Origin of the sequence: Bradyrhizobium sp. YR681 (assembly GCF_000282615.1) — a bacterium.
GTDB lineage: Bacteria > Pseudomonadota > Alphaproteobacteria > Rhizobiales > Xanthobacteraceae > Bradyrhizobium.
This window is the reverse complement of sequence record NZ_AKIY01000190.1, coordinates 1-52,311: the sequence shown is the minus strand read 5'-3', so window position 1 is coordinate 52,311 and position 52,311 is coordinate 1. Positions and strand designations below refer to the sequence as shown.

Below are 52,311 nucleotides of genomic sequence, written 5' to 3'. Positions count from 1 at the left end.
GTGGCTGCCGCCGTGAAAGCCCAGCACGGTCATCCCGGCGGCGTGCGCGCCGGTTACGCCGGGCACGCTGTCCTCGATCACGACGCAGCGTTCCGGTGCGGCCTTCATCTGCCCGGCGGCAAACAGAAACAGATCGGGCGCAGGCTTGCCGCGCGCGACCTGGCTTGCCGAAAAGATGTTCGGGGCGAGCAGGTCATAGAGCCCGGCGCATGTCAGGCCGTGATGGATCTTTTCCGGTGTGCCGCTCGAGGCAACGCATTTGGGCAAATCGATCGCGGCGATCGCTGCCGCCACATGGGTGATCGGCTGCAGATCGCTGGCGTAGAATTGCAGCGTCGCCGCGTTCACCTGGCTCTCCAGATCGTCGGGGAGGCTGCGGCCGATTTCCTGCTCGACCATCCGTCGCGCATCTTTCTCGGATACGCCGAGGAAGCGCACCAGCACCTGCTCGGATGTGATTGGATAACCGTGCCGCGTCAGCACATCCGCATGCGCACGACAGGAGATCACCTCGCTGTCCACGAGCACGCCGTCGCAATCGAAGATGATGAGATCGATGGGCACTAGACTTAAGAGGTCGGCTTGTCGTCGTCGAGCGGGACGCAATAGAGCTCGAGCCGGTGGTCGACCAGCTTGTAGCCGAGCTTGCGCGCGATCTCAGCCTGCAGCTTCTCGATCTCCTCGGAGGTGAACTCGATCACCGTGCCGTCGCGCAGATTGATGAGGTGGTCGTGATGGCTGTCGCGCATCGTCTCGTAGCGCGCGCGGCCCTCGCGGAAATCATGGCGTTCGATGATGCCCGCATCCTCGAACAGCTTGACGGTGCGATACACGGTCGAGATCGAGATCTTGTCGTCGACGGCAACGCAGCGCCGGTACAATTCCTCGACATCGGGATGATCGACCGCCTCCGCCAGCACGCGCGCGATGACGCGGCGCTGCTCGGTCATGCGCATGCCGGTGGCGGCACAGCGCGCCTCGATACCGGAGGCCTTGGATGCGGCGGAAGCTTTAAGTCCAGTCATGTGTTGTCTGCCTGACGGGGGCGCCTTCTGCCATCAATATTACGACAAGTCACGTCGCATCAGAAGGGCGTTCAATTGGTCCCCGTTCGGCTGCTTATAGTAGCGTTCGCGGCGTCCGACCACCATGAATCCGGCCCGATCGTAGAGCCGTCGCGCCGGCTGGTTATTCTCCTCGACTTCAAGAAAGATCGTGCGGACGCCGCGCCCTGCGAGGTGGCCGAGATGGGTCATCAGCAGCGTGCGGGAGAGGCCGCGGCCGCGATGGGCCTGGTCGACCGCGATCGAGAGGATTTCCGCTTCGTCCGCGCCGATCCGCGACACGGCAAAGCCGATCGTCTTGCGGCCGAGGCGCAACCGCTGCACCAGCGTGTTGCGCTCGCTCATCATGCTCTCGAATTCGCTTTCGCCCCAGCCGTGCGCGAAGGAGGCGCCGTGAAGCTGCGCGAGCCGCGCGGCGTCGCGCGTGGAGGCGGGCTCGACGGCGGCCGTGCCGCCGCGCCACCATTCCGAAAACCATCTCATCATGAGCTGGCGGCTTGTGCCAGCGGCGGCAATGCGGCCGGCTTTGCGTCGGGCGCCTTCAGATAGAACGGCCGCGCCGGCGTGGTGTCAGGGTTGGCCGCCGCGCCAAGCCATGCGACCCAGCTGATGTCAGGCGCCGGCCGAGCGTCGACTGCAATGGGCTGCGGTCCATCCTTCGGCCAGCGATCGGCGAGGATTTTCGCGGCATTGCCGACCAGATGCGGCGCGCCGAACCGCGAGGCCGCGATCGCCTCGTCGATGGGGGCGACGCCCGGTCGCACCAACTGGCTGCCGTCGCCGGCGACGATCTGGAAATAGACGTGGTCGTGCCGCGCATCGATCGCCGAGATCACCGGCGCCGTTCCGCTCTGGCCGACGACGGTGGCGGCATAGGCGGATAGCGTCGTCAAACCGACGGCGGGGCGCTTGGCCGCGAGCGCAAGGCCGCGTGCGGCCGAAATGCCGACGCGCAGGCCGGTGAAACTTCCGGGCCCGACGGTGACGGCGATGCGGTCGAGCGAAGTGAAGGCGAGATTGGCCGATTGCATCACGCGCGCGATCATCGGCATCAGCGCTTCGGCGTGACCGCGCTTCATGAGCAGCGTTTCCTGTGCGAGGAGCTCGCCGGCGTCGGTGTCGAGAACGGCGGCCGCGCACGCCTCCAGCGCGGTATCGATGGCAAGGATCAGCATCGAATCAGCTTAGTCGGTTCCGACGCGGTTGAACCAGTCCAAGTTTGATTTCTCGACAGGCGCACGATCTGCCCCGTAATTCTACGTGAGCGGGAACTTGCAAAAATCTTCGTGCCCCCTTTTGAAGCAGATGCATCAATTTGCAACTTATGAGTTATCTAACTATTTGAAATGTTTAAATTTTAAGGAACGATTAGCAATCATCAGACACCTTTCAAGCGCGGAAGGCACGTTAGCGACGACCAGAACGAAACATCCGCGCGGTCGATCCGCGCATCTTCCGGTCCTTTGGAAAGGTTTCTTTTATGTCTTTTTGGCGAAGCGGTTCTTCGGCTCGCGAAGCTATGGCTCAGGTCAGCGCTCTGTCGAAGTCGCAGGCGGTCATCGAATTCAATCTCGATGGCACCATCGTCACGGCCAACCAGAATTTTCTGGATGCGATCGGTTATCGGCTCGACGAGATCAAGGGCAAGCACCACAGCATGTTCGTGGTGCCGGAGGAGCGGGATAGCGCGGCCTACCGCGAGTTCTGGGCGAAGCTTGCCCGCGGCGAATATCAATCCGCGGAATACAAGCGCCTTGGCAAGGGCGGCCGCGAGATCTGGATCCAGGCGTCCTACAATCCGATCATCGACGAGGCAGGCAAGCCGGTCAAGGTCATCAAGTTCGCGACCGACATCACGGCGCGCAAGATCCGCAGTCTGGAAGATGCCGGAAAGATTTCCGCGATCGGCCGCGCGCAGGCGGTGATCGAATTCAATCTCGATGGCACCATCATCACCGCCAACGAAAACTTCCTGGGTGTGATGGGCTATCGGCTCGACGAGATCCAGGGCCGGCATCACGGCATGTTCGTCGGTGCGGGCGAGCGTGACAGCGCGGCCTACCGCGCGTTCTGGGCGAAGCTCGCCCGCGGCGAATTCCAGTCGGCCGAGTACAAGCGTTTCGGCAAGGGTGGGAAAGAAGTCTGGATTCTCGCCTCCTACAATCCGATCCTCGACGACGCCGGCAAGCCGTTCAAGGTGGTGAAGTTCGCCACCGACATCAGCGCGCAAAAGCTGTCGAATGCGAATTTTGCCGGGCAGATCGAGGCGATCGGCAAGTCGCAGGCCGTGATCGAGTTCGACATGGACGGCAAGGTCCTGACCGCCAACGAGAACTTCCTCGGCGCGCTCGGCTATACGCTGCCTGAGATCGTCGGCAGGCATCACAGCATGTTCGTGGGCGCCGATGAGCGCGACGGCGAAGCCTATCGCGCCTTCTGGGCCAGGCTGAACGCCGGTGAATTCCAGTCCGGCGAATATCAGCGTATCGGCAAGGGCGGGCGGCAGGTCTTCATCCAGGCCTCCTACAATCCGATCCGCGATCTCAACGGCAAGCCGTTCAAGGTCGTGAAGTACGCCTCCGACACCACCGCCCAGGTGATCGCGCGCAAGCGCAGCGAGAAGGTGCGCGACATGATGGAGTCGGTCGCTGCCGGAGCCGAGGAGCTCAACGCCTCGGTGCGAGAGATCGCGGAAGCGATGACGCGCTCGCGCGAGACCGCATCGACCGCGGTCGATCGGGTCGAGGCGGCGGACCAGCAGGCGCAGCGGCTGACGCAGGCGGCGGAGTCGATGAGCATGATCGTGCAGCTCATCGGCAACATCACCGGCCAGATCAATCTGCTGGCGCTGAATGCCACCATCGAGTCCGCGCGCGCCGGCGAGGCCGGTCGCGGCTTTGCCGTGGTGGCGTCGGAAGTGAAGAACCTTGCCAATCAGGCCAAGCAGGCGGCCGACCGGATCGAGCAGGAGATCGGCAATCTCAACGGCATCTCGGTCGACGTGGTCTCCGCGCTGGGAGCGATCCGGGGCGCGATCGAGGGCGTCAGCGAATATGTGTCGTCAACGGCCGCCGCGGTCGAGGAGCAGAGCACCGTCACCAACGAGATGTCGGCGAGCATGCGCAAGGCGGCGGAAGAGGCCGCGAGCATCGGTCAGGCGGCGTAGGAAGATGTCGTAGTCTCGTAGGGTGGGCAAAGGCGCATCTGCGCCGTGCCCACCACCATTATCTTATGGCAGAGACGTGGGCACGCTTCGCTTTGCCCACCCTACGGCACCTCGCCTACATCGGCCGGACTTCGACCACATCCGGCACGAAGTGCTTCAGCAGATTCTGGATGCCGTGCTGGAGCGTCGCGGTCGATGACGGGCAGCCGGCGCATGAGCCCTTCATGTTGAGATAGACGATGCCGTCCTTGAAGCCGCGGAAGGTGATGTCGCCGCCGTCATTGGCGACGGCCGGACGCACGCGGGTCTCGATCAGATCCTTGATCATGTCGACCGTCTCGGCATCGGACTCGTCGAAGAACTCGTCCTCGTCGTCGAGATCGGCATCGCCCGGAGCCGCGCCATCGGCGAGCAGCGGCGCGCCGGACATGTAGTGCTCCATGATGGCGCCGAGGATCGCGGGCTTGAGCTGCTGCCATTCACCGTCGGCCTTGGTCACGGTGATGAAATCCGATCCGTAGAACACGCCGGTGACGCCGGGCACGTCGAACAGCTTTTCCGCCAGCGGCGAACGCGCGGCCGATTCGCGGTTCGCAAACTCCATCGGGCCGCCATCGACGACGACGCGGCCGGGAATGAATTTCAGCGTGGCGGGATTGGGGGTGGCTTCGGTTTGAATGAACATGGTTTTCTCCAGACGTCGCCGGTTCAAGGCCGGCGCGTAAGCTATCCAGTAGCAGATGGCGACGGGGAACGCACGATCAAGGGGTGGGGAGGGCGTTTCGTTGTTATATCAGCGGGTTAGGGTGCCCAAAAAGCCTCTGCGCCGTTATGGCCGGGCTTGTCCCGGCCATCCACGCCTTGCTTCGCGGCGCCAGGAACGTGGATGCCCGGGACAGGTCCGGGCATGACGAATATCTGGCTGGCTGCACGCCTACGACAGCGAATCCACGCTTTCATCGCTCAGTGCGCCCGAGATGATCGTCACCGGCACCGGGAACGAGCCCAGCGCATGCGCGAGCAGCGAGACCAGCGGTCCCGGTCCCTCCGCGCCTGGATTGGCGGCGATCACCAGCATGGCGATATCAGGATCTTCGTCGATCACGGCCAGCAGCTGTTCCATCGCCGCGCCTTCGCGGATCACCCGCTCCGGCGTGATCGCCGCGATGCCGTTGGCACGGCCGGCGGCGCGGTCGAGCGCGGCCTCGGCCGCTTCCTGCGCTTCGGCGCGCATGATGTCGGCCACACCGAGCCATTCCTGGGTCTGCTGCTCGGGCTCGATGATGCGCAGCATCACCACGCCGCCGCCGGCGCGGATCGCCCAGCGGCTGGCGTAATACACCGCGCGATCCCATTCGGCGGTGTCGTCGACGATGACGAGGCATTTGGGCTTGTGACCCGGCTCGAAGCAAAGTCGCTTGCTGGTCATGCATGTCCCGGAATGTGCACGGGCGGCATGCTGCCACACTCTCTCTGCATTTGGGAGAGGGCACGTCAGCCTGCGCCGTCGCGCAGGCCGGTTCGCGAACGCAACGATCAGCGCCGACGAATGAACCCGACGATGTCCTTCGAGAGCTTCATGGTCTCGTCGGCGATGGCGCGGGCCCGGTCGGAACCGTCGTTCAGGATTGCGTCGATATGGCCGGGGTCGGCGACGAGGCGCTTCATCTCGTCGGCGATCGGCGCGAGTTTCGTCACGCACAGCTCCGCCAGCGCGTTCTTGAAGCTGGAGAACTGTCCGCCGCCGAATTCCCTGAGCACGTCCGCCTTGGGGCGGCCGGAGAGCGCGGCGAAGATGCCGACGAGATTGTCGGCTTCGGGCCGCGCTTCCAGGCCCTTTTCCTCTGATGGCAGCGGTTCCGGATCGGTCTTCGCCTTGCGGATCTTCTGCGCGATGGTGTCGGCATCGTCGGTGAGGTTGATGCGGGAATTGTCCGAGGCATCCGACTTCGACATCTTCTTGGTGCCGTCGCGCAGGCTCATCACGCGCGTCGCCGGTCCCGTGATCAGCGGTTCCGGCAGCGGGAAGAACAGGCCGTCATTGGCGCCTTGCGCGCGAATGGAATCGGCGAAGTCGTTGTTGAACTTCTGCGCGATGTCGCGCGAGAGCTCGAGATGCTGCTTCTGGTCCTCGCCGACCGGAACATGGGTGGCGCGGTACAGCAGGATGTCGGCGGCCATCAGCACGGGATAGTCGAACAGCCCGACCGAGGCGTTCTCGCGGTCCTTGCCGGCCTTCTCCTTGAACTGGGTCATGCGGCCGAGCCAGCCCATGCGCGCGACGCAGTTGAAGATCCAGGCGAGCTCGGCGTGGCCGGAGACCTGGCTCTGGTTGAATACGATGTGCTTGTTCGGATCGATGCCGCTGGCGATGAACGCCGCGGTCACCTCGCGGGTATTGCGCGCGAGCTCGGCCGGTCCGCCCCAGACGTCCACGCCCTGCGTGATCGCGTGCATGTCGACGACGCAATAGATGCAGTTGTGGGTGTCCTGCATCTTCACGAAGTTGACGATCGCGCCGAGGTAATTGCCGAGGTGCAGATTGCCGGTCGGCTGGACGCCCGAAAAAACCCGTTCAACGAATGGCATGGCAAGTGTTCCCAGAGGTATTCGGGCCGTCGTTTCCAACAGCGGCGCTGCCCCGTCAAGGGTAATTCGATGGCCCGCGCGCCGAGGCCGGGCTAGGCGGGCCGCTTCAGGGCGCCCGCCGCCTCGCGCCAGGACGCTGCGCCCAGGATTTGCAGGAGCAGGCCATAGACCGCGATTGCGGCCGCGATCTGGAAGCCCAGCACAATGACGCGAATGAGGCCATGCGCCCCGGCGGGCACCAGGCCCGTGGTCAGCCAGAGCAGGGCGCCCATGGCAGCGGCGGCGAGCACGATCCGCGGCAGCCGTTTTCGCGCGGCGGCGTCGATCGAGAAGCCGAATTCGCCGGTGCCTTTCCGGAGCAGGGAGAGCGCGCTGCTCCAGGCGCCGGCCGCGATGCTCGCGGCAATTCCGGTCGCGCCGAAATAGTGGCCGAGCAGGACCGCAAGGGCGACCGCGACCACAAAGCCTTTGGCCGTAGCCAGCAGCGGCGTCATCGTGTCGCTGCGGGCATAGAACGCCGGTGACAGCGCCTTGATCAGCACGTGGGCCGGCAGGCCCAGCGCCAGCCACATCAGCGCGCGTGCGGTGGACGTGCTGTCCTCCGCGCCGAAGGCGCCATGCTCGAACAGCAGCCGCACGATCGGCTCGGCGAGCACGATCAGGCCGAGCGTCGCCGGCAGCGCCAGCCCGGTCGCAAGCTCCAGCGCGCGCGATTCCGCATGCGCGACAGCGTCGCGGTCGCCGCCGGTGACGGCGCGCGTCAGCTCCGGCACAAGCACCGTGCCCATGGCGACGCCGACGATGCCAAGCGGCAGCTCGATCAGGCGGTTGGCGAAATAGAGCCAGGACACCGCAGATGGCGTCGCGGATGCGATGATCGCGCCCGCGACCATCAGCCATTGCGGACCCGAGCTTGCGATCATGCCGGGGATGGCCTTGGCGAAGAAGCCGCGCATCTCCTTGTCGAAGCTCACCCGCAAAGGCGTCGCAAGACGCGCACTCCGTTGTGACAGCAGCATCAGCAGTTGCAGCAGGCCGGCAACGCCCACGGTCGCCGCCAGCATCCAGGCGGCGGACGTGGCATCGGCATGCCCGACGAGCAGCACCGCGATCGCAGCGATCAGCGCGATGTTGAACAGCAGCGGAGAGAATGCGGTCAGCGCAAAACGCCCTTGCGCGTTGAGCAGGCCCATCAGCACCGTGACGGGGCCGGCGAAGGCCAGATAAGGCAGCATCAGCCGCGCGTTCTGGACCGCGAGATCGAGTGTCCCGCTGCCGAGGAATCCCGGTGCGATCACCGTGATGATCAGCGGCATCGCCAGTGCAATCAGAAGCGAGATCACGATCAAGGCCGCGCTGACCGTGCCGAGCACGCGTCCGGCGAACGCGGACGCGGCGTCTTCGCCATCGCGGTCACGAATGCGCAGCCAGGCCGGGATCAGCGCCGCGTTCAGGGCTCCCTCGCTGAGCAGCCGCCGCACCACGTTGACGAGCTGGAAGGCGGCCAGAAACGCATCCGCCACCGCGCCGGTGCCGAGCAGGGCGGCAATCAGGGAATCGCGCGCAAAACCGAGCAGCCGCGAGGCCAGTGTTCCCGTCGAGACGGTCAGGAAGGAGCGGATCATTGCCCTTTAATAATACCGTTGCTTGCCCGTGCCGGCCCGGTCGTGATAGGCCGCGAGCCAGATTTCAGGCTGACAGGAAGCGGATTTCCCCAAGGTTCGCAATCCGCCAAACAGGATCAAGGTGAATGGCTGACGTGAAATATGACGTTCTCGGCATCGGCAACGCGCTGTTCGACGTCCTGGTCAAGACCGATGAGGCTTTCCTCGCCAAGCATGGCATGGCCAAGGGCAGCATGTCCCTGATCGACGAGGCGCGGGCCGCCGCCATCTATGCTGACATGGGCCCGGCCACGGAAGTCTCGGGCGGCTCGGCCGCCAACACCATCGTCGGCATCGGCAGCCTCGGCGCACGCGCAGCCTATGTCGGCAAGGTCAAGGACGACCAGATCGGCAAGCTCTACGTCCACGACATCCGTTCAGCCGGCGTCGCCTTCAACACGCCCGCCGCCAAGGACGGCGCCGCCACCGGCTGCTCCTACATCCTGGTCACCGGCGATGGCGAGCGCACCATGAACACCTATCTCGGCGCGGCGCAGGATCTGTCGCCGGCCGACATCGACCCGGCCGAGATCGCCTCTGCCGGCATCGTCTATCTCGAGGGCTATCTCTGGGACCCCAAGAACGCCAAGGACGCCTTCGTCAAGGCCGCCAGGATCGCCCATGACGCCAAGCGCAAGGTGGCGCTGACGCTGTCGGATTCCTTCTGCGTCGATCGCTATCGCGACGAGTTCCTCGGATTGATGCGTAACGGCACCGTCGACATCGTGTTCGCCAACGAGTCCGAGCTGCACTCGCTCTACATGACCTCGGACTTCGACACCGCGCTGAAGCAGCTGCGCAACGACGTCAACCTCGGCGTGGTCACCCGCAGCGAGAAGGGCTGCATGGTGGTTTCGGCTGAAGACGCCGTCGCCGCGCCGGCCGCTCCCATCGCAAAACTCGTCGACACCACCGGCGCCGGCGATCTCTTCGCCGCCGGCTTCCTTTATGGCCTGGCGCGCAACCTGCCGTACAAGCAGTGCGGCGAGCTCGGCGCGCTCGCGGCCGCCGAAGTGATCCAGCACATCGGCGCGCGTCCGCTTGTGTCGCTGAAGGAGCTCGCGCAGCAGCGCGGGCTGACGGTTTAAGGCCCCGCTCTCTCCTCGTCATTGCGAGGAGCCCTTGCGACGAAGCAATCCAGACTATTCCTGCGGAGGGACTCTGGATTGCTTCGCTACGCTCGCAATGACGTGTGGTGAGAGCCCCAATCCCTCACGCCGCCTTTTGCCCGCTCCCCGCATCGAGCCCGGCATAGACCCCGCGCTCGAAGCCCGCGAATGCCTCCAGGCACTTCCCGTCCGCGAACGGCAAGAGCTGCATCAGGATCACGCCGGTGACGTCGCGTGCAGGATCGATCCAGTAATAGGTGTTGGCGAGCCCCGCCCAGGCAAGGCTGCCGGCGCTGCGCCCCTCGGCCGTCTTGGCGGTGTTGATCATGAAGCTGAGGCCCCACTTCTTCACCTGCTCCGGATAGAGATCGACGTCGTTGGTGAACATCGGCGCCGCGGTCGGCAGCTTGGTCATGTTGAGATCGCCCATCTGGTTCTGCCCCATCATGGCGATGGTCTCGGCCTTGAGCACCTGCTCGCCGTTGCTGCGGCCCTTATTGAGGATCATCTGCGTGAACTTGATGTAGTCGGCCGCGGTCGAATAAAGACCACCGCCACCCATGTGGAATTCCGGATTCTGCTCAAGCTCGAAAGGGATCGATCCGAGCTGGCCGTCCTCGCCGCGCGCATGCATGCCGACGAGGCGCCTCCGCATGTCGTTGGTGATCTTGAAGCCGGTGTCATACATACCGAGCGGGGCAAAGAGGTTGCCGCGCAGATAAGCGTCCAGTGTCTTGCCGCTGACGGCCTCCACCGCCTTGCCGACGAAATCGATATTGGTGCCGTATTCCCAGCGCGTGCCGGGATCGGTCATGACAGGCGTCTTCAGCGCCGCGTTCTGGCAGGTGATGATCCCGGGCGTGCCGGACTTCTCAAGGTAAATCCCGAGATCGCTGTTCCACATGTCGTAGGCAAAGCCGGCGGTGTGGGTCATGAGCTGGCGCAGCGTGATCGGCCCCTTGGCCGGTCGCAGCTTCGGCTCGCCATTGGCGTCAAAGCCTTCGAGCACCTGTGGCTTGGCGAGATCGGGCAGCACCTCGCCGATCGGCTTGTCCAGCGAGAGCTTGCCCTGCTCGACCAGCTGCATCGCGCCGGCCGTCGTCGCCGCCTTCGTCATCGAGGCGATCCAGAACACGCTGTCCGCGGTCATCGCATCGGGTTTTGACAGATCGCGCTTGCCGAACGCGCCTTGATAGAGCACTTCGTTACCGCTGGCGGCGATGGCGACGATTCCGGGAACCTCCCTGGCGTCGCTCTTCTGGCGCAGGATCTCGTCGATCTGGGCTTTGCTTTGCATCCGCGTTTCCTCCGGTTTGATTATTGTTGGAAGCGATCGATTGTCCTCCTGCATGCGCTGCGCGGCAAGCGCGTCGAGATGCCCACGCCGGTCGCGATGTCGTGACTTGACGGTCTGTGTCCCGCGTAGGACGACAAGGCGGCTGAACTGCAACACTCCGTCACAAACTGCGGTGGATGGCCGCAACCGACCGTGACCGTGGATGGGCTCTGGCGATATGTTTTGGGTGTTTGAAGCACTTGAAACATTTTGTGCGATGCGGCGTTCAGCACTCGGCCGATTGACGGCCGACGTTAAGACTTGATGCAAATTTGGCGGCCGACACCGGCCGCGAGGGGGACCTCAGATGATTTCGACCTGGAGCGAATGGAAGCGCTATCCCCGTCCCGGACGGGGCGAGAACCTGGAGGCGCCGATCTCGCCCGGCATTTACGAAGTCCGGATCGCCGGCACCGGCGCGCTCTATTCGTTCGGCGCGGTGGACAATCTGGCGCAGTCGCTGGCGCTGCTGCCGGTGGGCTCGAAGAACTGGTTCGGCCGCCGCAACGCGTCCGATGTGCCCGATCTCGAATACCGGACCTGCGCAACGTCCTCGAAGGCCGACGCGAAGGCGGCCGCCGAGCGCATGATCGGCCGTCGCGAGACCTATATGAGCGGCGCTGCGTAGAGGATGATCCGCAAAAGCGTGCAGCGGTTTTCCGGAAAGATCATGCTCAAACAATAAGATCGCCGCTCTCAGCTTAACTGCCACCAGATGTGCGTTGCGGGACGGTGCATTGCGCGCCGTCTCTCCCTATATTCCGGGCCGATCCGATTGCCCCCAGGGAGTAACGCCATGACCCCGACTGCCGCTGCCCGCGCCACTCAAGCCACCGCCACCCTGCGCGACCGGCTGAAGGACCCTTCGCTGCTGAAGGAGGCCTGCTACATCGACGGCGCCTGGGTCGGCACGCCGGTCTTCGCCGTCAACAATCCCGCAACCGGTGTCGAGCTCGCAAAAGTTCCGCAGCTTGGTGCCGAGGACACGACCAAGGCGGTCGAAGCCGCCCAGCGCGCCTTTCCGGCCTGGGCCAAGCACACCGCCAAGCAGCGCTCCAACATTTTGCGCAAATGGTTCGAGCTGATCACCGCCAACCGCGAGGATCTCGCGCTGATCCTGACCTCCGAGCAGGGCAAGCCGCTGTCGGAGGCGCTGGGCGAGGTCGACATCGGCGCCGCCTATATCGAGTTCTTCGCGGAAGAGGCGAGGCGCGTCTATGGCGAGACCATTCCGAGCCAGCGGCCCGATGCCCGCCTGCTCGCGATCAAGCAGCCGATCGGCGTCTGCGGCGCCATCACGCCGTGGAATTTCCCGAACTCGATGATCACCCGAAAGGTCTCGCCGGCGCTGGCGGCCGGCTGCACCGTGGTGCTCAAGCCCGCCAACGAGACGCCGCTGTCCGCACTGGCGCTCGCCGTGCTCGCCGAGAAGGCCGGCATCCCCAAGGGCGTGCTCAACATCGTCACCGGTGATGCACCGCCGATCGGCAAGGTGCTGTGCGAGCATCCGGCGGTGCGCTTCGTCGGCTTCACCGGCTCGACCCCGGTCGGCAAGATCCTCTACCAGCAGGCCTCGGTCGGCGTGAAGCGGCTCGGCCTCGAGCTCGGCGGCAATGCGCCCTTCATCGTGTTCGACGACGCCGACATCGATGCCGCCGTCGAAGGCGCGATCGTCTCGAAGTACCGCAACATGGGCCAGACCTGCGTTTGCGCCAACCGCATCTACGCCCAGGACAAGATCTACGACGCGTTCGTGCAGAAGCTCTCGGCCAAGGTCGCGGCGATGAAGATCGGCGACGGTACGGAAGCCGGCGTCACGCAGGGCCCGCTGATCAATCTGAAGGCGGTCGACAAGGTCGAGCGGCACATTGCGGATGCCGTCAAGCGCGGCGCCAGAATCGTCACCGGCGGCAAGCGCAGCGAGCTCGGGCGTTCCTTCTTCGAGCCGACGGTGCTCGCCGACGTCAAGCCGGACTCGCTGGTGACGCAGGAAGAAACCTTCGGCCCGCTCGCGCCGGTGATCCGTTTCAAGGACGAGGCGGATGTTGTTGCGATGTGCAACGCCTCGCCGTTCGGTCTTGCCTCCTACTTCTACTCCCGCGATCTCGGCCGCGTCTGGCGCGTCGCCGAGGCGCTTGAGTCCGGCATGGTCGGTGTCAACACCGGCCTGATCACAACCGAAGTCGCGCCGTTCGGCGGCGTCAAGGAAAGCGGTCTGGGGCGCGAAGGCTCGCGTCACGGCATGGAAGAATATGTCGAGATCAAATACGTGATGATGGCGGGGGTGTAAGCCCTCTGTCGGGGGCCTCCCTGACGTTTCTCCGCCACTGGGCAAGTCTGATCGCAGCGCCCTGGCCGTCCGGCCGGGGCGCCGGCGCGTTTGCACCCTGCATTCGAGATGCAAGCTCCAACTCCGGAATGGAACCCGGCGGTTGGGCCTTGATGTTATTTCGTCCTTAAGGTCTTGTAATCCTATTGAGTTTCCCGGCATCCGGGCTGGATTGGCACGACATGTATATTGCGAAGCGTCTCATCGTGCCGATCTCGCTGGTTCTGCTGGTGGTGGGCTTGGCCGCGCTCCTCGCAGTTGTCGGCATGACGGTGTGGCTCGGTGATCGCGCCAACGAGCATTTCGATGAAGTGGTGAGATTGCGTGATGTCCGTGTCGCAGCGGTCGAGCTTCGCAGCGCGGTGCAATCGGCAGAGGCGAGCCAGCGCGGATTGCTGCTGACCGGCAACCAGATCTATCTTTCTCCCTACGGCGCCGCAAAGACGTCGGCCAACCGGCAGCTCGATGGACTGAAGCGAAATCTCGGCGACGACCCACAGTTCGCAACGGTGTTGAAACGGCTCGATGTCCTCACCGCCGACAAATTTGCCGAAATGGACCAGACCATCGCGCTCAAGAACGACCGAAAGGACGACCAGGCCCTCGCCATCATCAATACCAACCGCGGCAAGGCGCTGATGGATGAGTTGAACCTGTTCGTCTCGGGTATCGTTCGGGCCATGGACAATCGTCTCACGTCGGGCGTCGTGCAGCAGAGGTCAAACGCGACGAATTTGAGGTTCGCGTCGATCGCAGCGTCAGTCCTGATTGTGCTGGTCGTCGGTGCCGTGACCGTAACGCTTTTGCGTTACACCAGAGAGTTGACGCAGGCTCGCGACGAGGTTGCGACGCTCAACGTCTCCTTGGAGGATCGGGTCAAGCATCGGACGGAAGCTCTCGCGAGGGCCAACGAAGAGATGCAGCGTTTCACGCATCTTGTGTCGCACGATATTCGCGCCCCGTTGATCAGCATCATGGGCTTTTCTGAGGAGCTTGCAGAGGGCGCGAGGGATCTCGCGCTATACCTCGAGCAGTCAGGCGTCGGGGCGACTGATCCGGATCTGCGGCATGCAAGGAAGATCACCGATGAAGAGATGCCCGAAGCCATTAGCTATATCCGCAAGTCGGCGTCCAAGATGGAGACACTCCTGAACGCAGTGCTGCTGCTGTCGCGGGACGGGCGCCGCGACCCAAGGCCGGAAACCGTAGACCTCGAGCGCACCATCGTATCGAGCGCCTCCGCGATCCAGCACCAGATTTCCGTAGCGGGCGGAAAGATCGATACACAGTTTGAAGTTCGGTCGATCGTAACCGATCGGCTTTCGCTGGAGCAGGTGATCGGCAACCTCTTCGACAATGCGGTCAAGTATCGTGCGAAGGAACGGCCACTTCACCTCAAGGTCAACAGCACAACGCTGCCTGGCGATCGGGTCGCGATCGAGGTGGCCGACAATGGCCGAGGCATGGCTCCGCAGGATGTCGGCCGGATTTTCGAGCTGTTCCGCAGGGTCGGCAAGCTGGACCAGACTGGCGAGGGTGTCGGGCTTGCCTATGCGAGAACGGTTTTGAGAAATCTTGGGGGCGATATCACTGCGACCTCCGAACTGGATCGGGGCACGACCTTCCGGATCGTCTTGCCGCGCAAATTGGTTGTTCCTTCCATAGTCGACAGTGTGTCCGCATGAAATTTGACCGACGGAATTGGCTCGCGGCTTTCATCGCCTGCATGGCTATTGCCTGTCACGTGGGCGCGCGGGCGGAGGATGGACCAGCCGGGATCACCACCCCTCGCGTGTTTGCTCCGTTCGATCGAAACGCCGCTGTTTGCAGTCCCCCTCCGTCACTGAACAAGTCTCTTGCCTTCGCGCAGGACAATGATCGCGAATTCGTCAAAGGCATTGCCAGAGGCGCCGCGATGGCCGCAAGGGATCGTGGCCTGAGCTTTTCGGTATCGGTTGCGGACAACAGCGCGGAAAAGATGATCGGACAGATCGACGGCTTCCGGGACGCGCGAACGGGCGGGCTTGTCATCGCTCCCGTCGATCCAGCCGCGGTGGCGCCGGCCTTGCGGAAGATGATCTGGCAAGGCGCCTATGTCGGCGCCGTGGTGCCGCCGCCGGCCACGTCCCTGTTGAATGCGCCCCAATACCTCACGGGCAAGGCGCTTGGGGACGCAGCCGCGAACTACATTCGGGGCAAGCTCGGTGGCAGGGCCAACGTCGTGCTCCTGACTCACGACAGCCTGCAGTTTCTCGCCCCGCGTTTCGCGGCGATGCGCGATGCCCTCAAGGATATTCCCGGCGCCGACTTTGTCGCCGACATTTCTCCTCCGACGGTGAACAAGGAGGGCGGGTATCGAATGATGCAAACGATCTTGCTGGCACATCCCGACGTGGACGTGGTGCTGGGCGCCGACACGGTGGTCCTCGGGGCTCTGCAGGCAGTCAGGGAGGCGGGTAAGGAAAGGCCGGATCAGTTCTTCGGCGGCATCGATGGCGAGGTCGAAGCCGTCGCTGAGATCAAGAAGGGCGGGCCTTACAAGATCAGCATCAGTCTCGCATCCTCGGTGTTCGGTTACGCCATGGGCCAGCATGCGGCCGACTGGCTGGACGGCAAGAGCATTCCGCAGGCGATGGACATTCTTCCGAGCGCGCTGACGGCAGGCAATATCCGCCAATATGAAGCCGACCTGGAAAATCCCGCGGCCGTGTTCAATGATTCCACGCGTCGGGATGCCTACCTCAAGATGTACGGAAATATCTGCTACGACACGCGCGACCAGTATGTGAGCTTTCCGTGGTCTTCAGAAAGAAGGTAACTTGATCACCGCCGCAGCACCGCAATCGTCCGGTTCGCGAATGTCAGCCGCTCCGCCATGACCGAGACGAAATACGTCAGCAGCTTGTGGCTGAGCGCAGGGTCCTCTTCCTTGATCGCGGCGAACTGATGCGTGTTCAGCACGTAAAGCACGCTATCGACCTCGGCCTGGATGGTGGCGCTGCGGGGCGTCTGCGACACCAGGCCCATCTCGCCGATCGTGGTGTAGCGACCGAGGCTGCGCACGCGCGTGGTGCGCTCGTCGTCGGCGGGGATCATGATTCCGACGCGGCCCTCGAGGATGAAGTGCATGGAATCGGCGGGATCGCCGGCCTGCACGATGATGTCGCCGGCCTCGACCTCGATGCGATGGCAACGGTGGATCAGCCTGTCGGCATCGTCCTCGCTGTCGAGGATGCTTGCGAACCAGTCGCGCAGGCTGGCCTCTTCCTGTGCCAGGCCCTGATGCTGCGCTATGATCTCGTTCTCGCACCATTCCAGCGCGTGATCGAGCTCGCCGATGATGGTGACACCCTCGCCGACGAAATCGCTGGAGCGCAGCACCTTCTCGGCCGCCTTTGACAGATGCACCAGGATCAGCGCGACGCCGAGGTCGTGCGCGCTGCGCTTGATCTGCGCGAAGCTGTAGGCGGCCGACGAATCCACGCCGGTGACGAGCTTGAAATCGAACAGCAGGTAACGGCACTCCGGGCGCTCCTGCAGCAGCTGCTTGACGTGCTGGTAAAGCCGGTTGGCGGAGCCGAAGAACAGATAGCTCTGCAGGTTCAGGCCCTGGATATTGCCGCCATGCGCCAGCAGCACCTCCTGGTCATCGCGCGAGCGGTCGAGCGAGGAGCGATATTCCGAGCCGTCGAAACTGTACTTGATCGATTCAACCCGCGCGGCGCTGAAGGCAAACGTGGCGCAGCCGATGATCACGCCGATCAGGATGCCCGGCACGAAGCCCCAGGTCACGATGATCGCGATGATGGCGATCAGCGAGAGATATTCGAGTTTCGACAGCCGCTTGCGCGATTCGATGAGCCATCTGTGCAGCTGATCGGCGCCGAGATAGAGCAAGAGGCCGCCGATGACGAATTTCGGGATGAAGCCGAGCAGCTCGGGCGCGACCGCGAGCATCAGGAGTGACAGCGCCGCGACGGTAAGGCCGGACAGGCGCCCGCGACCGCCGCTGGAGAAATTGAGCATCGAGCGGCTGATCGAGCTGCAGCCGGGGTAGCCGCCCAGCAAGCCGGTCAGGATATTGGCGGCGCCGGTGACGTTCAGCTCGCGCTCCAGATTGGCCTCGCGATGCGTGGCCACCTCGATGCCGGTGGTGTTGAACAGCGTGCAGCATGCCGTCACGAAGATGACGGCAACGACGTTGCCGATCAAATCCGGCACGACAAGCCAGGGATAGCGGGCGAGATCGTCGGTGTGCCAGGGCAGCATGAACACCGCCTGTGGCGGCGGCTGGAAGGTCCAGCCCAGCGTGCGGGCGCTGTCGAACGACACGCCGGTGATCCAGAACGCCAGATGCGCCGTGACCACGCCGCCGACCAGGATGATCGGCAGGCCGAACGGGCTGCGCGAACGATGCCAGGTGAGATAAAGCACCAGCGCCATCGCGCAGGCGGCGCCCAGCTCCAGCAGGATGGTCCTGTCGGCGAAGTACGGCAGCGTCGCGAACTGCAAGGGGTGGTTGGTGATCACCCGGATCGCGCCCAGCGCGATAAGAAGTCCGGTCGCACCGAGGAAGCCGCCGATTACGGGATAGGGCACGTAGCGAATGGCGCGGCCCAGCCGCGTCAGGCCCAGGCCGCACAGCACCAGTCCGGTCAGCATCGTCGACAGGCCGAGCGTGATCAGGACCGGCGCGAGCAGCGGCGTCGTCAGGTTCGCCGTCTCGATGCGCTCGACCAGCGAAGCCACCAGAATCCCTGTCACTGCCGCGGTCGAGCTGTCGGGCGCGGCAACCGCGAAGGGCAGCGAGCTGCAAAGCCCGATCACGATCGCAAGCACCGCGGAGCTGACGAAGGTCGCTGTGATTCCGTAGGACAGATAGGGCGACAGCGGACCGGCGAAGATCAGCAGCGAGTATGACAGCCCGAAAGTGACGGTCAGGATGCTGGCGGCGCTTCCGCCCAATATGTCATTCAGCGCACGCTTGAGGGCCGGACTTACGCGCGGCGCCGGGCTGAAAATAATTGCTGGTTCGGTCACGCCGTCGCGCTCGCCCCTGAAAATGCAGTCTGAGACGTAGACGAGTACGGGCTTAGCGCAACAGGATTCTTGTAACTATGAGGTATCCGATAGTTTCGCGGTGAGGATCTGCATTCACGGCGTGTGAACGCTCAACCATAGGGTTGAGGGAAAACTGAAGTCTCCGTACCCACCGCTGCATTCCCCGCGAAAGCGGGGAATCCGGTACGCCGCGGCTTCTCCGCGAATCACAGGCGTCTCGGAGTACTGGATCGCCCGGTCGAGCCGGGCGATGACAGTTGAGAGTGTGGCGGGAGCTTCGTCCAACCCGTCATTGCGAGCGCAGCGAAGCAATCCAGCATCTCTCCGCGGAAATAGTCCGGATTGCTTCGTCGCAAGAGCTCCTCGCAATGACGGAGTTTGCGGCAACAGCCGGACCAGATCCGCAAACGGGCCTAAATCTTCAGCTCTTTCCCCGTCACCCGCCGATACGCTTCCAGATACCGCTTGCTGGTCGCATCCACCACGCTCGCAGGGAGCGGCGGCGGCGGCGCGTCGCCGTTCCAGCGGCCGGCGCGGCGTTCGACGTCGAGATAGTCGCGCAGCGGCTGCTTGTCGAAGCTGGCCTGCGGCTGGCCCGGCTTGTAGGCATCGACGGCCCAGAAGCGCGAGGAGTCCGGCGTCATGACCTCGTCGATCAGGATGATGCGGCCGTCCTTGTCGCGGCCGAATTCGAATTTTGTGTCCGCGATGATGATGCCCTGCTCGCGCGCCAGCTTCTCGCCGAGCGTGTAGATCGCGCGCGTCATGCTCTCGAGCGTATAGGCTGTCTCCTCGCCGACCACCTCGCGCATCCGCGCAATCGTGATGTTCTCGTCGTGGCCGGTCTCGGCCTTGGTCGCCGGGCTGAAGATCGCAGGCTCCAGCTTCTCGCTCTCGACGAGGCCGGCCTTCAGCGTCTCGCCGGCGAGCGTGCCGCTGGCCGCATATTCCTTCCAGGCCGAGCCCGAGAGGTAGCCGCGGATCACGCATTCGATCGGAAATACGGTGGTGCGGCGGCACAGCATGGCGCGGCCGAGGATCTCGGCGCGGTGCGGCTTCAACGCCGGCACGGCCGCGATGATCTCGTCGGTGTCGGCGCTGATCATGTGATGCGGCACCACGCCTTCCAGCTCGTTGAACCAGAACGCGCTCACTTGCGTCAGCACCGCGCCCTTCATCGGGATGGTCTCGCCCATCACGACGTCGAAGGCGCTGATGCGGTCGGTGGTGAGCAGCAGCAGGCGGTCGTCGTCGACGGCGTAGATATCGCGCACCTTGCCGCGGCCGATCTTGGGCAGGGGCAGGTCGCTGGAGAGCATGGCGGTCATCGCAGAACTTTCGAGAGTTTGGCCTTCGCGCAAAAATCCGGCCGCGCCTGATGGCACGGCCGGACACCGGATTAGCCTATTCCGGCAGAGGAATGAACTCATGTTCCTGCGGAACCGCGGCGAAGCGGCCGGTTTTCCAGTCCTGCTTGGCCTGCTCGATCCGCTCCTTGCTGGAGGAGACGAAATTCCACCAGACGTGGCGCGGGCCCTCCAGCGCATCGCCGCCGAGAAACATCATCCGCGTGGCCTTCAGCGCCTTCACGGTGATGCGGTCGCCGGGGCGGAAGATCAGCAGCCGCGGCGCCTCGTAGCGCTCGTTCGCGATCTCGACCTCGCCGTCCACGATGTAGATCGCGCGCTCCTCGTGGTCGGGATCGAGCGGCACGCTGGCGCCCGCCACGGCCGTGACCTCGGTGTAGAACCAGGGCGACACCATCGTCACCGGCGAGGCGACGCCGAACGACGACCCCGCGATCACCTTCGCAGTGAAGTCGCGCTCGGAGATAACAGGCAGGTCGCCCGAGCCGTAGTGCTGGAACGACGGCGCGATCTCCTCGGAGCCGGCCGGCAGCGCGATCCAGCTTTGCAGGCCCAGCATCTTCTGGCCCGAGGCGCGCTGCACCTCCGGCGTACGCTCGGAATGCGCGATGCCGCGGCCGGCGGTCATCAAATTCATCGCGCCGGGCTGGATCTCCTGGACGTTGCCCTCGCTGTCGCGATGCATGATCGCGCCGTCGAACAGGTAGGTCACGGTGGCAAGTCCGATATGCGGATGCGGCCGCACGTCCATGCCCTTGCCGGAGACGAACTGCACCGGGCCGAAATGATCGAAGAAGATGAAAGGCCCCACCATCTGCCGCTTGCCGTGCGGCAGCGCCCGCCGCACCTGAAATCCGTCGCCGAGATCGCGCGTGCGCGGCACGATGACGAGATCGAGCGCATCGCAGGACATGGGATCGCCGAGCACGGGATCGTTCGAGGGTTGCCAGCTCATGGGGGACTCCTTCTTTATTGCGGCGAGCGTAACAGGATTTGATGGCCCCGTCGCGGCGCCGCCAGCATCGCCGCGATGGTCTATTTGCCGTCATCGTGCGATATCGGCGATACCTAATCTGGAAACAGGGGCGGGCGATGGTTTCTCCGATCAAGCCGGGCGCAAACCTGATCGAGGTCAATCCCAGGGATCGAGACCGCGTGATCCAGCTTGAAAAGCGCGGCCCGACGAAGGATGTTCGGCGGATGTCAATCGCGACCGATCGCGTCACCAGATGACCCTTGCCGCAACAGAGCTTGCCTTCCGCGCCGCCAGCGTCGCACTGCTGCTGGTGCTGGCGGCGTCATTGGTGTCTGATTTCCGCAATGTGCTGGCTGCCCGCCTCGGCGCGGTCTTCGCACTGGGCGCGGCCGCGCATGCGGTGAGCTATTCGTTGGATGTCACGTCGCGGGTCCCGCTCTGGCATGCACCGCTGATCGCGTTGTCGACGGGCACCATGGTGGTGTTCTGGCTGTTCACGCGCTCGCTTTTCGACGACGAGTTTCGCCTGCGCTGGTGGCACGGATTGATCTGGGCGCTGGTGACGGCCTACAGCTTCGCCGGCTGCGTCTGGATCGCGCCCAGCGGCCATGTGCGGTTCTCGGTGACGGTGGTCAATCTGATCGTGCTTGGGTTCATCGCGCTTGCGGTCGGTCAGACGATCGCCTCCTGGCCGACCGACCTGGTCGAGCGTCGCCGCAGTGCGCGCGTCTTCATCGTCTGCATAGCCGCGCTCTATGGCGGGCTGAACGCGGTGCTCCAGATCGCCGCTGCCGGCCATCACGTCGGCGATGTCGCCGAAACCATCAATGCCGGCGCGCTGGCCTGCACCGTCGCGGCGATCGTCTATGCCATGATGCGCGTTGACGGGGCGGATTTGTTTCCGGTCGTGGCGGAGCCCGCACCGCCGATCGTTTTCGGTCAGCCGGTGGCCGAGGACGCCGCCGACCAGAAGCTCATCGATGCCCTGATGCGCCTGATGGCGGACGAGCGCATCTATCGCCAGGAGAACATTACCATCGGCGTGCTCGCCGGCCGGCTGAAGATCCCCGAATACCGCCTGCGCCGGCTGATCAACCAGCGCCTCGGCTATCGCAACTTCAATGTGTTCCTGAACAATCACCGCATCGAGGAAGCCAAGGCCGCGCTGGCCGATCCCACCCAGGCCGAGGTGCCCGTCATCACCATCGCGATGGACGCCGGCTTCCAGTCGCTGGGGCCGTTCAACCGCGCCTTCAAGGCGGTGACGGGCGTGACGCCGACGGAGTATCGGCGGCTGAAGGTGAATGCGGCTTAGTTACTAAGCTGCTGCAATCCCAACAAAATTTCAGAATCGACCGGTCGCTTTCGGCTTCGATCAGGTCGTTTTCCAAATCCGGCGAGCGCATCGTCTGCCCATCCGGCTTTCTCCCCGGCCTACGCCCCAAGCCGGAGAAAGCCCGTGACCCGCCGCCGCAAGATCATCCTCCTCGCCACGACCATCGCCGCTGCCGGCCTGATGCTCGGCGCCGCCCGCGCCCGCGACGTACCCAAGGTCGCGACGGGTTTCGTGGCTGACATCCTGTGCTCCGAGACATTCATCTCGGGCCTCGATCCCCGCCGGAATTTCACCGAGACCACGGACGCCATGCCCGGCACCGGCCTGATCACATGGGCGATGGACTACCGGATCGACCGTACGCGCAAGGATGTGACCGTGACGCTGTTCGGTATCGGCCGCAGCCATGCCGTCTATCGCGAGGGGCTCGGCTGCACGCTCGACCACGGCGCTGATATCGCCGACGTCGCGCCGCCGCCAGACGACAGGCAGCCCGCGCTGTTGCCGGAGATCGCCGGTCCCTCGATCGTGACGCCGCAAAGCCCCGAGCTGGCCGCGGCCCTCGACCGCGCCTTCACCGAACCCATGCAGCCGCCCTATCGCCGCACCCGCGCCGTCGTCGTCATGAAGTCGGGTCGCGTCATCGCCGAACGTTATCTCGACGGCATCGGGCCGGAGACGCCGCTGCTCAGCTTCTCCATGACGAAGTCGATGATATCGGCTCTCACCGGAATCCTCGTGCGGCAGGGCAAGCTGAAGCTCGACGCGCCTGCGCCGGTCGCGGCGTGGAAAGATCCGGACGATCCGCGCCACGCCATCACCGTCGATCAGCTCTTGCGCCATACCGCGGGGCTCGCGCTCGGCAGCTCGTTGGAGGCCTCGCTCGGCTCGGCGTTCGAGCCGGTCAACCGGATGAAGTTCGGCGAGCGCGACATGGCGGCCTATGCCGAGAGCATTCCGCTCGCGACCGCGCCGGGTACCGCGTGGAATTATCACGACGGCAACATGCTCATTCTCTCCCGCCTGATCCGCAATGCGACCGGTGGAAGTCCTGCGGATGCGCTGCGCTTCGCACGCCGCGAATTGTTCGCGCCGCTCGGCATGCGCAATGTCACGCTTCAGCTCGACGGTTCAGGCACCATCGAGGGGTCGAGCGAGATGCTGGCCTCCGCGCGCGACTGGGCGCGCTTCGGCCAGCTCTATCTCAATGACGGCGTCGTCGGCGGCAAGCGTATCCTGCCCGAGGGCTGGGTGAACTATTCCGCGACGGCCACGCCGAACGCCTGGGTCGGCATCGGCGCCGGCTTCTGGACCAACCAGGGCGACAGCTTTGGTGCGAATCTTCGTGTGGAGCACGGCTGGCCCCGAGATGCCTTCTTCGCCAAGGGCACGATCGGGCAATACACCATCGTGATCCCGTCGGAGAAGCTGGTGATCGTGCGGATGGGCCGCTCGCCGAACTGGCCGCCGGAAGCGGACGGCGTGTTCGAGCTGGTCCGGGATGTGGTGGCCGCTACGCGCGAGAAGGGCAAGCTGGCGGGGGTAAATTGAGAGGAGCGCGGCGCTATCTTCCTTCTCCCCTTGCGGGAGAAGGTGGCGCGAAGCGCCGGATGAGGGGGTATTTCTCCGCGCCTTCAAACAAGAGTTCGACTCGCGGAGAGAACCCCTCACCCGGCTGCGCTTCGCGCATCCACCCTCTCCCGCAAGGGGCGAGGGTGCAGCATTCGTGGGGTGGGAGCTGCTACCTCCCCAGCTCCGTCGCCTTGGCCACGCGGTCGAACCGTTCCAGCGTCATGATCGCATCCGCAAATTTTTCCGCGCGCGCATTCAGCACCGGCCGCGCCAGCGTCAGAAACTTCTGCTGCATCGCCTGTGCATCCGGGAACGAGGTCGGCTCTCCCGAAGGGTCGGCATAAAGCCGCTCGTGCACACCGTCATCCGTGGTGATGCTGACGCGCGCACCGAACGGGTGGGTGCGGCCGATTTCGAGCCGGTCGTCCTGCACCACGTCGAACTTGTCGGCGAGCGCGTCGATGGCGGCGTCGCCGAGGCGGTTGTAGTCGTCCCAGCCGAACGAGCCCTGGTCGAGCGCGAGCGCGCCGGTGAAGAACATCGAGAACTGGCCGCCGACGATCGAGGTCGGATGCCGCTTGGTCGCGGCATCGCCGGTCAGCGTGATGCCGTTGCGATGCAGGCCGATCTCGACGCGCTTGACCTGGTCGGGCGTCAGATTGTGCTCGCGCCGCATCGCGATCAGCGCGTCGATCGCCGCATGGGTGTAGCGGCAGCTCGGATACGGCTTCACGCCGATCTTCATGGTCTCGTAGGTCTTGCCGAGCTCGGCGACCGCTTTGTCGGGATGCGCATCGTCGGTGTAGCCGGCGAGCAGGCCGTGCTTGCCTTCGACCGATTCGCTGGAGCCGACGAAATCGTTGCGCGCCAATGTCGCGGCGATCACGCCGTTCATCGCGGCGGCGCCGACCTGGTAGCGCTTGTTCCAGGCGCCGTTGACCAGGAATTGCAGCGAGCCGGCGGCCTGGCTACCGGAGACGCCGAAAGCGGAGATGAGTTGCTGCTCGGAGAGGCCGAACAGCTTTCCGGCGGCCGCGGCCGCACCATAGGTGCCCGCAGTCGCTGTGGGGTGGAAGCCGCGCGCATAATGCGAGGTCGGGTCGAGCGCGTTGCCGAGCCGGCAGCAGACCTCATAGCCGGCAACGATCGCGGTCAGCACGTCGCGGCCGGAGGCGCCGACCATCTCGCCGACGGCGAAGGCGGCGGGAACGACCGGCGCGCTCGGATGCAGCGAGGAATCGGCATGCGTATCGTCGAAATCGAGGGAGTGACCGAGCGCACCGTTCAGCAATGCCGCAACCGCCGGCGTCCAGGTCTTGCTATCGCCGAACACGGTCGACTCGCCCTTGGTGTCGAGCGCGAGCGCCTCCAGCATCTTCAGGATCGACGGGGTCGATTCCGCCTCGCTGCGGGCTCGGATGGCGCTGCCGAGGAAGTCCAGCGTCAGCACCTTGGCGCGATCCAGCACCTCGGGCGGAATATCCTGATATTTCAGATTGAAGACATAGGCGGCGAGCGTTGCGGTTTCGTGGGCCATCGTGTTTCCTCGTTTTGGCGCGCAAGTTAGGCGGGCTGATTTGGCCTTTCAAGCGGCCTTGCGGCCGCGGGCATCAGCCATGCTTTCGCGATCTGGGATCGGACCGGGACATTCGACGATGGCACTCGCAAAGCAGCTGTTCGACCGGATCCGGGCACGGCGGACACAGCTGGGGCTGGCGATCCGGGTCACGGTGGCCGCGGTGGCGGCCTACGCGATCGCCACCGCGCTGCATCTGCTGTTGCCGCTGTGGGCCGTGCTGACCTCGCTGATCGTGACCCAGATGAGCGTCGGCCGCTCGCTGAAGGCGACGCGCGACTACGTGCTCGGCACCATCGGCGGCGCCATCTATGGCGGCGCGATCGCGATCATGATCCCTTATTCGACCGAGGCGGGCCTGTTGGGGCTGCTGGTGCTGGCGGTCGCGCCGCTCGCCTTCGTGGCCGCGATCAACCCGAGCCTCAACGCAGCGACGGTGACCGCGATCATCGTGCTGCTGGTCCCGACCATGCATCACTCCGATCCCATGACCTCGGCGATCGACCGCGTCAGCGAGGTCGGCGTTGGCGCCATCACCGGCCTGCTGGTTTCGTTCCTGGTGCTGCCCTCGCGCGCCGTGCGACAGATCCGTGCCAGCGCAGCCGCGCTGCTCGAGCTGATCGCCGACGCCTTCACCGAACTGCTCGCGGGCCTGACGCGCGGCCGCGACAACGATGCGCTGCACCGGATCCAGGACGGCATCGGCACCGCGATGGTCGGCATGAATGCGATCGGAGCCGAAGCCGAGCGTGAGCGCTCCGCGCGGTTGTCGAGCGGGCCCGACACAGGCCCGCTGCTGCGAACGGTTTTGCGGCTGCGCCATGACGTCGTGATGATCGGCCGCGCTACGGTGGTGCCGTTGCCGGTCGAGGTGCAGATGCGGCTCGCTGCTCCGCTAATGGAAGTCTCGACCGTGATCGCGCGCTTTCTGCGTTCAGCCGCAGCCGCCTTGCGCGAGGGCGCCGGCGCGCCGCCGATCCATCCCGTCCACGTCGCGCTCCAGCATTACGCCGAGGCCGTTGCCGCCGTCCGCCATGACGGCCTGATCCGCGGCCATTCCGCGGACACCGCCGAACGCTTCTTCGCCATCGGCTTCTCGCTGGAGCAGATGCACCAGAACCTTTGCGATCTCGACCGCGTCGTCGGCGAATGGTCGGAGGTCTCGACCGACGCGTCCGCGCGCGTGGCGGAATGAATTAGCGCTTCGTCAGCCCCTTGGCCACCATGCGCCAGAGCAGGAGGTCGATGCGGTCCTGGCCGAAGAACGGCTCGTTCTCGAACACGAAGGTCGGCACGCCCCAATGGCCTGACGCGGCGTGGTCCTTCTCGTTCTCCGCGATCACCTGCTCGTAGCGATCCGGATCGGCGCTGATCGCGGCGTCCATCGCAGCGAGATCGAAGCCCGCCTTCCCGGCGGCGCGTGCGAGATGATCGCCCTCGTTCCATCCCGCCACCGAGCCGTCCCACAGCACGCGCGCGATCGCATCAGTGAATGCGAGCGCACGTCCTTCGAGCTGCGCCATGGCGCCCAGCCGGGTCAGGCGGTGGATGTAGGGCTGCTCGGCCGCGACATCGAACGTCGTCTTGTCCTGCACGATCGGATCGGGCCTCGGAAAGCGGAACGGAATGCCCTCGTGCTGCGCCACGCGCGTGCTGTCGAGCACCACATAGCGGATGAAGTTCGGGCTGGCTTTCTTGAAGAACCCGGGCACGCGCACCGCGAGCGGATAGACCGGTCGCAGGTTGACCGTCAGATCATACCCGGCGACCAGTTTCAGTGTCTTCGGCAGCGCCAGATAGCTGAAGGGACTGCGAAAGGAAAAGAACAGGTCGACGGACAGCGTCACGGCGCCGGCGCCACGATGGAGCCCATCATGCTGCGGGCCACGAGCTTGTGGAACGGCGTGATGAGCGTGAGGTAGGTCCGTCCGAGCAGATTGTTCGTTTTCACCAGCGTGGTCACGGTGACGTGACGAAGCGTCGCTTCGCCGGCGACATCGACCACGATACGGAAATCGAGATGATAGTCGTCGAAGCCCGCGACCAGCCGCTCCGGCGTTTCGCTCAGCACCGGAAAAAGGCCGATCAGGCCGCCGGGCGCCGGTGTGCCTTCGCCCGATGTCTTCAAGCCGAAGGGTGTCACCACGATGTTGCGCAAGCGTGTCAGAGCATCGATCCAGCGCGGCCCGTGCAGCACCATTCGGGTGCAGGCCTCGCGGGCGCTCAATTGCTTCGCGCCGACCTCTGCACGAAACGCGTCGATGAACTGCGCGCCTGACAGCACCGTGCCGGCGTCGACATCAGGAGTGATTTCGCGAACGGACCCGGTCATCCCGCCAGTTTGCGCGTCAGCATCCGGAATCGCAAGATCAAGAATCCGGCATAGACGAACGTCCCGACCGAGAACCCGATCCAGACGCCGACCGCGCCCAGCCCGGCGTGGAAGGCCAGCACCCAGGCGACGGGAAAGGCGACGCACCAATAGCCGATCGCCGCGAACACCAATGTCATCCTGGTGTCGTTGATGCCGCGCAGCGCGCCGCCGATGATGGTCTGCAGGCCGTCGGCGATGAAGAAGGTCGCGCCGACCAGCAGCAGCGTCGCCGTCAGCTCGACAGTTGCCGTGCTGGCCTCGCTGTTGCCGAAGAACAGCCGCCCCAGCGCGAAGCGGCCGAGGATGATGGCGATGGTCAGCGCCGAGACAAGTGCTACGCCAAGCACCGCCGCGACGAGGCCCGCACGTTTCACCGCGGCCGGGTCGCTGCGGCCGAAGGCATGGCCGACGCGGACCGTGGCGGCCATGCCGACGCCGAGCGGGACCATGAACAGCACGGCCGTCACCTGGAGCGCGATCTGGTGCGCGGCAAGTGCCGCAGTCGAGATCAGCCCCATCAATAGCGCGGCGGACGAGAACAGGCCGTATTCCAGCAGCAGGGAAAACGAGATCGGCGCGCCGACCACGATGAGTTGGCGCATCAGGGGCCAGTCGATCCGCCAGAGATGGGCGAGCGGGCGGTAGTCCGCAAACGGTTTTCGCCAGGCGGCGATGGCGAGCACGGCAAGGAAGGTGCCGAGATTGACCAGCGTGGTCGCAAGCCCCGCGCCGAACAGGCCGAGCTCCGGCAGGCCGACCAGGCCGTGGATCAGGACATAGACCAGCGCGGCATTGACGGGAATCGCCGCAACCGTGATCCACAGCGGCGGCTGCGGCCGGTTGACCGCGCTCATCATGCTGCGCAGCGCGATGAAGCCGAGCGCCGGTGCGATGCCCCAGGCGAGGCCATTCAGATAGTGCTGGGCGAGCGCGGCCGATTGCGGCATTTGACCAAGTGCGATCAGGATGTGCTCGCCATAGAGCGGCGAGGCCATCATCGGCAGCGAGATCAGCAGCGCGACCCACAAGCCGACGCGCAAGGAGCGGCGGATGCGTCCGATGTCGCCGGCGCCGAACGCCTGCGCTGCCAGCGGCGACACCGCGGACATCAATCCCAGCCCGAAGGTGAAGCTGACGAAATAGACCGTATGCGCCAGCGCGGCGGCGGCGACCGCGTCCTCGCCGAGCCTCCCGATCAGCGCGAGATCGGTCGTGATCATCGCGATCTGCCCGAGCTGCGTCAGCATCATCGGCACGGCCAGCCGCAGCGTCTCGACGAATTCCTGCGCGAGATGGTTTTGCGGCACGCCGGCTTGCGGCTGCGAATGATGTTGCACGGTGTCGAGCATGGCGAGCTCAATAACACAACCGGGCGACGAAAACATGGCCCCGCTCGTGTCCCGGACGCGCTGCAGCGCGAAGCGGTGCTGCACAGAGCCGGGACCCAGACTCGTAGGGTGGGCAAAGGCGCACTTGCGCCGTGCCCACCATCAGTCGAGCAGATCAACAGAAGCGGTGGGCAGGCTACGCTTTGCCCACCCTACGATACTGTGGCGCGGAGAGAACTTCTCAGCCCTTCCGCTCCGGCACGCGCCGGATCTTCGCGCCCAGCGCATTCAGCCGTTCGTCGATGCGCTCATAGCCGCGCTCGATCTGGTCGGCGTTGTTGATGGTCGAGGTGCCCTCGGCGCAGACCGCCGCGAGCAGCATCGCCATGCCGGCGCGGATGTCGGGCGAGATCATCGAGGCGCCGCGCAGGCGGCTGGGGCCGGCGATGATGGCGCGGTGCGGATCGCACAGCACGATGCGCGCGCCCATCGCGATCAGCTTGTCGACGAAGAACATCCTGGATTCGAACATCTTCTCGAACATCAGGATCACGCCCTCGCATTGCGTGGCGGTGACGATCGCGATCGACATCAGGTCGGCGGGGAAGGCCGGCCAGGGCTGGTCCTCCAGCTTCGGCACATGGCCGCCGAAATCGTCCTGGATCTTCAGCGTCTGGTTGGATGGCACGATGAGATCGTCGCCCTCGACGCGGCAGACGATGCCGAGCCGCTCGAACCCCATGCGGATCGAGCGCAGATGCTCGACGCCGGCGCGCACGATGCGAAGCTGCGAGCGCGTCACGGCGGCCAGGCCGATCAGCGAGCCGACCTCGATATGGTCGGGCTGGATCCGGTAGGTCGTACCGCCGAGCGTCGCCGGACCATGGATGATCATGGTGTTGGTGCCGATGCCCTCGATTTTCGCACCGAGCGCCACCAGGAAATTCGCGAGGTCCTGCACATGCGGCTCGGACGCGGCGTTGCGGAGGTAAGTGACGCCGTCAGCGGCGACCGCAGCGACCAGCGCGTTCTCGGTCGCGGTGACGCTCGGCTCGTCCAGGAACACGTCGGCGCCGGCGAGCCGTGCCGCGCGGAATTCGAGCCGGTCGGTCGCGGTGACCTTGGCGCCGAGCTGTTCCAGCGCCAGCACATGGGTGTCCAGCCGGCGGCGGCCGATGACGTCGCCGCCCGGCGGCGGCAGCATCACCTCGCCGCAGCGCGCGAGCAGGGGGCCGGCGAGCAGGATCGAGGCGCGGATGCGCACGCAGAGTTCAGGGTCGAGGTCCGCGGCGCGGATGCTCTTGGCATGGATATGAAGCGTGTTGCGCCCGGTCCATTCGGCAGCCGCGCCGACCGAGCGGATCAGTTCGACCAGCGTCTCGGTGTCGCGGATCCGCGGCACGTTCTCCAGCGTCACCGGATGCTCGGTGAGCAGAGCGGCGGCGATGATCGGCAGCGCCGAGTTCTTGTTGCCGGACGGCTCGATCGAGCCCGAGAGCCGGTGACCGCCCTCGACGATATACTGGATGGGCGCCACGGTGATTCTCGCTGTCCTGTTGGTGGGCTGTTTCGGGGCGGAAACTACAGAGAATTGAGCGCGGGAGCAATTGTGGCGGGCGGGCTTGGTGGCCCCGAGGAGGCTGCCAACGCCTCATGGTGGAGAGCGCGGAACGCGCGTCTCGAACCATGAAGGCCCGGCTGTCGCCCGCGGCCATCCTTCGAGACGCCCGCTTTGCGGGCTCCTCAGGATGAGGATTGGTGCGTGCGGCAAGCAGGCCTAGAACAGACCGATGATATTCGCCACCACATAAAGGATGACGATCAGCATCAGCACGCCCATGGCCAGGAAGGAGATTTCGACGGCAATGGCGCCGGCGCCAAGCGCGGCCGCGACACCCGCCAGCAGCCTCTCCTCGCGAAACACGAGGGCCAGCACCGAGAGCAGGATGGCAAGCAGGCCAAGCGAGATCGCACCGATCGAAGACGCCTCCCTCAGTTGGCTCCCCGTCGACTTCTCCCGCGGCGGGGCCTGGTACTCGACGCCCTTGACGCGTGCGATCAGGCGATCTTTTAGCCGATGGCCGGTGTCGACAATCACCTTGTCCGCCGGTGGCGGCGGATAGATCACGGGGATGATCCAATGCGGCAAGATGGCCGCGATCAGCGCCAGCACACCGACGATGCTGCCGATCACGCCAAGACGGCGCGAGGGCAGGGCGGGGCTGGTGGTTGCTGAGCTGGTCATGCCACTTCGTCGCGATGGCGGGTGGTGAGGTTCAGGGGGCGCAGAAACGCGGCGGGTTGCCGCGAGGCAGGTGCGCCCCCTCTCCCGCTTGCGGGAGAGGACAGGGGAGAGGGTTTCTCCTCATTGGGACAATCTCCAAGACGAGAGAGCCCTCACCCGCCACGCTCTACAAGCGTGTCGACCTCTCCCGCAAGCGGGAGAGGCGCTCGACTGAGTGCTTGGCTAGCGGATCAACCCAAAGCCGCAGCCTCAGATATCGATCGTCGCGCTCAGCGAATGTTCCTGAATAAAATCGCGGCGCGGCTCGACCACGTCGCCCATCAGCTTGGTGAAGATGTCGTCGGCCTCGTCGACCTCCTTGACCTTCACCTGGAGCAGCGAGCGCGCGTCGGTGTCGAGCGTGGTCTCCCAGAGCTGCTCGGGGTTCATCTCGCCGAGACCTTTGTAGCGCTGCAGCGTGACGCCCTTGCGGCCGGCGTCGGTGACCGCCTCGAACAAATCGACCGGGCCGTGGACGGGATGCTCGCTGTCCTTGCGCCGCAGCTTGCCGGAGCGCGCATAGACGTCCTGGAGCTTGGTCGTGTACTCGTCGAGCTTGCGGGCCTCGACCGAGCCCAGGAAGGCGTCGTCGATGATGGCGGCTTCCTTGACGCCGCGCACCGTGCGCTCGAACAGGAAGCCCTGGCCTTCCACGTATTGACCGATCCAGCCGCGCTCGACCTCCTCGGCCTGGTTGTCCAGCCGGCTCGCGATGTACTGCGCCGCAGCGGCAGCTTTCTCGGGGTCGCCGTAGATCGCCTTGTTGAGCACGCCGGTGATGGCGGCCTGCTCGATCACCTTGCGATTGTAGCGGCTGTGCAGATTGCGCAGGATGCTGCGGACGACGCGGGCGTCGTCGACCAGCGAACGCAGGTCGCGACCGGTGCGATCGCCGCCATTGCCGGGAATGTAGACGCAGTCATCGAGCCCGGTGTCGATCAGATAGTCTTCCAGCGCCCGCTCGTCTTTCAGATACTGCTCGGACTTGCCGCGCGAAACCTTATAGAGCGGCGGCTGGGCGATATAGAGATAGCCGCCGTCGATGATGTCGCGCATCTGCCGGTAGAAGAAGGTGAGCAGCAGCGTGCGGATGTGGGCGCCGTCGACGTCGGCGTCCGTCATCACGATGATCTTGTGATAGCGCAGCTTCTCGATCGAGAACTCGTCGCTGATGCCGGTGCCGAGCGCGGTGATCAGCGTGCCGATCTGCTCGCTGCCCAGCATTTTGTCGGGGCGTACGCGTTCGACGTTCAAGATCTTGCCGCGGAGCGGCAAGACGGCCTGGAATTCGCGGTTGCGGCCCTGCTTGGCGCTGCCGCCTGCCGAGTCGCCCTCGACGATGAACAGTTCGGACTTGGCCGGGTCCTTTTCCTGGCAGTCGGCGAGCTTGCCGGGCAGCGAGGACACCGAGAGCGGGCTCTTGCGCGTAAGCTCGCGCGCTTTTCGCGCGGCTTCGCGGGCAGCTGCCGCCTGGATGACCTTGCCGACGATCATCTTGGCCTCGGAGGGATGCTCCTCGAACCAGGCCTGGAGCGCCTCATTGAGCACATTCTCGACCACGGGGCGCACTTCCGAGGACACCAGCTTGTCCTTGGTCTGCGACGAGAATTTCGGATCGGGCACCTTCACCGACAGCACGGCGGTGAGGCCTTCGCGGCAGTCGTCGCCGGTCAGCGCGATCTTTTCCTTTTTCGCATTGGCCTCGGCATAGCCGTTGACCTGGCGCGTCAGCGCGCCGCGGAAACCGGCAAGATGGGTGCCGCCGTCACGCTGCGGGATGTTGTTGGTGAAGCACAGCACGTTCTCATGGTAGCTGTCGTTCCACCACAATGCGGCCTCGACACCGATGCCGTTGGCCTCCGCGCGCACCATGATCGGTGCCGGCACGATCGCCTTCTTGTTGCGGTCGAGATATTTGACGAATTCCTCGACGCCGCCGGAATAGTGCATCTCCTCGCGCTTCTCGACCGCGTGACGCATGTCTGATAGCGCGATGTTGACGCCGGAATTGAGGAAGGCGAGCTCGCGCAGCCGGTGCTCGAGCGTCGCGAAATCATATTCGATGTTCTTGAATGTCTCGGTCGAGGCCTGGAACGTCACCTCGGTACCGCGCTTGCCCGGCGCGTCGCCGACCACCACCAGCGGTGCCACCGCATCGCCATGGGCGAATTCGATGTAGTGTTCCTTGTTGTCGCGCCAGATGCGCAAGCCGAGCTTGCTCGATAGCGCGTTCACCACGGAGACGCCGACGCCGTGCAGGCCGCCGGAAACCTTGTAGGAGTTCTGGTCGAATTTTCCGCCGGCATGGAGCTGGGTCATGATGACCTCGGCCGCCGAAATGCCTTCGCCCTTGTGGATGTCGACGGGAATGCCGCGGCCGTCGTCGCGCACGGTGACGGAGTTGTCGGCGTTCAATATGACGTCGACCCGCGTCGCATGGCCCGCCAGCGCCTCGTCGATGGCGTTGTCGACGACCTCGTAGACCATGTGGTGCAGGCCCGAGCCGTCATCGGTGTCGCCGATATACATGCCCGGCCGCTTGCGGACGGCATCGAGACCCTTGAGCACGCGGATCGATTCCGCCCCGTAATCGCTTGGATTTGAGGGCTCGTTTTCGGCAGGCGTCTGCCGAGCAGGTTCTGTCATGAGAGGCCTTCGAGATGTCGCCCGAATCAGCGGCGCAAAAGGCGCTGATGTGAGGCTATTTGTGCCATGAAAGACCGATTGCGCCTAGCGCAAAGTATCCTCCGGCAACCCTTTGATGAGATAGGGATTTTTTACCGGTTTTCAAGGCGCGCGAAGGCCGATTCTGGGGCTCGCGAAAAGCGCGATTCGAGACCCTGTTTTTGGCCCTCGAAGGCGTGGATTTTGCGGGGTGGAGAAGCGCCTTCCCAGGCGCTCCAGGCGCCCCGAAACAGGCCCCTGGATTCAGTAGATCTGATCCGGCTTCTTGTCGTCGTCGCCCAAGCTGAGGGACCAGGCCTCGCCTGCGGCCACGGTGATGGTATCGGTGCGCACCCGATAGCCCGACACGAGCAGCGCGTAGGAATAGGTGCCGGGCGGCAGATCCAGCGTTTGTGGATGATTTTCGCCGCCCGCGATCTGGATGGTTTGATCGTTGATCACAAGCGAAGCCACATCGGGCGCAAGATAGCCGAATATCAGCCGCGCTTGTCCTGCCGTCGGCAGGAAATCGGCCTTGGCCGCGGCCTCCGTATTCCGCTGCACCAGGCCGACAATGGTCTCGTCCTTGGCGCGGGCAAGCTTCAGCGTGGCCGGACCCTTCGGGGAGGCGAAGGCGAGCCGGGCGTGATCGGCGGCGACCACCGTGCCATCAGGCTTTTCCTCCCAGCCGCGCTTTGCGAGCTCCGCGCGGTAGAAGGCGAGCACATCGCCGAGCGCGGCCGGCACATGGGCTTCGAGTCCGACCCGCAGCGGGATTTCGATGCCGGTCAAATGGGTGGTGCTGGAGCTGGAGAAGCTGTGTTGCTTCGGCACCGGCATGCCGGCATCGGGATTCGCCGGTGTGAGCGCGGCCGAAATTTGCGGTGATGGATGCCGCATCCATCTGCCGGCACTTGCGGCGACCAGGCCGCCCGCGAGAAGAGCGAGGCCGCACGCGAACAGCCGCCATCGTGCCGGGACCTTCGTTCTGCGCCTCGCCGTCGTCATGCCCGTTCTCCAGGGATGTCGCTCGTTGTGATCGTCGCGCCATGCAGCGGCTGCGACCCGGTCGCCGCCGCCTCTGCACGACTAGTCGCCCCACGAACCGGACGGGTTCAACCTGGCCGTTACGGGCACAGGCGGCGGGATCAATACATCTGGAGCGGAAGCACGTCGCCGTCCGGGCCTACCAGAAGGCCCCAGGCATCGCCGGCGGCCACCGTCAGGGTCTCGCTGCGGGCAGGGCGTCCCGGCAGGCGCAGCGCGTATTGGTACTTGCCCGGCGGCAGATCGAGCATCGGACCTTTCGGCGATCGCGGGCCGCCGGCGCCCGCTGCGATCTTCACGGTCTGATTGTTGATCGTCAGCGAGGCTTCCTTCGGCCCCATGTTGCCGAGCATCACCCGGGCCTGTCCGGCCTTGGGCATGATGTCGGCCTTGACGGCGGCCTGCGGATTCCGCTGCACCAGGCTGACCGTAGTCTCGTCCCTGGCGCGGCCGAGCTTCAGGACGGCCGGTCCGTCCGGCGAGGTGAACGCCAGCTCCGCCCGGTCGGCAGTGACGGTCGCACCGTCGGTCTTTTCCTGCCAGCCGCGCTTGGTCAGCTCCGTGCGATAGAAGACGAGGACATCCGAGAGTTCGGCGGGAATGCTGGCCTCGAGCTCCTTTCGGAACGACTGGTCGCTGCCGGGGAATTTCGTCGAGCTGATCCCGCTTGATGAGCGCTGCGTCGGCACGGGCAGGGCGGAGTCCGGATCGGCCTTCAGCGGCTCGGCCGATTTGGCCTGCATGGCCTTGGATTCCGTCGGGTTGGATTGCGCCGGTTTGGTCTCGGCCGACTTCGCCGCAGCCACGACCAGGCCGGAGCCGGTGGCGCTGACATTCACCTTCGGGCCCATCTGCATCACGGTCATCGAGATCGACTTGCCGCTCCTGGAGAACGACATCACCGCCATGTTGGGCTGGTTGATGACGGAGGGCTGCTCCTTCCAGCCCGCGTTCTTCAGCGATGCGCGGTAGAAGGCGCCGAGCGCTTTCACGCTCGACGTGGAGGAGAATTCGAGCCGGCCCTCGCCGCCCTCGAACGTCACGCCCTCGGCGGTCTCGGGCAGCGGCACCGGCATCTTGCTGTCGGCGAGCGCATTGAGCGGCGCATCGGACAGCGCGCCGGCCTGCACCTTGCGCCTCGCTTCGTCGGCGGCGATGAGCTGCTTGGCCGCACCTAGTGCATCACCAAGAAACTTCTGATCGGCTTCCTTCTTCGCCTTGGCGCGGGCGGCCAGCGCCGCCTCCTTCACCTGCACGTTCAGGCTGATCATGGTGAAATCATACTTGCGACCGAGCCGGAGCACGCCGGTTTCCTCGGCATTGGAGACCTTGATCGCGACCTCGTCGCCGGGTGCGAGCGGCGCGCTGCCGTCTTCCTGCCAGCCGCGCGCGGCGAGCTCGCGATGATAGAAGGCGAGCACGGCCGGCAGATCGGCCATCGCGGCCGCTGACATCTCGCGCTTGTTGGAATCGGCACTGCCGAGGCCCCTGGCCGTCTTGGTCGGATTCGGCCGCGGCAGGCCGGCAAGATCGCCATCGGCCTTGAGTTCGCCGGGCAGGGCGAACGGCGCCACGCGGATGTCGACATTGGTGCGGCCATCGTCGCGGCGCGTCAGCGTCAGCATGACCGGCTTCTGCTGGTAGAAGCCGCCTTCCTTGCTGTCAGCATGCGCGTAGAACGCGCGAAAACCGTTGGGAACGGTCTCATCCAGGCTGGTCGTCCAGGGTGCGGCGGTTTCCGGCGTGAGCTTCTGCCAGCCGATCGCCGCCATCTCGCGGCCAAAGAAATCCGATGTCGCATCGAGCGCGCCGGGCGCGATGCAGCCGAGATAGGGCCTCGTGCCATCGAACATGATGTCGCTCGCACCGTCCGGGAACGGCACGTTCGAATAGATCCGGTCGGAGGAGTAGTACACCACCGACTGATCGGGCCTACCGAGGGCCTGCGTGAAATGAACGGACAGGCCCTGCCGTCCTTTCTTGAAATTCAGCGTGGTGCTCTTCTCTTCCAGCGGCCGCACATAGGGCACCCAGCCGTCGGCGCTGAGGAGCTTTTTCGCCGCCGGCGCGGTCACGGCTTCCGGCGTCGGCATGCGGTATTCGAGGCGCCAGGATTCGGGTCGCGAGGTGTCTTCCACCGCCCCTTCCAGCTTCGGCAGTGCGTGGACGTCGACGATGCCTCCGTCGGCGGCGGCCGCGGTCGAGCAGCTCGCCATCAGGACAAGGCCGCAAGCCAGCAGCCGCCAGCGTGCCGGGACTTGCGTCCCGCGCGGGATCGTCGCCATCGTCAAGACTCCTGGATTTCGCGCGGGTCTTCATCCCTCGCGCCTATGCAGGCTACGACACCGTCGGCGCGGCCTCAGACCAGAAGTCGCATCAGAAAGCAGTGAGGTTCAAAAAGGCTCAATAGAGCAGGAGCGGCGACCACGTCTCTCCGTCGCGCCCGACCGTGAGCTCCCAGGTATCGCCCGCAGCGAAGTTGAGGGTATTCGCGGTGGCTGGATGGCCCGGCACATTCACCTCGTAGGAATATTGGCCGGGCCTTAGATCCAGCGACACCGCACGGGTGCCGGCGGCGCGCTTGAGCGTCCGGTCGTTGATCGTGAGCGTGGCTTCGGTCTCGGCGATGTTGGAGAACACCAGCATGGCCTGGCCGGGCTCGGGCATGACGTTCGCGTTGGTCGCGACGGATGCGTTCTTCTGCACGAGGTTGACCGTGGTGCCGGAGTCCTTGCGATCGAGCGCGAGCATGCCCGGTCCAACCGGGGAGACGAAGGCGAGCTGGACATGATCGGCGGAGATGACCGCGCCGTCGTGCTGTTCCTGCCAGCCGAGCTTGCCGAGCTCGGTGCGGTAGAAGGCGAGCACGTTGCCGAGCTCGGCAGGCACGGTGGCCTCCAGTTTGGTACGAAGCGGCGTTTGAACGCCCGCGACGACGGTGGTGTGGATGCCCCGGTAGCTGTAACGGGTCGGCGCCGGCAGCCTGGTGTCGGGGTCTGGCGTCAGCTCGGACGAGAACAGCACCGAGAGATGGGGCACCCAGGCGCTGGCGCTTGCCGCGAGCATGCAGCTCGCGAGGAAGACGAGGCCGCACGCGAACGCCCGCCATCGTGCCGAGGCTCGCGCCTCCGGCCTTACCGTCCGCATCTCACTCTCCAGGAACGTCGCGTCATGTCCATCGCGACTGCAACGGCTGCGACAGCGCCAGCGCGGCCTCTGGCAACTAGTCGTGGCGGGAAATCGTCGGGTTCAATGCGAAGCCTGGCGCCGGGCCGAAACCCGTCCGCTCTCGACGTCAAAGACTTCGCCGCCCGCGCCAATCTCGGCAAAGGCTGCGGGGTCCGCGCCGGTCAGCCACACCTGCGCGCCGAGCTTGCGCAGCTCGTCGAACAAGGCGGCGCGCCGGTTCGGATCGAGATGGGCGACGACCTCGTCGAGCAGCAGCAGCGGCACGATGCCGGTCATCTCGGCCACCAGCGTCGCATGCGCCAGCACGAGCCCGATCAGCAGCGCCTTCTGCTCGCCGGTCGAGGCATCGCGCGCCGGCATGCTCTTGGGGGCGTAGATCACCTGGAGATCGGTGAGGTGCGGGCCGTCGGTGGTGCGGCCGGCAATCGCATCGCGCGGACGGTTGTCGCGCAGGATCTGGCGGTAGCGGTCCTCGACCGAGGTCGCGGTCTCCGTCAGCAGCGCGTTTTCCATCCAGCCGTCGAGCGCGATTTGCGCCGATGGAAATGCCGATTGCTGGGCGCGCGCGTTGAGCATGCCGGTGAGGCGCGCCGCGGTCTGGCCGCGCGTGGCGGCGACCGCGACCGCGAGCTCGGCGGTCTCGCGCTCGATCGCGTCACACCAATGATCGTCGTAATTGCGCGTCTCGAGCAGGCGGTTGCGCGAGCGCAGCGAACGTTCCAGCGCGTTGATGCGGCTGGAATGCTCGCTGTCGATGGCCAGCACCAGGCGGTCGAAGAAGCGCCGCCGTTCGGAGCCCGCACCCATGAACAGCCCGTCCATCGCCGGCGTCAGCCAGACCATGCGGATGTGGTCGCCGAAGGCCGCCGCAGAAGTCACCGGCTCACGGTCGATGCGGACGCGCCGGCTCACAGGGCTATCGGCACGCGGCGGATCGATGCCGGTGCCGAGCGTGGCCAGCCCCAGCGCGCCCTCGACCTGCGCCGACACCGCCCAGGAGCCGTCGCCCTGGTTGTCGGCGACGTCCTCCAGCGTGGCGCGCCGCAGGCCCCGCCCCGGCGAGAGAAACGAGATCGCCTCGATGCAATTGGTCTTGCCCGCCCCGTTCGGCCCAACCAGCGCCACCATGTCGGCCGCCGTCTCGAGCCCCGCCGCCCGATAATTGCGAAAATGCGTCAGCGTCAGGCGATGAATGCGGGAGGGGGTCATCAGATCTTCGTCATGGACGCGGTGCTTCCCCTCTCCCCTTGTGGGAGAGGGTGGCGCCTCACGAAGTGAGGCAACGGGTGAGGGGTATCTTACCGCCCGGTAAGCTTTGCAAGGATATCCTCCAGCACGGAAGTGGGTTGCTGGAGCACGTCGTTGTTCCAGTAGCGCAACGTCCAAAACCCTTCGGCGGCAAGCGCAGCCTCACGAGCCGCGTCTTGCTGTGACTCGGCGTGCTGGCTCCCGTCGATCTCGATCACGAGAGACTGCCCGAAACAAACAAAGTCGAGAATGTAGTTCTTGAACGGTACCTGCCGGCGAAACTTGTAAGTGGAGAGTCGGCGATCCCTCAGCAAGCGCCACATAGCTGCTTCCGCATCCGTCGGCTCGTGTCGCATGCTCCTCGCGAATTGGCGGAGACGCTTGGCGACTGGCCGATGGGATGGCTCCTGCGGCACCAACCCCTCACCCGACCGAGTGTGTATCCGCCAGCGGAGATGCCCTCTCCCACAAGGGGAGAGGGCACAGCAACGTGAATCGCGCTTGTTTCGATGGGGAAAGCCGTTGCTTCACCCTCTCCCCTTGTGGGAGAGGGTGGCTTCGCGCAGCGAAGCCGGGTGAGGGGTTGTCTCCACAGAGAAGGTGTCGGGAGAGGAGGACCACGTCCCTCACACCCGCATCGGCATCAGCACATACAGCGCGCTCTTGTCGTCCTTGTCCTGGACCAGCGTGGGCGAGCCGGGGTCGGCGAGCCGGAGCGTTGCGACGTTGCCTTCGATCTGGGCGGCGATGTCGAGCAAATAGCGGGAGTTGAAGCCGATATCGAGGGCGTCGGAGGCGTATTCGACTTCCAGCTCCTCGGTCGCGCTGCCGGAATCCGGGTTGGTTACCGACAGCACCAGCTTGCCAGGCGACAGCGAGAGCTTGACTGCGCGGCCGCGCTCGCTGGAGATCGTCGACACGCGGTCGACCGCGTTCTCAAAATCCTTCTTGTCGACGACGAGTTCCTTGTCGTTGCCTTGCGGGATGACGCGGCCATAGTCGGGGAAGGTGCCGTCGATCAGTTTCGAGGTCAGCACGACGTTGCCGATCGTGAAGCGGATTTTTGCCTGCGACAGCTCGATCGTCATCTCGGCTTCGGTGTCCTCGATCAGGCGCTGTACCTCGCCGACCGTTTTCCGTGGCACGATGACGCCGGGCATGCCGTCGGCGCCCTTGGGCTGGACCAGATCGAGCTGGGCGAGGCGGTGGCCGTCGGTGGCAACGCCGCGCAGGGTGGCGGCCTTCGCCGTGCCCGCGGCGTGCAGATAGATGCCGTTGAGATAATAGCGCGTCTCTTCCGTCGAGATCGCGAACTGGGTGCGGTCGATCAGCCGCTTGACGTCCTTGGCGGCGAGGTTGAACGAATGCGACATGTCGCCGGCGGCCAGATCCGGGAAATCATTCTCCGGCAGGGTCTGCAGCGTGAAGCGCGAGCGGCCGGCACGGATCGCCAGTACGGCGCGGTCGCCGTCGGCTTCCAGCACGATCTGCGAGCCGTCCGGCAGCTTGCGCACGATGTCGTAGAACATGTGTGCCGGCACGGTGGTGGAGCCGGCCGTGGCGGTCTCCGCCGGCAGCGTTTCCGTCACCTCGAGGTCGAGGTCGGTCGCCTTCAGCGACAATTTGGCGTTCTCGGCCCGGACCAGCACGTTGCCGAGGATCGGGATCGTGTTGCGGCGCTCGACCACGCGGTGGACATGGCCCAGTGACTTCAGGAGTTGCGCGCGTTCGACCGTAACCTTCATTGCACTACTCGCCCGATCCCCAAGGAAACACAAATTTGGAAAAGCCGGGCGGCGGGACGCGCGCCACGGCACCGAAGACCCCGGCAGGCCAGGGTCTCCAGCCGATATGACCAAAGCCGTCAGGGTCGCGCAAGGTGGCTCGGATGGCCCCCGGATTCAAGGGATCGAGGGCCAGTTCCCCACGATTTACCGCATTAAACGAAGACCGCCGCCCTGGCGTGGCCGGGGCGGCGGGAGAATGGCAGGAGGAAGCCTAGGCCTTTATTCCTGAAGCTGGCGCTTCAGCGATTCCACTTCCTCCGACAGCGCGGTGTCCTTGGAGACCAGCGCCTCGATCTTGCGCACGGCGTGCAGCACCGTGGTGTGGTCGCGCCCGCCGAAGCGGCGGCCGATCTCGGGCAGCGAGCGCAGGGTCAGCGTCTTGGCGAGGTACATCGCCACCTGGCGCGGACGGACCACGTTGGCGGTGCGGCGCGAGGACAAGAGGTCGGAGCGGCTGACATTATACTGCCGCGCCACCACGCGCTGGATGTCCTCGATCTTGATCCGCTTCGGCTCCTGCGGCCGAACCAGGTCGCGCACCTCGCGCTCGGCCATCTCCAGCGTCACCGGCTGGTTGTTCAGCTTCGAGTGGGCCAGGAGGCGGTTGATCGCGCCTTCGAGGTCGCGGCCGTTATGGGTGATGGTGCGCGCCAGATAAAGCAGCACCTCCTCCGGCACGTCGAAGGTCGCATGATGGGCACGGGCCGCGGCGACGCGCGACTTGAGGATGCCATGGCGCAGCTCTTCCCCGAGCGAGCCCATCTCGACCACGAGGCCGCCGGCGAGGCGCGAGCGGACGCGGTCGTCAAGGCTTTCGAGATCGGACGGCGGACGGTCGGCCGCGATCACGACCTGGCGGCCGGCATCGATCAGCGCGTTCAGCGTGTGACAGAACTCGGCCTGGGTCGACTTGCCCTGCAGGAACTGGAGATCGTCGATGACGAGCACGTCGATGCCGCGCAGCGCTTCCTTGAAGGCGAGCGCCGTCTGCGTCTTCAGCGCGGCGACGAAGCCGTACATGAATTTTTCCGCGGTGAGGTACAGCACCTTGCGCTCGTTGCCGGAATTGCCGGCCCAGGTCACCGCCTGGAGCAGATGCGTCTTGCCAAGGCCGACGCCGGCATGGATGTAGAGCGGGTTGAACATCACGGGGTCGCCGCGGCGACCCTCGGCAACCTGACGCGCGGCGGCATGCGCCAGCGTGTTGGAGCGGCCGACGACGAAGCTCGCAAAGGTCAGGCGCGGATCGAGCGGCGAGCCGCCGAGCGCATCATGATTGGCCGAGACCGGCGCGGTCGCGGTCGAGCGCAGCTCCGGCGCGGGCGCGCGGCGTGCCTCGGTCGGCGCAGGCGCTTCCTTCGGCTGCACCACGGGGCGCACCGCGGTGCGGACGGTGAGGTCGATACGATGCACTTCCGGCATCTCGGCCTGCCAGCACGACAGCACGCGCTCGGCATAATGCGCCTGGATCCAGCTCTTCAGGAAGCGGGTCGGAACCGACAGCCGCACGCTCTCGTCCTGCACGCCTTCGAGGTCCATGCGCGCAAACCAGCTCGTGTAGACGTCCTCGCCAACGTTCGAGCGCAGCCGGTTCTTCACGCGTGACCAGCGATCCTGTTCCGATGTCGTCATCATTTGAAAACTTTTGCTGAGAGATAAAGTTGCGTTGTGAGCGCCATGCAGAGTTCCTGCCATCAGGGTTTCTGTCACGGCGCGACCTCTAGCGAGTCCATCCACAGGCATGGCTCGACCGTTCAGCGCGAACGCTGTGGGTCAGATCGGCGATGTCGGAGATGAAGGGGTCGCGAGGTCAGCGCGTACTCGGCGCTCCGTCACACGCGGGAGGCTGGATGTCCGACGGATTTAAAACGGCATCGTTGGAGTGGGAAACCTGTTTCAATACCGCGTTGAGTCCGTAAGACATGATACCTCCCCGTCCTGCCGTGATTGCTCACGGCAAGGTCCTGCGTGTCCTGAAGACATCTGCGACTTGGATCGCCGATGTCCTGCCCGTCTGCACTGTTCGTCCGCTCGGCTTCGCCAATCACGCGTCCCGGGGTAGCTTCGTGACATCTCTCATTTGCGCCTGGCGCGAGCAGAATGCTTGAGATCCTGCTTGGAGACATTCAGACAAAGAGCTACCATTCCCACATTGCTGTGGGTTTTGAACCGACAATCGCTTGTTGAAGCGTCGCCAACGTGCACACCGCCGCCGATTTGCACGCTCGCCCCGTTTCTAAAACCGCGCTGGTCTCAAGATCGTGGGCGCCGCGAACGACTTAAGGAATACACTAAGCGGAAAGACTCGCAACGAAATTGATTCACACTTGAGGCATCAAAAAACTTGACCAGCGTTAACGCCGCGCGCGAGTTGTTCACAGGCTTCTGACCAAGTTTTTGGATTCGTGCACAGATTCGAAAATGCGGCGCCTCGTGTGACAATTCTCAGCCACCGCCAAAAATTTTTTACAAAAGCGTCACGCACGCGACGCGTCGGCGAATTTTCCAAATGGTTGCAGTCGCTATGTCGATAAGTGATTAGCGAGACATCGTTTTTTGAGTCTCGTTTCACAGGGTAACTCCATCACGCGATATGTTCCGGTGAAACTACGGTGTGCAGAACTCGTGCGTGTGCAAATGCGAGTTAGCCCCGTCCCGCAGCGGTTTTTTGGAAAGGGCTTTCGCAGCGCGGTGAAGTTTCCGCTGTTGCAAAATCATCTTCAAGTAAAACTACGGAACGCATCATGGTGCGGGCGATGCAAATCTTCCAATCGAGGCAAATCCTCCAATCGAGGAACGGGCGCGCGTGACTGCTTCCGTGAATATGACAGGCAACAAAAAAGCCCGGCGCGATGCCGGGCTGTTCGTCGTGACGATCGGCTCAACCGATCAGATGATGTCGCAAGCGTGCTTACGAGCTCGCTGGCTTACTTGGCGAGCTTGGCGATCTGCGCGGTGAGGCGCGAGACCTTGCGGCTGGCGTTGTTCTTGTGAATGATGTTGCGCTGGGCGGCGCGCATCAAAGCGGGCTCGGCATTCGCCAGCGCCTGCACGGCGGCGGCGCGGTCGCCGGTCTTGATGGCTTCCTCGACGTTGCGCACGGCACCGCGCATCTGGGTGCGGCGCGACTTGTTGACGGCAGTGCGGCGGGCGATCTTGCGCGTCGCTTTCTTGGCGGAAGTGGTATTGGCCATGGTCTCAATATCCTTTTGCGATACCGGTCGCGTCTTGGTCGGGTGGCGCCGGCTTGCTTGACCGCGGAATCGACGCTCGGATTTAGGGTGTTCGGTTGCTGGGCCGTTCCCGGAACATGAGACCTCAAAGAGCTTCTCAGCTCGAGGAGCCTGCAACTGCTCAAAGAACAGCGGCGGCAGGATTGCGCCCGCCGCCAGTTGGCGCCCTTATAGAGAGGGTCTGTGGCACCGTCAACGCTTTCCAGGCTGGAAAACCGGCCTCAAGCGGGCCGGGCTGGCGCCGTAACGCCCTGAAGAGGTTGAATTTCTGCCGCCTTGCGGCTATTGGCTGGCGGCGTTCGTTGGGTCGTCCGATCGGACGACCGTATTGGGTGGGGCATGATCCGCGGCTTTTTCCGACTGATTGGGCTGTTGCTGCTCGCTGGCGGGTTCATTTTCATGGTCTATGACGGTGCCCGCTGGGTGGCCGACCAGACCCTCAGATTCACCCGGTTCGGCCAGTTCTGGAACGACATCAATCAGGCCAGCCAGACCGCGTTCCGGACCTGGGTCGAGGCCAAGGCGCCGTGGCTCTGGACCTCGGTGATCCGGCTCGTGCTGGACCAGCCGGTTTTCGCCGTCCTCGGCATTTTGGGCATCCTGCTGATGCTCCTGTTCCGGCCGCGGAAACCGCTGATCGGTTATTCCCGGGATTGATCCTCCAATTCCCGCCGGGATTGATCTTCAATTCCCGCCGGGATTGGGTTTTCGCGCATGCGGCGCCGTAACAAGGCTGCCCCTTCGCACGTAAACACCTATATTCCCACCTGATCGCGAGCACGCCGCCTGAGCACCTGGCTCGGGCGACGCATGGCTCGTTTCGGAGATCCGATCATGCTGTTCATGCGCAAGACCACCGCATTGCCGAGCGCAGCTGAAGCGCTGCCCGGCCGTGCGCAGCCCATCCCGACCGCAAGCACCCATTTCGTCAACGGCAGCAAATTGCAGTCGCCTTATCCCGCAGGTCTCGAGCAGGCGGTGTTCGGGCTCGGCTGCTTCTGGGGCGCCGAACGCAAATTCTGGGAGCTCGGCGATGGCATCTATACGACCGCCGTCGGCTATGCCGGCGGCCACACGCCGAACCCGACCTATGAAGAGACCTGCTCGGGACGCACCGGCCACACCGAAGTGGTGCTGGTCGTGTTCGACCCGAAAAAGATTTCTTACGAGAAGCTCCTGAAGACGTTCTGGGAGAGCCACAACCCGACGCAGGGCATGCGCCAGGGCAACGACGTCGGCACGCAGTACCGAAGCGCGATCTACACCTATTCCGATGCGCAGAAGCAGGCGGCCGACGAGTCGAAGGCGCTCTATCAAAAGGCGCTTGCCGCAAAAGGCCTCGGCGCCATCACCACCGAGATCGCGCCGGCGGGCGCGTTCTATTTCGCCGAGGACTATCACCAGCAATATCTGGCAAAGAATCCCGCCGGCTATTGCGGCCTCGGCGGCACCGGCGTGTCCTGCCCGATCGGCGTCGGTGTAGGCGCGTAAGCCAGCCGCGAAGGTGGTGCACCTCTCCCGCTTGCGGGAGAGGTCGCTACGCTCGAAGAGCGTGGCGGGTGAGAGTTCTCTCCTCTGGGGGATTGTCCCGTCGTGGAGATATCCTCTGCCCAACCCTCTCCCGCAACCGGGAGAGGGAGCGCGCCGCGCTCATAGCGCGGCCCCCTCAACGCTTTATTAACCATAACTGGTGCATCACTGAAGCTGTCTCGTTTCGAGGGATAGGTCCGGTGCCAGTTGCACGCGCGTTTCGATCGTCGATCTCGGCAGTGTCCCTGGCAGCGTCCGCCGCGCTGACCCTTGGCGGCTGCATGCAGACCGCCGGCCCCGTCGCCTATGTTCAGCCGCGCCCCGATCTCGATTCCATGGCCTATGGCCAGCCCTACAGCGCGCCGCCGCCGGTCGCCGTTGCCAACGGCGGCGGTGCGATTGGCGCGCTGACCAATTCCTTCGCCTCCTCGCCTGCGCCGATGCCGGTCGGCTATGCCGCGCCGATGGCGGCACCGATGCGCTACGATGCCTCCTACCATCTCGACGCCGGCGACAAGCTGCGTGTCGTGGTCTATGGCCAGGAAGGTCTCACCAACAGCTATTCGATCGACGCCGGCGGTTCCATCACCATGCCGCTGATCGGCGCGGTTCCCGCGCGCGGCCGCACGCCGGCCGGACTCGCGGGTGAAATCGCCGCGCGGCTGCGCAACGGCTATATCCGCGAGCCCTCGGTCGCCGTCGAAGTCGAGTCCTATCGGCCGTTCTTCATCCTCGGCGAAGTCTCCGCGCCCGGCCAATATCCCTACGTGCCGAACATGACGGTCGAAAGTGCCGTCGCGATCGCCGGCGGCTTCTCGCCGCGCGCCAAGCGCGACGTCGTCACCGTCACGCACACCGAGGGCGGCGGTGCCATGCGCGCCGTGGTGCCCCTCGGTACGCCGCTTGCACCGGGCGACACCGTGTATGTCGGCGAGCGCTGGTTCTAGTTTCAGCCCGACTCTCTCCCCTCGTCATTCCGGGGCGCGCGTAGCGCGAGTCATGATGCGCAATTGCGCATCTGAGAATCCGTAACCACGGTTGTGAGTATGGATTCCGGGCCTGCGCCTGTCGGCGCATCCCGGAATGACGGACGAGAGAGCTATGAGCTCTATTTCAGATGCTTTGCGAAAAATTCCATCGAGCGCGGCCAGGCGATATCCGAGCTGGCCTTGTCGTAGCTCGGCCGCTCGTCGCAATGGAAGCCGTGCTGGGCGTTCGCGTAGACGAAGACCTCGACGTCCGGCCGCTTCGCCTTGACCGTCTCGACGTCGGTCAGGGGAATGCCCGCATCCTTCTCGCCGAAATGCAGTTGCGTCGGGACCTTCGGCGTCTCGTCGGCGAAGCGCACAACGGCGCCGCCGTAATACCCGATCGCGGCCTTCAGGCCGGTCAATCGCGTCGCCGCGACGAAGGCGATGCTGCCGCCCAGACAAAAGCCGATGATGCCGACCGGGCCGATAGTTTTCACCGCATCGATTGCGGCCTGCGTGTCGCGCAGCATCGCCTCCCAGTCGGGACTGGCGACGAATTTTCGCGCTTCCGCGATCTCGTCGGGGCTATAGCCCGACTGGAAGTTCGGCGACGTGCGGTCGAAGATCGACGGCGCGATCGCGACATAGCCCTCCTTGGCAAGGCGGTCGCAGACCGATCGGATGTGATGGTTGACGCCAAAAATCTCCTGGATCACCGCCACCGCGCCCTTCGGGCTGCCGGCGGGATCGGCGCGATAGGCGCCGAGCTGGAAATTGTCGGAGGCCGTCAGCTTGATGTCTTGTCCCACGCGGGTTGTCCTTCTTTGTTGTCGATCCGAAATTTCAACTCTCTCCCCTCATCCTGAGGAGCGCGCCAGCGCGTCTCGAAGGATGAAAGGCCGAGAAGCAGCTGCAGGGGCCTTCATCCTTCGAGACGCTTGCTGCGCAAGCTCCTCAGGATGAGGGGAGACACCTCACTCCCACATCCAGTTCTCGCCATAGTCCTCCTTCCATCCCGCCAGCCGTCCGTGGCGGAATTGCAGGAACAGGCGGTGACGGTAGGGGATCAGCCCGCTGCCGCCGATGTTGCGGAGCGCGAGGTAGATCTCGTTGCCGGGCCGCCCCCGTACATATTGCAGCGGCTGCCCGAGGGCGCGCGCGGTCTGCCCGGCATCCATGCCGAAGGCGAGCGGCGTGTTGTTGGACAAGGTCGTGACGAAGGGCTGGCGCGGCATGGCGCCGAACGGATCGGCCTGCGCCGATGCCGACATCGACAGCAACACTGCACCCGCAGTCAACATTGCCCGCTTCATGGCCTGAGTTCCTGTCCGTCCTATCCCGGCAAGTTCTTCAGGAAAGGCACCACCGCGTCAACAAAAGCCTGCGGCTGATCGATGTTGACGGCGTGTCCGGCCGCGGGAATCACGACCTTTTGTGCGCCGGGGATCTTTGCGGCCATGTAGTCGGACGCCGCCAGGAACGGCGTGTCGTCGGCGCCGATCACGATCAGGCTGGGCACCTTGATGTCGGGCAACAGCTCGATCACGCGCGCATCGCGCTGGGTCAGCATGCCGCGGGCCGCAAGCGCAAGCCCGCTGGCGTTGCGGTGGCTGGCGGCGGCGCGTTCGCGCGTCGCCGATTTCAGCATCGCGAGCCCTTCGCGATCGAGCTTGTCGGCGGTGCCGAGTGCGCGTGCGTTCCAGGCTTCGCGGGCGTCGTCCTTCTTGAAGCCCGGCCCGGTGTCGATGATCAGCAGCGCCCGGGCGCGCTCCGGATGCGCGCGATAGAACGCGAGCGACATGTAGCCGCCGAGCGAGAGGCCGCCGATGATGGCGCGCCCGGCGCCGACCGCATCGAGGATCGCCGCGATGTCGCCGACAGTGAGTGCTTCGCTGTAGGCCTTGGGATCGTCAGGGTAGTCGGACTGGCCATGGCCGCGCATGTCCCACAGGATCAGCTTGTGGTCCTTTGCGAGCGCATCGACCTGGCCGTGCCACATCGCCGAGGTCGAGGAATAGCCGTGGGTGAGCAGCAGCGGCGGACCATTGCCGTGGACCTCGTAATAGATCCCGACGCCGTCCCGATCGATCTTCGGCATTGTTTCCGCCCTTTCTTTTTATTCTCGCTACGACACCGGTGCACCCTCTCCCCTTGCGGGAGAGGGTGGCTCGCCGCGCAAGCGGCGAGACGGGTGAGGGGTTCTCTCTGCGCGCAAGACTGCCTGTTGAGTTCGCGGAGAGATACCCCTCATCCGGCGCTTCGCGCCACCTTCTCCCGCAAGGGGAGAAGGGGCGACCGCGGCGGCGCTTGTACTCTAGCGCGCCAAGTTACCTCGAAGAAACTGCCTGATCGCAATGGCACGCATGCGCTTTCTATTGCGTCCAGTCGCTGCATCCGCCTCGTTCTCGCAACGCACAACACGACGCTGCCAGGATAGTTTCGAGCGATTCCAAATTGCATTTGCCTCTGCGCCCGAACGCGATCATTCTTGCGATCAAGGTGGGCGTTGGCCCGGTGGGCGTCCACTACTCAAGTTGCCGCCGTAAGCGGCTTCATGCACCGGCAGGGGAAGACGCCTATGCCAACTCTCACCATCAACGGGCGGAGTCTGTCCGTGGATGCGGCGAACGACACGCCGCTCCTCTGGGCGATCCGCGAGCAATTGCAGATGACCGGCACCAAGTTCGGCTGCGGGGCCGGGCTGTGTGGTGCCTGCACCGTGCACGTCAACGGCGAAGCCGTGCGGTCGTGCCAGACCATGGTCGGCGATGTCGCCGGCAAGAAGATCACCACCATCGAAGGCCTCTCCGCCAAGGGCGATCATCCCTTGCAGAAGGCATGGATCGCCGAGCAGGTGCCGCAATGCGGCTACTGCCAGTCCGGACAGATCATGCAGGCGGCCTCGCTGCTGGCGAAGAATCCCAATCCGACCAAGGACGAGGTCGTGGCGCATATGGACGGCAATCTCTGCCGTTGCATGACCTATTCGCGGATCCAGAAGGCGATCATGCGTGCCGCATCCGAGATGCGCACCGCCTCCGCCTCCGGCAACGAACGGAGGCCCACATGAACAAGCACATCAACAACGTGACATCCGAGACGACCGATCTCAGCCGCCGCTCCTTCCTGGTCGGCACCGCCGCGACCGGCCTCGTGCTCGGCTATGCCGGCGTGCCCGGCATCGGTGAAGCGCTCGCTGCACCATCGAATTTCGAGCCGAGCGTCTGGTACGCGATCGCGCCCGACGGCCTCGTCACCGTGACCTGCGGCAAGGCCGACATGGGCCAGCACATCGCCTCCACCATGGCGCAGATCGTGGCGGAGGAACTGGGTGCAAAATGGAGCGACATGCGCGTTGCACTCGCCTCCAACGATCCAAAATTCAACGACCCCGTGCTGGGCGCGCAGATCACCGGCGGCAGCTGGTCCACGATGATGAACTTTGACGCGATGAGCCGGGCCGGTGCGGCCGGGCGCATGGCGTTGATGGAGGGCGCGGCCGCCGCGATGGGCGTGCCGGCATCGGAACTCGCAGTGCGCGATTCCATGATCGTGCATCCGAAGTCGAAGAAGCAGATGTCGTTCGCCGATATCGTGAAGCGCGGCAAGGCGACCAAAACCTTCACGCCGGACGAGCTGAAGGCGATCAAGCTGAAGACGCCGGATCAATACACCATGATCGGTGTGTCGGTGCCGCAGCTCGACATCCCCTCCAAGACCAACGGCACGGCGAAGTACGGCATCGACGTGATGCTGCCGGGCATGGCCTATGGCGCGGTGGTAACGCCGCCGGTGCGTTTCGGCGCCACCGTGAAATCGGTCGACGACAGCGGCGCCAGGAAGGTGCCGGGCTTCATCAAGGCCGTCACCCTCGACGACAAGACCGGAACGACCTCCGGTTGGGTCGTTGCGGTCGCCAGCACCTACGCCAACGCCAAGAAGGCAGCGCAGGCGCTGAAGATCGCCTATGACGGCGGGCCCAACGCAAAGCTGTCGAGCCAGTCGCTGCTCGATGAAGCCAAGCGGCTTCAAAAGCTCGACGATTCCGGCCAGTTCTTCGTCAAGGACGGCGATCCCTCGGCGGCGTTCGGCTCGGCGGCAAAAGTGCTGGAGGCGGAGTACACCACCAGCATCAACATCCATGCGCCGATGGAGCCGATGAACGCCACCGCGGAGTTCAAGGGTGACATCCTGCACATCTATTCCGGCAACCAGTTCGCGACGCGCTCCGGCGCGATCGCCGCGGGTGCTGCTGGGATCGATCCGAAATTCGTCGTCATGCACCAGATGTGGCTCGGCGGCGGTTTTGGCCGCAGGCTCGATGCCGACATGATGATCCCCGCGGTGCAGGCGGCGAAGGCCATCGGCAAGCCGGTGAAGGTGATCTACACGCGCGAAAACGACATGACGATGGATTTCTCGCGTCCGCTCACCTACCAGAAAGTGAAAGCCGGCGTGGACGGTGACGGCAAGCTGGTCGCGCTCAGCCACGACGTCGTGTCGGCGTGGCCGACCGCGCGCTGGGGAATCCCAGATTTCCTCACGCCCTCGGTCGACAAGAAGGGGCCGCTGGACTCGTTCACGGTGAACGGTGCCGACTTCTTCTACACCGTGCCCAACCATCATGTGCGTGCGATCAAGAACGAGCTCGCGCACAATGCGACGCCGTCCGGGCAGCTCCGCTCGGTGGCGCCGGGCTGGACCTTCTGGGCGGTCGAAAGCATGATCGACGAGATCGCGGCTGCGACCGGCAAGGACCCCGCCCTGTTCCGCATCGCGCTGCTCGACGGCAAGGGCAAGAACGATGGCGGCGCGCAGCGCTTGCGCAACACGCTGCTCGCCGCGATGGGGCTGTCCGGCTACGGCACCAGGCAACTGCCGAAAGGCGAGGGCATGGAGTTGCCTGCGTCTCGTCGCAGGAACGCGCAACCGCGAGCTGGACGGCCTGCGTCGCCCATGTCGCGGTGGCCGCATCGGGCGAGGTGACCGTGAAGAAGCTCACGGTCGCAACCGACGTTGGCACCCAGGTGCATCCCGACAACATCCGTGCCCAGGTCGAGGGCGCGGCGCTGTGGGGCCTGTCGCTGGCGATGTACGAGAAGGCGACGCTGAAGGACGGTGGCATCGAGCAGACCAATTTCGACAGCTACACGCCCCTGCGCATGAGCCAGATGCCGGAGGTCGCGGTCGCGGTGATCGCAAACGGCGAAAAGGCCACCGGCGTCGGCGAGCCCGCCGTGACGGTGGTCGCACCCGCCATCGGCAACGCCATCTTCAACGCCTCAGGCGCCCGCGTCAGGGCCCTGCCGATCACGGCCGAAGCCGTGAAGGGCGCGATGAAGGCGTAAGGCCGGCTGCAAGCTGCTTGAGACAGTCCGCCGGAGGTGAGCCTCCGGCGGATTTGTTTTGGAGGGCACTTCCATAAGCTCGCTGTCATTCCCCGCGAAGGCGGGGAATCCAGTACGCCGCGGCTTCTCGGTGAATCGCAGACGTCTCGGCGTACTGGGTCGC

Annotated in this window: 44 protein-coding genes and 1 pseudogene; 15 read left to right on the top strand and 30 right to left on the bottom strand. The window is 64.8% G+C overall.

Translation table 11 applies throughout. The features are described from left to right. From PMI42_RS16680 to tsaB, 4 genes are all read right to left on the bottom strand, one after another. The coding region (locus tag PMI42_RS16680; RefSeq protein WP_008136101.1) for an HAD family hydrolase at positions 1-564 on the bottom strand (564 nt) is incomplete at its 3' end. A 5-nt stretch (positions 565-569) separates the two neighbouring features. Beyond that, positions 570-1,025 (bottom strand): Fur family transcriptional regulator, encoded by a 456-nt coding sequence (locus PMI42_RS16675; RefSeq protein WP_008136099.1) that lies wholly within the window; start codon positions 1,023-1,025, stop codon positions 570-572. A 39-nt stretch (positions 1,026-1,064) separates the two neighbouring features. After that, on the bottom strand, positions 1,065-1,550 hold the full coding sequence (gene rimI / locus PMI42_RS16670; protein WP_008136097.1) for a ribosomal protein S18-alanine N-acetyltransferase: 486 nt from the start codon (positions 1,548-1,550) through the stop codon (positions 1,065-1,067). Then, positions 1,547-2,239: a tRNA (adenosine(37)-N6)-threonylcarbamoyltransferase complex dimerization subunit type 1 TsaB gene (tsaB, locus tag PMI42_RS16665; RefSeq protein ID WP_008136095.1), complete on the bottom strand. Its 693-nt coding sequence runs from the start codon at positions 2,237-2,239 to the stop codon at positions 1,547-1,549. Before tsaB ends, rimI begins: the two co-directional genes overlap by 4 nt. Positions 2,240-2,583: 344 nt before the next feature. Here tsaB and PMI42_RS16660 point away from each other — a divergent pair, with 344 nt between their 5' ends. Beyond that, positions 2,584-4,230, top strand: coding sequence for a methyl-accepting chemotaxis protein (locus tag PMI42_RS16660; protein ID WP_008136093.1), 1,647 nt, complete (start codon positions 2,584-2,586; stop codon positions 4,228-4,230). 115 nt (positions 4,231-4,345) lie between these two features. On the opposite strand, the gene PMI42_RS16655 is transcribed toward PMI42_RS16660, so the two are convergent. The 4 genes from PMI42_RS16655 to murJ all read right to left on the bottom strand — a co-directional run bounded on the left by PMI42_RS16655 (position 4,346) and on the right by murJ (position 8,444). Next, positions 4,346-4,915 (bottom strand): NifU family protein, encoded by a 570-nt coding sequence (locus PMI42_RS16655; protein ID WP_008136090.1) that lies wholly within the window; start codon positions 4,913-4,915, stop codon positions 4,346-4,348. A gap of 249 nt (positions 4,916-5,164) precedes the next feature. Further along, the gene (locus tag PMI42_RS16650; RefSeq protein WP_008136088.1) at positions 5,165-5,659 is read right to left on the bottom strand and encodes a universal stress protein; all 495 of its coding nucleotides are present in this window, start codon (positions 5,657-5,659) and stop codon (positions 5,165-5,167) included. A 107-nt stretch (positions 5,660-5,766) separates the two neighbouring features. Further along, complete coding sequence (gene trpS / locus PMI42_RS16645; protein WP_008136085.1) at positions 5,767-6,819, bottom strand: tryptophan--tRNA ligase; 1,053 nt, start codon at positions 6,817-6,819, stop codon at positions 5,767-5,769. A gap of 92 nt (positions 6,820-6,911) precedes the next feature. Further along, a complete protein-coding gene (gene murJ, locus PMI42_RS16640) occupies positions 6,912-8,444 on the bottom strand; it encodes a murein biosynthesis integral membrane protein MurJ (RefSeq protein ID WP_008136084.1) in 1,533 nt (510 codons plus the stop codon). Positions 8,445-8,569: 125 nt separating this feature from the next. Here murJ and PMI42_RS16635 point away from each other — a divergent pair, with 125 nt between their 5' ends. After that, positions 8,570-9,571 carry an adenosine kinase gene (locus tag PMI42_RS16635; RefSeq protein WP_008136081.1) on the top strand — a complete coding sequence of 334 codons (1,002 nt, stop codon included), beginning with the start codon at positions 8,570-8,572 and terminating at the stop codon, positions 9,569-9,571. Positions 9,572-9,695: 124 nt separating this feature from the next. Here the strand turns inward: PMI42_RS16635 and PMI42_RS16630 are convergent, their stop codons facing one another. After that, positions 9,696-10,889 carry a serine hydrolase domain-containing protein gene (locus tag PMI42_RS16630; RefSeq protein ID WP_008136079.1) on the bottom strand — a complete coding sequence of 398 codons (1,194 nt, stop codon included), beginning with the start codon at positions 10,887-10,889 and terminating at the stop codon, positions 9,696-9,698. Between the two features lie 346 nt (positions 10,890-11,235). On the opposite strand from PMI42_RS16630, the gene PMI42_RS16625 reads away from it, so the two are divergent. The 4 genes from PMI42_RS16625 to PMI42_RS16610 all read left to right on the top strand — a co-directional run bounded on the left by PMI42_RS16625 (position 11,236) and on the right by PMI42_RS16610 (position 16,075). Continuing rightward, positions 11,236-11,556: a hypothetical protein gene (locus tag PMI42_RS16625; protein WP_008136077.1), complete on the top strand. Its 321-nt coding sequence runs from the start codon at positions 11,236-11,238 to the stop codon at positions 11,554-11,556. A gap of 168 nt (positions 11,557-11,724) precedes the next feature. Then, on the top strand, positions 11,725-13,218 hold the full coding sequence (locus tag PMI42_RS16620) for an NAD-dependent succinate-semialdehyde dehydrogenase (protein ID WP_008136075.1): 1,494 nt from the start codon (positions 11,725-11,727) through the stop codon (positions 13,216-13,218). A 221-nt stretch (positions 13,219-13,439) separates the two neighbouring features. Beyond that, positions 13,440-14,942 carry a sensor histidine kinase gene (locus PMI42_RS16615; protein ID WP_008136073.1) on the top strand — a complete coding sequence of 501 codons (1,503 nt, stop codon included), beginning with the start codon at positions 13,440-13,442 and terminating at the stop codon, positions 14,940-14,942. Then, positions 14,939-16,075 carry a sugar ABC transporter substrate-binding protein gene (locus PMI42_RS16610; protein ID WP_050994382.1) on the top strand — a complete coding sequence of 379 codons (1,137 nt, stop codon included), beginning with the start codon at positions 14,939-14,941 and terminating at the stop codon, positions 16,073-16,075. Before PMI42_RS16615 ends, PMI42_RS16610 begins: the two co-directional genes overlap by 4 nt. A gap of 5 nt (positions 16,076-16,080) precedes the next feature. Here the strand turns inward: PMI42_RS16610 and PMI42_RS16605 are convergent, their stop codons facing one another. The 3 genes from PMI42_RS16605 to PMI42_RS16595 form a co-directional block, all read right to left on the bottom strand. Continuing rightward, positions 16,081-18,297 carry an SLC26A/SulP transporter family protein gene (locus tag PMI42_RS16605; protein ID WP_008136069.1) on the bottom strand — a complete coding sequence of 739 codons (2,217 nt, stop codon included), beginning with the start codon at positions 18,295-18,297 and terminating at the stop codon, positions 16,081-16,083. A 434-nt stretch (positions 18,298-18,731) separates the two neighbouring features. After that, a complete protein-coding gene (locus PMI42_RS16600; RefSeq protein ID WP_008136068.1) occupies positions 18,732-19,646 on the bottom strand; it encodes a phosphoribosylaminoimidazolesuccinocarboxamide synthase in 915 nt (304 codons plus the stop codon). A 76-nt stretch (positions 19,647-19,722) separates the two neighbouring features. Next, positions 19,723-20,640, bottom strand: a complete 918-nt coding sequence (locus PMI42_RS16595; RefSeq protein ID WP_008136065.1) for a pirin family protein — start codon at positions 20,638-20,640, stop codon at positions 19,723-19,725. A 41-nt stretch (positions 20,641-20,681) separates the two neighbouring features. On the opposite strand from PMI42_RS16595, the gene PMI42_RS39220 reads away from it, so the two are divergent. From PMI42_RS39220 to PMI42_RS16585, 3 genes are all read left to right on the top strand, one after another. Then, a complete protein-coding gene (locus tag PMI42_RS39220; protein WP_157195767.1) occupies positions 20,682-20,918 on the top strand; it encodes a hypothetical protein in 237 nt (78 codons plus the stop codon). Further along, positions 20,915-21,976, top strand: a complete 1,062-nt coding sequence (locus PMI42_RS16590; protein WP_008136060.1) for a helix-turn-helix domain-containing protein — start codon at positions 20,915-20,917, stop codon at positions 21,974-21,976. Before PMI42_RS39220 ends, PMI42_RS16590 begins: the two co-directional genes overlap by 4 nt. Before the next feature lie 144 nt (positions 21,977-22,120). Beyond that, positions 22,121-23,548, top strand: coding sequence for a serine hydrolase domain-containing protein (locus tag PMI42_RS16585; RefSeq protein ID WP_008136058.1), 1,428 nt, complete (start codon positions 22,121-22,123; stop codon positions 23,546-23,548). Positions 23,549-23,738: 190 nt separating this feature from the next. Here the strand turns inward: PMI42_RS16585 and PMI42_RS16580 are convergent, their stop codons facing one another. Next, entirely contained in the window at positions 23,739-25,106 is a 1,368-nt protein-coding gene (locus PMI42_RS16580) for an MmgE/PrpD family protein (RefSeq protein ID WP_008136057.1), read from the bottom strand. A gap of 118 nt (positions 25,107-25,224) precedes the next feature. Here PMI42_RS16580 and PMI42_RS16575 point away from each other — a divergent pair, with 118 nt between their 5' ends. Beyond that, positions 25,225-26,340 carry an FUSC family protein gene (locus tag PMI42_RS16575; RefSeq protein WP_008136055.1) on the top strand — a complete coding sequence of 372 codons (1,116 nt, stop codon included), beginning with the start codon at positions 25,225-25,227 and terminating at the stop codon, positions 26,338-26,340. 1 nt (position 26,341) lies between these two features. Here the strand turns inward: PMI42_RS16575 and PMI42_RS16570 are convergent, their stop codons facing one another. From PMI42_RS16570 to rpsT, 14 genes are all read right to left on the bottom strand, one after another. Continuing rightward, on the bottom strand, positions 26,342-26,992 hold the full coding sequence (locus PMI42_RS16570) for a 2-hydroxychromene-2-carboxylate isomerase (protein WP_008136054.1): 651 nt from the start codon (positions 26,990-26,992) through the stop codon (positions 26,342-26,344). After that, entirely contained in the window at positions 26,989-27,477 is a 489-nt protein-coding gene (locus PMI42_RS16565; RefSeq protein WP_008136052.1) for a DUF2867 domain-containing protein, read from the bottom strand. The genes PMI42_RS16570 and PMI42_RS16565 overlap by 4 nt, the downstream gene beginning before the upstream one ends. Further along, positions 27,474-28,868 carry an MATE family efflux transporter gene (locus PMI42_RS16560; protein ID WP_008136050.1) on the bottom strand — a complete coding sequence of 465 codons (1,395 nt, stop codon included), beginning with the start codon at positions 28,866-28,868 and terminating at the stop codon, positions 27,474-27,476. The genes PMI42_RS16565 and PMI42_RS16560 overlap by 4 nt, the downstream gene beginning before the upstream one ends. Positions 28,869-29,088: 220 nt before the next feature. After that, positions 29,089-30,384, bottom strand: coding sequence for a UDP-N-acetylglucosamine 1-carboxyvinyltransferase (murA, locus tag PMI42_RS16555; protein ID WP_008136048.1), 1,296 nt, complete (start codon positions 30,382-30,384; stop codon positions 29,089-29,091). Positions 30,385-30,624: 240 nt separating this feature from the next. Further along, positions 30,625-31,092 carry an inner membrane protein YidI gene (gene yidI / locus PMI42_RS16550; RefSeq protein WP_008136047.1) on the bottom strand — a complete coding sequence of 156 codons (468 nt, stop codon included), beginning with the start codon at positions 31,090-31,092 and terminating at the stop codon, positions 30,625-30,627. A gap of 249 nt (positions 31,093-31,341) precedes the next feature. After that, positions 31,342-33,777, bottom strand: coding sequence for a DNA topoisomerase (ATP-hydrolyzing) subunit B (gene gyrB, locus PMI42_RS16545; RefSeq protein WP_008136044.1), 2,436 nt, complete (start codon positions 33,775-33,777; stop codon positions 31,342-31,344). Positions 33,778-34,059: 282 nt separating this feature from the next. After that, positions 34,060-34,803, bottom strand: coding sequence for a hypothetical protein (locus tag PMI42_RS16540; protein ID WP_008136042.1), 744 nt, complete (start codon positions 34,801-34,803; stop codon positions 34,060-34,062). A 140-nt stretch (positions 34,804-34,943) separates the two neighbouring features. Continuing rightward, the gene (locus tag PMI42_RS16535) at positions 34,944-37,127 is read right to left on the bottom strand and encodes a hypothetical protein (protein WP_008136040.1); all 2,184 of its coding nucleotides are present in this window, start codon (positions 37,125-37,127) and stop codon (positions 34,944-34,946) included. Between the two features lie 118 nt (positions 37,128-37,245). Beyond that, on the bottom strand, positions 37,246-37,989 hold the full coding sequence (locus PMI42_RS16530; protein WP_008136038.1) for a hypothetical protein: 744 nt from the start codon (positions 37,987-37,989) through the stop codon (positions 37,246-37,248). A gap of 102 nt (positions 37,990-38,091) precedes the next feature. After that, a complete protein-coding gene (gene recF, locus PMI42_RS16525) occupies positions 38,092-39,240 on the bottom strand; it encodes a DNA replication/repair protein RecF (RefSeq protein ID WP_008136037.1) in 1,149 nt (382 codons plus the stop codon). Positions 39,241-39,329: 89 nt separating this feature from the next. Continuing rightward, a complete protein-coding gene (locus PMI42_RS16520) occupies positions 39,330-39,695 on the bottom strand; it encodes an endonuclease domain-containing protein (RefSeq protein ID WP_035965882.1) in 366 nt (121 codons plus the stop codon). A gap of 210 nt (positions 39,696-39,905) precedes the next feature. After that, positions 39,906-41,024: a DNA polymerase III subunit beta gene (dnaN, locus tag PMI42_RS16515; protein WP_008136033.1), complete on the bottom strand. Its 1,119-nt coding sequence runs from the start codon at positions 41,022-41,024 to the stop codon at positions 39,906-39,908. Positions 41,025-41,285: 261 nt separating this feature from the next. Continuing rightward, positions 41,286-42,698, bottom strand: a complete 1,413-nt coding sequence (gene dnaA / locus PMI42_RS16510) for a chromosomal replication initiator protein DnaA (protein WP_035965878.1) — start codon at positions 42,696-42,698, stop codon at positions 41,286-41,288. Positions 42,699-43,993: 1,295 nt separating this feature from the next. Next, on the bottom strand, positions 43,994-44,260 hold the full coding sequence (gene rpsT, locus PMI42_RS16505; protein WP_008136028.1) for a 30S ribosomal protein S20: 267 nt from the start codon (positions 44,258-44,260) through the stop codon (positions 43,994-43,996). A gap of 378 nt (positions 44,261-44,638) precedes the next feature. On the opposite strand from rpsT, the gene PMI42_RS16500 reads away from it, so the two are divergent. From PMI42_RS16500 to PMI42_RS16490, 3 genes are all read left to right on the top strand, one after another. Then, positions 44,639-44,956, top strand: coding sequence for a hypothetical protein (locus PMI42_RS16500; RefSeq protein WP_008136026.1), 318 nt, complete (start codon positions 44,639-44,641; stop codon positions 44,954-44,956). Positions 44,957-45,133: 177 nt separating this feature from the next. Then, the gene (gene msrA, locus PMI42_RS16495; RefSeq protein WP_008136023.1) at positions 45,134-45,790 is read left to right on the top strand and encodes a peptide-methionine (S)-S-oxide reductase MsrA; all 657 of its coding nucleotides are present in this window, start codon (positions 45,134-45,136) and stop codon (positions 45,788-45,790) included. A 239-nt stretch (positions 45,791-46,029) separates the two neighbouring features. Then, on the top strand, positions 46,030-46,776 hold the full coding sequence (locus PMI42_RS16490; protein WP_008136021.1) for a polysaccharide biosynthesis/export family protein: 747 nt from the start codon (positions 46,030-46,032) through the stop codon (positions 46,774-46,776). 161 nt (positions 46,777-46,937) lie between these two features. Here PMI42_RS16490 and PMI42_RS16485 read toward each other — a convergent pair whose 3' ends face one another. The 3 genes from PMI42_RS16485 to PMI42_RS16475 form a co-directional block, all read right to left on the bottom strand. Next, positions 46,938-47,609, bottom strand: a complete 672-nt coding sequence (locus PMI42_RS16485; RefSeq protein WP_008136019.1) for a dienelactone hydrolase family protein — start codon at positions 47,607-47,609, stop codon at positions 46,938-46,940. Between the two features lie 165 nt (positions 47,610-47,774). Continuing rightward, positions 47,775-48,113, bottom strand: coding sequence for a hypothetical protein (locus PMI42_RS16480; RefSeq protein ID WP_008136017.1), 339 nt, complete (start codon positions 48,111-48,113; stop codon positions 47,775-47,777). A gap of 20 nt (positions 48,114-48,133) precedes the next feature. Further along, positions 48,134-48,898 carry an alpha/beta fold hydrolase gene (locus PMI42_RS16475; protein WP_008136016.1) on the bottom strand — a complete coding sequence of 255 codons (765 nt, stop codon included), beginning with the start codon at positions 48,896-48,898 and terminating at the stop codon, positions 48,134-48,136. A 480-nt stretch (positions 48,899-49,378) separates the two neighbouring features. On the opposite strand from PMI42_RS16475, the gene PMI42_RS16470 reads away from it, so the two are divergent. Together PMI42_RS16470 and PMI42_RS16465 are read left to right on the top strand one after the other, a co-directional pair. Next, positions 49,379-49,870 (top strand): (2Fe-2S)-binding protein, encoded by a 492-nt coding sequence (locus PMI42_RS16470; RefSeq protein WP_008136014.1) that lies wholly within the window; start codon positions 49,379-49,381, stop codon positions 49,868-49,870. After that, positions 49,867-52,148: pseudogene (locus PMI42_RS16465) on the top strand (xanthine dehydrogenase family protein molybdopterin-binding subunit). Before PMI42_RS16470 ends, PMI42_RS16465 begins: the two are co-directional and overlap by 4 nt. Positions 52,149-52,311 lie beyond the last annotated feature (163 nt).

What these genes read in the sequence shown, in the direction of transcription:
- PMI42_RS16675 (WP_008136099.1), bottom strand. Translation starts at nt 1,025, where the DNA reads ATGACTGGACTTAAAGCTTCCGCCGCATCCAAGGCCTCCGGTATCGAG.
- rimI (WP_008136097.1), bottom strand. Translation starts at nt 1,550, where the DNA reads ATGATGAGATGGTTTTCGGAATGGTGGCGCGGCGGCACGGCCGCCGTC.
- tsaB (WP_008136095.1), bottom strand. Translation starts at nt 2,239, where the DNA reads ATGCTGATCCTTGCCATCGATACCGCGCTGGAGGCGTGCGCGGCCGCC.
- PMI42_RS16660 (WP_008136093.1), top strand. Translation starts at nt 2,584, where the DNA reads ATGGCTCAGGTCAGCGCTCTGTCGAAGTCGCAGGCGGTCATCGAATTC.
- PMI42_RS16655 (WP_008136090.1), bottom strand. Translation starts at nt 4,915, where the DNA reads ATGTTCATTCAAACCGAAGCCACCCCCAATCCCGCCACGCTGAAATTC.
- PMI42_RS16650 (WP_008136088.1), bottom strand. Translation starts at nt 5,659, where the DNA reads ATGACCAGCAAGCGACTTTGCTTCGAGCCGGGTCACAAGCCCAAATGC.
- trpS (WP_008136085.1), bottom strand. Translation starts at nt 6,819, where the DNA reads ATGCCATTCGTTGAACGGGTTTTTTCGGGCGTCCAGCCGACCGGCAAT.
- murJ (WP_008136084.1), bottom strand. Translation starts at nt 8,444, where the DNA reads ATGATCCGCTCCTTCCTGACCGTCTCGACGGGAACACTGGCCTCGCGG.
- PMI42_RS16635 (WP_008136081.1), top strand. Translation starts at nt 8,570, where the DNA reads ATGGCTGACGTGAAATATGACGTTCTCGGCATCGGCAACGCGCTGTTC.
- PMI42_RS16630 (WP_008136079.1), bottom strand. Translation starts at nt 10,889, where the DNA reads ATGCAAAGCAAAGCCCAGATCGACGAGATCCTGCGCCAGAAGAGCGAC.
- PMI42_RS16625 (WP_008136077.1), top strand. Translation starts at nt 11,236, where the DNA reads ATGATTTCGACCTGGAGCGAATGGAAGCGCTATCCCCGTCCCGGACGG.
- PMI42_RS16620 (WP_008136075.1), top strand. Translation starts at nt 11,725, where the DNA reads ATGACCCCGACTGCCGCTGCCCGCGCCACTCAAGCCACCGCCACCCTG.
- PMI42_RS16615 (WP_008136073.1), top strand. Translation starts at nt 13,440, where the DNA reads ATGTATATTGCGAAGCGTCTCATCGTGCCGATCTCGCTGGTTCTGCTG.
- PMI42_RS16610 (WP_050994382.1), top strand. Translation starts at nt 14,939, where the DNA reads ATGAAATTTGACCGACGGAATTGGCTCGCGGCTTTCATCGCCTGCATG.
- PMI42_RS16600 (WP_008136068.1), bottom strand. Translation starts at nt 19,646, where the DNA reads ATGACCGCCATGCTCTCCAGCGACCTGCCCCTGCCCAAGATCGGCCGC.
- PMI42_RS16595 (WP_008136065.1), bottom strand. Translation starts at nt 20,640, where the DNA reads ATGAGCTGGCAACCCTCGAACGATCCCGTGCTCGGCGATCCCATGTCC.
- PMI42_RS39220 (WP_157195767.1), top strand. Translation starts at nt 20,682, where the DNA reads ATGGCCCCGTCGCGGCGCCGCCAGCATCGCCGCGATGGTCTATTTGCC.
- PMI42_RS16590 (WP_008136060.1), top strand. Translation starts at nt 20,915, where the DNA reads ATGACCCTTGCCGCAACAGAGCTTGCCTTCCGCGCCGCCAGCGTCGCA.
- PMI42_RS16580 (WP_008136057.1), bottom strand. Translation starts at nt 25,106, where the DNA reads ATGGCCCACGAAACCGCAACGCTCGCCGCCTATGTCTTCAATCTGAAA.
- PMI42_RS16575 (WP_008136055.1), top strand. Translation starts at nt 25,225, where the DNA reads ATGGCACTCGCAAAGCAGCTGTTCGACCGGATCCGGGCACGGCGGACA.
- PMI42_RS16565 (WP_008136052.1), bottom strand. Translation starts at nt 27,477, where the DNA reads ATGACCGGGTCCGTTCGCGAAATCACTCCTGATGTCGACGCCGGCACG.
- PMI42_RS16560 (WP_008136050.1), bottom strand. Translation starts at nt 28,868, where the DNA reads ATGCTCGACACCGTGCAACATCATTCGCAGCCGCAAGCCGGCGTGCCG.
- yidI (WP_008136047.1), bottom strand. Translation starts at nt 31,092, where the DNA reads ATGACCAGCTCAGCAACCACCAGCCCCGCCCTGCCCTCGCGCCGTCTT.
- gyrB (WP_008136044.1), bottom strand. Translation starts at nt 33,777, where the DNA reads ATGACAGAACCTGCTCGGCAGACGCCTGCCGAAAACGAGCCCTCAAAT.
- PMI42_RS16540 (WP_008136042.1), bottom strand. Translation starts at nt 34,803, where the DNA reads ATGACGACGGCGAGGCGCAGAACGAAGGTCCCGGCACGATGGCGGCTG.
- PMI42_RS16535 (WP_008136040.1), bottom strand. Translation starts at nt 37,127, where the DNA reads ATGGCGACGATCCCGCGCGGGACGCAAGTCCCGGCACGCTGGCGGCTG.
- PMI42_RS16530 (WP_008136038.1), bottom strand. Translation starts at nt 37,989, where the DNA reads ATGCGGACGGTAAGGCCGGAGGCGCGAGCCTCGGCACGATGGCGGGCG.
- recF (WP_008136037.1), bottom strand. Translation starts at nt 39,240, where the DNA reads ATGACCCCCTCCCGCATTCATCGCCTGACGCTGACGCATTTTCGCAAT.
- dnaN (WP_008136033.1), bottom strand. Translation starts at nt 41,024, where the DNA reads ATGAAGGTTACGGTCGAACGCGCGCAACTCCTGAAGTCACTGGGCCAT.
- dnaA (WP_035965878.1), bottom strand. Translation starts at nt 42,698, where the DNA reads ATGACGACATCGGAACAGGATCGCTGGTCACGCGTGAAGAACCGGCTG.
- rpsT (WP_008136028.1), bottom strand. Translation starts at nt 44,260, where the DNA reads ATGGCCAATACCACTTCCGCCAAGAAAGCGACGCGCAAGATCGCCCGC.
- PMI42_RS16500 (WP_008136026.1), top strand. Translation starts at nt 44,639, where the DNA reads ATGATCCGCGGCTTTTTCCGACTGATTGGGCTGTTGCTGCTCGCTGGC.
- msrA (WP_008136023.1), top strand. Translation starts at nt 45,134, where the DNA reads ATGCTGTTCATGCGCAAGACCACCGCATTGCCGAGCGCAGCTGAAGCG.
- PMI42_RS16480 (WP_008136017.1), bottom strand. Translation starts at nt 48,113, where the DNA reads ATGAAGCGGGCAATGTTGACTGCGGGTGCAGTGTTGCTGTCGATGTCG.
- PMI42_RS16475 (WP_008136016.1), bottom strand. Translation starts at nt 48,898, where the DNA reads ATGCCGAAGATCGATCGGGACGGCGTCGGGATCTATTACGAGGTCCAC.
- PMI42_RS16470 (WP_008136014.1), top strand. Translation starts at nt 49,379, where the DNA reads ATGCCAACTCTCACCATCAACGGGCGGAGTCTGTCCGTGGATGCGGCG.